The organism is Paenibacillus ottowii (assembly GCF_006874425.1).
In the GTDB taxonomy this organism is placed as follows: Bacteria; Bacillota; Bacilli; order Paenibacillales; family Paenibacillaceae; genus Paenibacillus; species Paenibacillus ottowii.
In genome coordinates, this window is the sequence record NZ_VIJZ01000004.1 from 1 (window position 1) to 57,671 (window position 57,671).

57 protein-coding genes and 1 pseudogene (1 of these 58 running past the window's edge) are annotated in these 57,671 nt (G+C 42.7%); 36 read left to right on the top strand and 22 right to left on the bottom strand.

Annotated elements, in window-relative coordinates:
* Window positions 1-247: 247 nt before the first annotated feature.
* On the bottom strand, window positions 248-1,192 hold the full coding sequence (locus tag FKV70_RS10025; RefSeq protein ID WP_063212957.1) for an MBL fold metallo-hydrolase: 945 nt from the start codon (window positions 1,190-1,192) through the stop codon (window positions 248-250).
* Between the two features lie 228 nt (window positions 1,193-1,420).
* Here FKV70_RS10025 and FKV70_RS10030 point away from each other — a divergent pair, with 228 nt between their 5' ends.
* The gene (locus tag FKV70_RS10030) at window positions 1,421-1,828 is read left to right on the top strand and encodes a MerR family transcriptional regulator (protein WP_023987566.1); all 408 of its coding nucleotides are present in this window, start codon (window positions 1,421-1,423) and stop codon (window positions 1,826-1,828) included.
* 355 nt (window positions 1,829-2,183) lie between these two features.
* Here FKV70_RS10030 and FKV70_RS10035 read toward each other — a convergent pair whose 3' ends face one another.
* A complete protein-coding gene (locus FKV70_RS10035; RefSeq protein ID WP_063208615.1) occupies window positions 2,184-2,507 on the bottom strand; it encodes a DUF3139 domain-containing protein in 324 nt (107 codons plus the stop codon).
* Window positions 2,508-2,635: 128 nt separating this feature from the next.
* On the opposite strand from FKV70_RS10035, the gene FKV70_RS10040 reads away from it, so the two are divergent.
* The 6 genes and pseudogenes from FKV70_RS10040 (at window position 2,636) to FKV70_RS10065 (ending at window position 6,841) form a co-directional block, all read left to right on the top strand.
* Entirely contained in the window at window positions 2,636-3,181 is a 546-nt protein-coding gene (locus FKV70_RS10040) for a hypothetical protein (protein WP_142612749.1), read from the top strand.
* A gap of 156 nt (window positions 3,182-3,337) precedes the next feature.
* Window positions 3,338-3,988 (top strand): restriction endonuclease, encoded by a 651-nt coding sequence (locus tag FKV70_RS10045; RefSeq protein ID WP_142612750.1) that lies wholly within the window; start codon window positions 3,338-3,340, stop codon window positions 3,986-3,988.
* A gap of 238 nt (window positions 3,989-4,226) precedes the next feature.
* Window positions 4,227-5,390, top strand: coding sequence for a WXG100 family type VII secretion target (locus FKV70_RS10050; RefSeq protein WP_142612751.1), 1,164 nt, complete (start codon window positions 4,227-4,229; stop codon window positions 5,388-5,390).
* Between the two features lie 13 nt (window positions 5,391-5,403).
* Window positions 5,404-5,655: a hypothetical protein gene (locus tag FKV70_RS10055; RefSeq protein WP_142612752.1), complete on the top strand. Its 252-nt coding sequence runs from the start codon at window positions 5,404-5,406 to the stop codon at window positions 5,653-5,655.
* A 140-nt stretch (window positions 5,656-5,795) separates the two neighbouring features.
* Window positions 5,796-6,343: pseudogene (locus FKV70_RS10060) on the top strand (RNA 2'-phosphotransferase).
* A 195-nt stretch (window positions 6,344-6,538) separates the two neighbouring features.
* Complete coding sequence (locus FKV70_RS10065; RefSeq protein WP_064798188.1) at window positions 6,539-6,841, top strand: YunC family protein; 303 nt, start codon at window positions 6,539-6,541, stop codon at window positions 6,839-6,841.
* A gap of 139 nt (window positions 6,842-6,980) precedes the next feature.
* On the opposite strand, the gene mtnA is transcribed toward FKV70_RS10065, so the two are convergent.
* Window positions 6,981-8,090 (bottom strand): S-methyl-5-thioribose-1-phosphate isomerase, encoded by a 1,110-nt coding sequence (gene mtnA / locus FKV70_RS10070; protein WP_142612753.1) that lies wholly within the window; start codon window positions 8,088-8,090, stop codon window positions 6,981-6,983.
* On the bottom strand, window positions 8,087-9,319 hold the full coding sequence (gene mtnK, locus FKV70_RS10075) for an S-methyl-5-thioribose kinase (RefSeq protein WP_142612754.1): 1,233 nt from the start codon (window positions 9,317-9,319) through the stop codon (window positions 8,087-8,089). The genes mtnA and mtnK overlap by 4 nt, the downstream gene beginning before the upstream one ends.
* 306 nt (window positions 9,320-9,625) lie before the next feature.
* On the opposite strand from mtnK, the gene FKV70_RS10080 reads away from it, so the two are divergent.
* From FKV70_RS10080 to sufB, 6 genes are all read left to right on the top strand, one after another.
* A complete protein-coding gene (locus FKV70_RS10080; protein ID WP_063213745.1) occupies window positions 9,626-10,096 on the top strand; it encodes a Dps family protein in 471 nt (156 codons plus the stop codon).
* A 416-nt stretch (window positions 10,097-10,512) separates the two neighbouring features.
* Complete coding sequence (gene sufC, locus FKV70_RS10085; protein WP_063213735.1) at window positions 10,513-11,295, top strand: Fe-S cluster assembly ATPase SufC; 783 nt, start codon at window positions 10,513-10,515, stop codon at window positions 11,293-11,295.
* Window positions 11,296-11,318: 23 nt separating this feature from the next.
* On the top strand, window positions 11,319-12,623 hold the full coding sequence (gene sufD / locus FKV70_RS10090) for a Fe-S cluster assembly protein SufD (protein WP_142612755.1): 1,305 nt from the start codon (window positions 11,319-11,321) through the stop codon (window positions 12,621-12,623).
* Entirely contained in the window at window positions 12,620-13,843 is a 1,224-nt protein-coding gene (locus FKV70_RS10095; protein WP_142612756.1) for a cysteine desulfurase, read from the top strand. Before sufD ends, FKV70_RS10095 begins: the two co-directional genes overlap by 4 nt.
* A complete protein-coding gene (sufU, locus tag FKV70_RS10100; RefSeq protein WP_063213732.1) occupies window positions 13,833-14,255 on the top strand; it encodes a Fe-S cluster assembly sulfur transfer protein SufU in 423 nt (140 codons plus the stop codon). Before FKV70_RS10095 ends, sufU begins: the two co-directional genes overlap by 11 nt.
* A 30-nt stretch (window positions 14,256-14,285) precedes the next feature.
* On the top strand, window positions 14,286-15,683 hold the full coding sequence (gene sufB / locus FKV70_RS10105) for a Fe-S cluster assembly protein SufB (protein ID WP_064798183.1): 1,398 nt from the start codon (window positions 14,286-14,288) through the stop codon (window positions 15,681-15,683).
* A gap of 39 nt (window positions 15,684-15,722) precedes the next feature.
* Here the strand turns inward: sufB and FKV70_RS10110 are convergent, their stop codons facing one another.
* The 6 genes from FKV70_RS10110 to FKV70_RS10135 all read right to left on the bottom strand — a co-directional run bounded on the left by FKV70_RS10110 (window position 15,723) and on the right by FKV70_RS10135 (window position 21,085).
* Window positions 15,723-15,962 carry a tyrosine-type recombinase/integrase gene (locus tag FKV70_RS10110; RefSeq protein WP_142613099.1) on the bottom strand — a complete coding sequence of 80 codons (240 nt, stop codon included), beginning with the start codon at window positions 15,960-15,962 and terminating at the stop codon, window positions 15,723-15,725.
* A gap of 187 nt (window positions 15,963-16,149) precedes the next feature.
* Entirely contained in the window at window positions 16,150-16,605 is a 456-nt protein-coding gene (locus FKV70_RS10115) for an AraC family transcriptional regulator (protein ID WP_142612757.1), read from the bottom strand.
* A 399-nt stretch (window positions 16,606-17,004) separates the two neighbouring features.
* The gene (locus tag FKV70_RS10120) at window positions 17,005-17,610 is read right to left on the bottom strand and encodes a CPBP family intramembrane glutamic endopeptidase (RefSeq protein ID WP_142612758.1); all 606 of its coding nucleotides are present in this window, start codon (window positions 17,608-17,610) and stop codon (window positions 17,005-17,007) included.
* A gap of 391 nt (window positions 17,611-18,001) precedes the next feature.
* Window positions 18,002-19,084 (bottom strand): hypothetical protein, encoded by a 1,083-nt coding sequence (locus FKV70_RS26520; protein WP_244310704.1) that lies wholly within the window; start codon window positions 19,082-19,084, stop codon window positions 18,002-18,004.
* Window positions 19,085-19,186: 102 nt separating this feature from the next.
* Window positions 19,187-19,618 carry a hypothetical protein gene (locus FKV70_RS10130; protein WP_142612759.1) on the bottom strand — a complete coding sequence of 144 codons (432 nt, stop codon included), beginning with the start codon at window positions 19,616-19,618 and terminating at the stop codon, window positions 19,187-19,189.
* Window positions 19,619-20,647: 1,029 nt separating this feature from the next.
* Window positions 20,648-21,085, bottom strand: coding sequence for a hypothetical protein (locus FKV70_RS10135; RefSeq protein WP_064796253.1), 438 nt, complete (start codon window positions 21,083-21,085; stop codon window positions 20,648-20,650).
* A 223-nt stretch (window positions 21,086-21,308) separates the two neighbouring features.
* Here FKV70_RS10135 and FKV70_RS10140 point away from each other — a divergent pair, with 223 nt between their 5' ends.
* The 4 genes from FKV70_RS10140 (at window position 21,309) to FKV70_RS10155 (ending at window position 24,532) form a co-directional block, all read left to right on the top strand.
* A complete protein-coding gene (locus FKV70_RS10140) occupies window positions 21,309-22,724 on the top strand; it encodes a helix-turn-helix domain-containing protein (protein ID WP_142612760.1) in 1,416 nt (471 codons plus the stop codon).
* Window positions 22,725-22,892: 168 nt separating this feature from the next.
* Window positions 22,893-23,093: a hypothetical protein gene (locus tag FKV70_RS27100; protein ID WP_425280348.1), complete on the top strand. Its 201-nt coding sequence runs from the start codon at window positions 22,893-22,895 to the stop codon at window positions 23,091-23,093.
* Window positions 23,094-23,176: 83 nt separating this feature from the next.
* Window positions 23,177-23,596, top strand: coding sequence for a hypothetical protein (locus FKV70_RS10150; protein ID WP_142612761.1), 420 nt, complete (start codon window positions 23,177-23,179; stop codon window positions 23,594-23,596).
* Window positions 23,597-23,599: 3 nt separating this feature from the next.
* Window positions 23,600-24,532: a fibronectin type III domain-containing protein gene (locus tag FKV70_RS10155; RefSeq protein ID WP_244310705.1), complete on the top strand. Its 933-nt coding sequence runs from the start codon at window positions 23,600-23,602 to the stop codon at window positions 24,530-24,532.
* A gap of 168 nt (window positions 24,533-24,700) precedes the next feature.
* Here the strand turns inward: FKV70_RS10155 and FKV70_RS10160 are convergent, their stop codons facing one another.
* Complete coding sequence (locus FKV70_RS10160; protein WP_244310706.1) at window positions 24,701-25,042, bottom strand: hypothetical protein; 342 nt, start codon at window positions 25,040-25,042, stop codon at window positions 24,701-24,703.
* 1,092 nt (window positions 25,043-26,134) lie between these two features.
* Window positions 26,135-26,425: a GNAT family N-acetyltransferase gene (locus tag FKV70_RS10170; RefSeq protein WP_142612763.1), complete on the bottom strand. Its 291-nt coding sequence runs from the start codon at window positions 26,423-26,425 to the stop codon at window positions 26,135-26,137.
* A gap of 356 nt (window positions 26,426-26,781) precedes the next feature.
* Here FKV70_RS10170 and FKV70_RS10175 point away from each other — a divergent pair, with 356 nt between their 5' ends.
* From FKV70_RS10175 to FKV70_RS10185, 3 genes are all read left to right on the top strand, one after another.
* Window positions 26,782-27,927 carry a hypothetical protein gene (locus tag FKV70_RS10175; protein ID WP_142612764.1) on the top strand — a complete coding sequence of 382 codons (1,146 nt, stop codon included), beginning with the start codon at window positions 26,782-26,784 and terminating at the stop codon, window positions 27,925-27,927.
* Between the two features lie 101 nt (window positions 27,928-28,028).
* On the top strand, window positions 28,029-28,328 hold the full coding sequence (locus FKV70_RS10180; protein WP_244310708.1) for a hypothetical protein: 300 nt from the start codon (window positions 28,029-28,031) through the stop codon (window positions 28,326-28,328).
* A gap of 627 nt (window positions 28,329-28,955) precedes the next feature.
* Window positions 28,956-29,318: a YmaF family protein gene (locus FKV70_RS10185; RefSeq protein WP_142612766.1), complete on the top strand. Its 363-nt coding sequence runs from the start codon at window positions 28,956-28,958 to the stop codon at window positions 29,316-29,318.
* Window positions 29,319-29,545: 227 nt separating this feature from the next.
* Here the strand turns inward: FKV70_RS10185 and FKV70_RS10190 are convergent, their stop codons facing one another.
* On the bottom strand, window positions 29,546-30,385 hold the full coding sequence (locus FKV70_RS10190; RefSeq protein WP_142612767.1) for a manganese catalase: 840 nt from the start codon (window positions 30,383-30,385) through the stop codon (window positions 29,546-29,548).
* Window positions 30,386-30,844: 459 nt separating this feature from the next.
* Window positions 30,845-31,909, bottom strand: a complete 1,065-nt coding sequence (locus tag FKV70_RS10195) for an HD-GYP domain-containing protein (RefSeq protein ID WP_142612768.1) — start codon at window positions 31,907-31,909, stop codon at window positions 30,845-30,847.
* Between the two features lie 273 nt (window positions 31,910-32,182).
* On the opposite strand from FKV70_RS10195, the gene FKV70_RS10200 reads away from it, so the two are divergent.
* From FKV70_RS10200 to FKV70_RS10230, 7 genes are all read left to right on the top strand, one after another.
* Complete coding sequence (locus FKV70_RS10200; RefSeq protein WP_142612769.1) at window positions 32,183-33,637, top strand: bifunctional metallophosphatase/5'-nucleotidase; 1,455 nt, start codon at window positions 32,183-32,185, stop codon at window positions 33,635-33,637.
* Window positions 33,591-34,751 (top strand): HD-GYP domain-containing protein, encoded by a 1,161-nt coding sequence (locus FKV70_RS10205; protein WP_063213146.1) that lies wholly within the window; start codon window positions 33,591-33,593, stop codon window positions 34,749-34,751. Before FKV70_RS10200 ends, FKV70_RS10205 begins: the two co-directional genes overlap by 47 nt.
* A 97-nt stretch (window positions 34,752-34,848) precedes the next feature.
* On the top strand, window positions 34,849-35,979 hold the full coding sequence (gene yfkAB / locus FKV70_RS10210) for a radical SAM/CxCxxxxC motif protein YfkAB (protein ID WP_142612770.1): 1,131 nt from the start codon (window positions 34,849-34,851) through the stop codon (window positions 35,977-35,979).
* 106 nt (window positions 35,980-36,085) lie between these two features.
* Window positions 36,086-37,444: a hemolysin family protein gene (locus FKV70_RS10215; RefSeq protein WP_142612771.1), complete on the top strand. Its 1,359-nt coding sequence runs from the start codon at window positions 36,086-36,088 to the stop codon at window positions 37,442-37,444.
* 201 nt (window positions 37,445-37,645) lie between these two features.
* A complete protein-coding gene (locus FKV70_RS10220) occupies window positions 37,646-37,870 on the top strand; it encodes a spore coat associated protein CotJA (RefSeq protein WP_142612772.1) in 225 nt (74 codons plus the stop codon).
* A gap of 1 nt (window position 37,871) precedes the next feature.
* Window positions 37,872-38,339, top strand: coding sequence for a spore coat protein CotJB (locus FKV70_RS26535; RefSeq protein ID WP_142612773.1), 468 nt, complete (start codon window positions 37,872-37,874; stop codon window positions 38,337-38,339).
* Window positions 38,340-38,372: 33 nt separating this feature from the next.
* On the top strand, window positions 38,373-38,942 hold the full coding sequence (locus FKV70_RS10230; protein WP_126666898.1) for a manganese catalase family protein: 570 nt from the start codon (window positions 38,373-38,375) through the stop codon (window positions 38,940-38,942).
* A 56-nt stretch (window positions 38,943-38,998) separates the two neighbouring features.
* On the opposite strand, the gene FKV70_RS10235 is transcribed toward FKV70_RS10230, so the two are convergent.
* Window positions 38,999-39,709, bottom strand: coding sequence for a GntR family transcriptional regulator (locus tag FKV70_RS10235; protein WP_063213141.1), 711 nt, complete (start codon window positions 39,707-39,709; stop codon window positions 38,999-39,001).
* 283 nt (window positions 39,710-39,992) lie between these two features.
* Here FKV70_RS10235 and FKV70_RS10240 point away from each other — a divergent pair, with 283 nt between their 5' ends.
* The 4 genes from FKV70_RS10240 to FKV70_RS10255 all read left to right on the top strand — a co-directional run bounded on the left by FKV70_RS10240 (window position 39,993) and on the right by FKV70_RS10255 (window position 44,168).
* Window positions 39,993-40,967 carry an SIS domain-containing protein gene (locus FKV70_RS10240; protein ID WP_142612774.1) on the top strand — a complete coding sequence of 325 codons (975 nt, stop codon included), beginning with the start codon at window positions 39,993-39,995 and terminating at the stop codon, window positions 40,965-40,967.
* Between the two features lie 31 nt (window positions 40,968-40,998).
* Complete coding sequence (locus FKV70_RS10245; RefSeq protein ID WP_142612775.1) at window positions 40,999-41,886, top strand: PfkB family carbohydrate kinase; 888 nt, start codon at window positions 40,999-41,001, stop codon at window positions 41,884-41,886.
* A 104-nt stretch (window positions 41,887-41,990) separates the two neighbouring features.
* Entirely contained in the window at window positions 41,991-43,307 is a 1,317-nt protein-coding gene (locus FKV70_RS10250) for an anaerobic C4-dicarboxylate transporter family protein (RefSeq protein ID WP_142612776.1), read from the top strand.
* Window positions 43,308-43,337: 30 nt separating this feature from the next.
* A complete protein-coding gene (locus FKV70_RS10255; protein WP_142612777.1) occupies window positions 43,338-44,168 on the top strand; it encodes a sugar phosphate isomerase/epimerase family protein in 831 nt (276 codons plus the stop codon).
* 176 nt (window positions 44,169-44,344) lie between these two features.
* Here FKV70_RS10255 and FKV70_RS10260 read toward each other — a convergent pair whose 3' ends face one another.
* Window positions 44,345-45,421 (bottom strand): glycosyltransferase, encoded by a 1,077-nt coding sequence (locus tag FKV70_RS10260; RefSeq protein ID WP_142612778.1) that lies wholly within the window; start codon window positions 45,419-45,421, stop codon window positions 44,345-44,347.
* 396 nt (window positions 45,422-45,817) lie between these two features.
* Here FKV70_RS10260 and FKV70_RS10265 point away from each other — a divergent pair, with 396 nt between their 5' ends.
* The 3 genes from FKV70_RS10265 to FKV70_RS10275 all read left to right on the top strand — a co-directional run bounded on the left by FKV70_RS10265 (window position 45,818) and on the right by FKV70_RS10275 (window position 50,136).
* On the top strand, window positions 45,818-48,664 hold the full coding sequence (locus FKV70_RS10265; protein ID WP_142612779.1) for a methyltransferase domain-containing protein: 2,847 nt from the start codon (window positions 45,818-45,820) through the stop codon (window positions 48,662-48,664).
* 24 nt (window positions 48,665-48,688) lie between these two features.
* The gene (locus tag FKV70_RS10270) at window positions 48,689-49,351 is read left to right on the top strand and encodes a class I SAM-dependent methyltransferase (protein ID WP_142612780.1); all 663 of its coding nucleotides are present in this window, start codon (window positions 48,689-48,691) and stop codon (window positions 49,349-49,351) included.
* An 83-nt stretch (window positions 49,352-49,434) separates the two neighbouring features.
* Window positions 49,435-50,136: an HAD family hydrolase gene (locus tag FKV70_RS10275; protein ID WP_016819605.1), complete on the top strand. Its 702-nt coding sequence runs from the start codon at window positions 49,435-49,437 to the stop codon at window positions 50,134-50,136.
* A 102-nt stretch (window positions 50,137-50,238) separates the two neighbouring features.
* Here the strand turns inward: FKV70_RS10275 and FKV70_RS10280 are convergent, their stop codons facing one another.
* Genes FKV70_RS10280 through FKV70_RS10305 form a run of 6 tightly spaced genes read right to left on the bottom strand, consistent with a single transcriptional unit; the run spans window position 50,239 to window position 56,996 of the window.
* On the bottom strand, window positions 50,239-51,417 hold the full coding sequence (locus tag FKV70_RS10280; protein WP_142612781.1) for a YheC/YheD family endospore coat-associated protein: 1,179 nt from the start codon (window positions 51,415-51,417) through the stop codon (window positions 50,239-50,241).
* Complete coding sequence (locus tag FKV70_RS10285) at window positions 51,399-51,914, bottom strand: GNAT family protein (protein WP_142612782.1); 516 nt, start codon at window positions 51,912-51,914, stop codon at window positions 51,399-51,401. Before FKV70_RS10285 ends, FKV70_RS10280 begins: the two co-directional genes overlap by 19 nt.
* 18 nt (window positions 51,915-51,932) lie before the next feature.
* Window positions 51,933-53,039, bottom strand: a complete 1,107-nt coding sequence (locus FKV70_RS10290) for a YheC/YheD family endospore coat-associated protein (protein WP_142612783.1) — start codon at window positions 53,037-53,039, stop codon at window positions 51,933-51,935.
* On the bottom strand, window positions 53,036-54,406 hold the full coding sequence (locus FKV70_RS10295; RefSeq protein ID WP_063213130.1) for a YheC/YheD family endospore coat-associated protein: 1,371 nt from the start codon (window positions 54,404-54,406) through the stop codon (window positions 53,036-53,038). Before FKV70_RS10295 ends, FKV70_RS10290 begins: the two co-directional genes overlap by 4 nt.
* Window positions 54,407-54,418: 12 nt before the next feature.
* Entirely contained in the window at window positions 54,419-55,573 is a 1,155-nt protein-coding gene (locus tag FKV70_RS10300; RefSeq protein ID WP_142612784.1) for a YheC/YheD family endospore coat-associated protein, read from the bottom strand.
* 43 nt (window positions 55,574-55,616) lie between these two features.
* Window positions 55,617-56,996, bottom strand: a complete 1,380-nt coding sequence (locus tag FKV70_RS10305) for a YheC/YheD family endospore coat-associated protein (protein ID WP_142612785.1) — start codon at window positions 56,994-56,996, stop codon at window positions 55,617-55,619.
* 162 nt (window positions 56,997-57,158) lie between these two features.
* Here FKV70_RS10305 and FKV70_RS10310 point away from each other — a divergent pair, with 162 nt between their 5' ends.
* Together FKV70_RS10310 and FKV70_RS10315 are read left to right on the top strand one after the other, a co-directional pair.
* Window positions 57,159-57,503 carry a YlbF/YmcA family competence regulator gene (locus FKV70_RS10310; RefSeq protein ID WP_064796232.1) on the top strand — a complete coding sequence of 115 codons (345 nt, stop codon included), beginning with the start codon at window positions 57,159-57,161 and terminating at the stop codon, window positions 57,501-57,503.
* Window positions 57,504-57,575: 72 nt separating this feature from the next.
* Window positions 57,576-57,671 carry the 5' end (the start) of a hypothetical protein gene (locus FKV70_RS10315; protein ID WP_064796231.1) on the top strand. The gene runs 189 nt beyond the window's last position, so the window shows 96 of its 285 coding nt (coding positions 1-96); the start codon lies at window positions 57,576-57,578; the stop codon falls past the right edge of the window.

A 57,671-nucleotide genomic window follows, 5' to 3' on the forward strand; every position in this document is an offset into this window, starting at 1 on the left:
TCATAGTAGAGCGACCTCCTAGATGATGGGCTTTTTAGGGCATTGACCCGTGACGTAACCCCATCGTACCGAGGCGCTCGTTTTTGTGCAAAGACCATATTATTCGTTTTACAGGAATTCTAACGGGCAGGTTAACCTAACAAGCAGACTGCCAATTACGTTTGAAAATACCCAAACGTGCTGCCGGGTTGACATTCAGAACTGGTCTTGTAAATCTGGTGGAGTTAAAGGGAGTGCTAGTTGTGTCTCATCTATTATTTTGAACAAGCATTGTATTGAAGAGCCAGCGAAAATTCCATCTGAAATACTGAGCTAGATGCCAATCTTCATAGCCATTTAATACACCTTCATTTAACCAGTAAGACTCTGGTTTTCCGCTCGTCGCAGCTTCAGACACATAAGCGATCGTTTTTTCTAAAAAGCGAATGACATCTAGGATTTTATCTGGAGTGGACACATCTCCATGCCCGGGAATTACAGTATCTACCTTCAGATCTCTTTGAATGCGTCTAAGGATGCGTATCCAAGCGTATGGATTACCGTGTGGCATGACCGGAATCGTCTTGTTGGTTATTAAATCACCAGCAATCAAGGTTCGTTCTTCAGGCACGTAAATAACGGCATCGCTTAAAGAATGGCCGCCTCCGTAGGATAAAACTTCGACTGTGCGTTTTGCCCCTTTTATAACTAGTTTATCGTCAAAAGTTATCGTGGGTATCACCCTACGAAGGGAAGGGATAGCATCATACAGGGCTCTCTGCACGGAAAGATCATAGCCGATTTCGGTTAACATGTGCGGATTTTTTTCTTGTGAACGTACTTGATGTAGGCTATTTATTAACTTCTGAATGTTTTGTTGCATTAGATCAATATTCACTTTACCCATTTCAGATAGCAAATCTCTTGTCCAAACGGTAGATATAAAATCACTTTCCATGAATTCCTGATTGCCGTTGACATGATCTCCATGAAAATGGGTATTGATCACATATTTAATTGGTTTATTCGTTAATTGTTCTGCGGTTTGACGTAACAAAGCACCAGAATGCGGTAGGTTGGTTGTGTCCACAACAACGGTCAAATCCCCAATGTCAATAATAGCCGCATTCCCCAGCGAACCACTACCAGGTACCGAAATAGCACCCCAGATACCTTCCGCTGCTTGTTGAATCGTGAAATATTTGTTGTTCATTGTTTATGCCTCCATCAAAATAAGTTTGACACCATTTCCTTTTATCTTTAGTTTTTTATGTTTCATGTATATCAATTAACAACTTTAGCTTACAATTTAGAGTCAACTAGAAATCAAGCACAAATTTTTGAAATGAAGTTAGAGGTGCAAATATCGACTTCGAGTTGACTTAAAGATGTATAATAGTTTTAAATTTTGGTTTAGAAAAAAGGAGTGACATAAAAAACAATGCTTACTATAAGTCAAGTATCAGAAAGAACGGGGCTAACTCCTTATACCATTCGCTATTATGAAAAAATTGGAGTGCTACAGGAACCGAATCGAAGAAATGGAAGGACACGCATTTATACCGAAAGTGAGGTTTCATATATACAATGTTTAATTAGATTAAAAAAATTGGGATTGTCGCTTGAGGAGATTACGGAATTTACTCGTGACGGATGTGTACTGGATAAAATTCAAAAAGGAGAAGAAGTCGCTAATTTTACTCCTGCCTTACATATACGGATAGAAATTCTTGAAAAGCATCTGGTGGAACTGGAATCCAAGCGGCAGGAACTTGAGTGCATGATTTCCCTTGCTAACGAGAAGATAGCCCTGTACCAAAAACTTACGAAAGACGATATAGTAATGTAGAAGAGCTGATTCGCCACCAGCATATACGATGGCAACAGAATTGATTGAACTAACTGGAAACATTAGTTCAATGACAACAGGGACGGCCACAAGATTATATTTATCAAGTTTTGTGTCCGCCGCTGCTCCTTTATTATACTGGTCCATATTTAGCTGGTGTTAGATTTGGAAGAGAAGAATTATGGTTTTTTCGTGATGGTTGCAAAAAGGAAAAAGCTCCTTTATTGAAATTTCTCTCCATGACGACCCCCCTAGCATGATTACATCTTCAGATGGGTCTATTATCTGGAAAAATGTAGCCTAGACCATCCTCAATTGAGTAGTTTTCATTGAATTGAGGATGATCCTTTCGTTTTTATTTGTTTTCATGATGTTTATAATTATAAGTACCATCATCTACTCCTTTAATAGGGGCTTGGTTATACTGAATAATTTTACCTTGCTCCTTTTTATAAAAATACCTTGCATTAATTTCGTCCTTAAATATAACTTGTGTACTAACTAAGGGAGCTTTAGCTATTTGAGTTTCAACTGAATAAATTTCAGATGGTTTGTATCCTTGAGCTTTTACAAGATAGCTGAATACTTCGTTTTGGGTATAACTTTTAGTGTAACTACTAAGTATCCAAATGCTCGCAATTAGAGTTACTATAAAGATTGCTATTCCATATTTCTTCATACGATCTCCTTTTTTTAATTGAAAAAATAGAAATAATTCAGTTTTTCTTCTAATGCTTTTTAATTGTATTTACTCATACCTTTATTTCCCTTATGATAATTGTAATACTAGCAGATAAGGGGATACATATGAAGAAAGCTATTTTATTAATGCTCATGTTTGTTGTTTTAATTCCATCACAAGTATTGGCAGCAACATCTACAAAAGCTATGTCAACTAGTGAAATCGAAAGAATATATTTTGAGAATTACAAAGATCGTGTAAAAGAAATTAAAGCTGCACAAAAAAAGCTTAATGCTGTTCTAGGGGCAGAAGTTCGTGAGCTAACTCAAAGATTAAACCAAGCCTCTGCAAGTTATAAAAATGAAGTGAAAAATAAGTCTAGTAAAGCAGTAATAGCTCAAGCCAAGGCTGATTGCGATAAATTAAAGAAACAGCTCAGCGTGGCGAAGGTGGAACTAAGTAAAAGTATTAAAAATTACAAACGAGAAAGTGACCAAATTTTAAAGGATATTGCAAAACAGAAAGCAGGTCTTATAAAATTTATTAAGAATCACACGGCAGGAAAAGATAAACTTACGGAATCTCAATTTAGCCAACAAGTTAATGGAGAAATTATGTCAATCGACAATTCATTTACTGAAGCTTTAAAAACAATTGCGGAAGCTGAATAATAGGGTGTAAGGCAGCAGGATTACCTGTTGCCTTTTTTATTTAGGCTCTTTTTTGTTTCTAATTCACTATATTTATAAATTTCATGGGAAGTTGTACCTATTTGTTGTATTATAAGCAAGTGTGGAAAAGAGTTGAATAGCTAAGGAGGAGCAGGGTTGTACATATTTATAGTTGTTGGTGTCATTGCTGTATTACTTGCTTTGGCGCTGTTACGTTTTCTTAAAAAGCCTAAAGTCCAAGAGCGATATAAAGTAACGCAGGATATTGATCCTTACAAAATCGGCATAAGTGAGATAGATCGTATGGAAGATGGCAAGGATTTTGAAATTTATTTGTGCAAGCTGTTCAATTGCTTGGGTTATAGTGATGTGTATAAGACACAAGATAGTAGAGATTTTGGAGCAGATTTGGTATTTACAGATCGTGAGGGATACCGTAATGTCCTTCAGGCCAAACGGTATGCAGTCACCAATCCTGTTGGGTTGGGTGCGGTTCAAGAAGTGTATAGCTGTATGCGATTTTACAGAGCTAAGAAATCTATTGTGATTACTTCAAGTAAATACACAAGCTCGTGTGAACAGTTAGCCAGTTATAATGGAGTGAAGCTGCTGGATCGCAATGATTTAATTCGAATGATCGAGCTATTCCAAGAACAACAGCACAGCAAAGTAAAAGATATCATCGAAGCAGAGCCTTACTTGAGTCTGGATTCATGGGATGATTATAGGAATAACAGTAAAGTGATTAAAAGGATCGTAAGACTGAAAAATACGAGAAACAAACTGTGTTGTAACGAAGGAAAATAGGACCGGAACGGATAGGGATACCCCCTTACCAGTCCGGTTTTCACTTTTTTCATGCAAAAACTGTCTATGATCGAAGAAAAACTACTTTTGGAAGAGATCCATTTGTAGACAAACAAATTGCAGAAGGCAGAAGTTACAAAAACGCTTTCCTTCATATAACAATTAGGAATTAAGTTTATTTTCCATAAATCGGAATAGTGTTACTATGTCATAACGAACTCATGACTAGAGGTAAACTATGACAACTATTAAAGTGACACCTGAGCAACTTATGACTGTCTCCAAGCAGTTTGAGTTAGCACAGCAAACGACAACTCAAATGAACAGCAATTTAGTACAACAAATTTCATCTATGGGACAATTGTGGGAAGGACTGACTAAAGAGCACTTTTACTATTCCTTCCAGGCCTCTCAGAAGAATATGAATGACTTTGTTACCCTGATGGATTCTATTGCTAGGGAGTTACTTCACCATGCAGATAAATTCAGATTAGCGGACCTGATGGAAGCAGGTAATATTGATGCAAGTTGTTTACCGCCTCCGCCGAATTCATGTGCTGTTCCTTCTCCAGATACACGAAATGCATTCCAGAAATCGGTAGATAGCTTAACTGAACTAGGTCAGGATTTTGTAGATGCTAATTCAGTACGGTATGAGAAAAAATTTGATTCGGTTTGGAGCTTTTTAGATTATATGTCGTATGGTATTCCAAAAGGAATGTATCAAGGGTACATGGAACGAGCAGCTAAACAAAACGATTCGTGGAATGACATGCTCAATTTCGGTACATTTGGAATAACGGGCATGATTCAGGGAGCATTTAATCCTACCAATGCGTGGTCAAAGGAACACTGGGCTAATATGATCGGTACAGCAGGACTGTTTGGAGGAGTCAGCTCAGTTATTAAGCCTAAAATTGGTTTGACACCATCTATTCAGTATGAGATTCCGAAGAATAATACGAGTTCCAATTTACGGAATTCAATAGAATCTGAACCTAAAACAGAAGTACAAACAGGTGGGAGAAACGATCTTTCAATTGATGAATATTTTCGTAGAGAAGCTGAAGCAGATGAGATGTATGATCAAATCAGAGCTTCAGATAGTGATGTAAGAGCAATAGCTGAAAATTCTGGAATGAAGGAAAGTAGGATTCAAAGAATCAAAGAACACGTTTTCATAAAAGAACACATAAAATCAAGTGGTTATGGCAGATTTCATTCTGATTACGAAATAGCTCAAGCATGGGATAGATTACAAAAAGGGATACAAACAGAAAAAGATATGGATTTGCTTAACCATGAATTGTTTGAATCTAGATTTGAGGGTATATTTAAAACAGACTATGAGACTGCTCATAACGCTGCGGTAAGGTCGGGTCGTCCATGGGAAATAGAATAGAGGAGATTTTATAATGGGAGCATTTGTTTTACTTTTTAAAGAACATGAAGATGATACAGTAGTTATTTATAAATATGGTCCAAACGAACACACTATGGGGAAAATTCAATTAAACAAGGATACTAAGCTGTTCTCTGAAATTGAACCTTTACCAGATTCGAATCATTCAAACAAATTTTATTTTGATAGGGCTGCACAGCGGATGGTACGTTGCTTCGTTAAAGAAGGTGGTATATTTCCTGACAAGATGACATTTGAATCATAAAGTAGCTTCAGGAATACGAACCGAGCATGCTCCATTGATAATAAAATGAGAGTAAGCTTTTTTCATTGCAATCTATCTGATTAAAGAGGAAAATTTTTATCCACCCTAGAATTAAGAGACGATTTTAGAAGGAGCATACCATGTTAACGCCAAAACAAGAAGAGAGCCTAAGCAAATTTATGAGTAAGATTCTTAGGCATACACCAGAACAGTTTGGTCTTGAGCTGGATCATGAGGGTTATTGTGACATTCAAGACCTGCTTCGGGGAATAAGATCAGAGGATAGATGGTCAAATGTCAGGGAGTCGGATATCAAGCAAGTAGTAGGCCATTGTCCCAAACAAAGATATGAGATTGTTAATGGGTACATAAGAGCTAATTATGGGCACAGTGCGGGCAGATTAAATTATGAGGAAGCCACTCCACCAACGATTCTCTATCACGGTACAAACACAAAGGTAATTCATAACATTTTCACTGAAGGAATTAAGCCAATGGGCAGAAAGTATTACATCTGTCTGAATCCGTTGAGTTTGCCATTTTAGCAGGCAAAAGACTTGGAGAACTAGTGATCCTCGAAGTAGACACAGCAAAGGCATTAGCTAATCAAGTGAGGTTTTATAAAGCTAACGATGGTGTTTGGCTTGCTGATCTTGTACCCCCACAGTACTTAAAGAAATTTGAATAGAGCGTAACCCTAGACCATTAACGATGATGACAGAGACTAGATGGAAAAAATCCGTCTGGTCTTTTTAATATCGCTTATTTTGCTGTACATATATCTCCCTCTAATATTTTGAATGTATCCACGGGTGTCCACACTTACCCGCAAATGCCGCATAAAATATCCCGGATGAACAAAGAGGAGGTGCATGAAATCACCATGATACACATGGAACCTATTCAAGTGGGTGAGCATACATTTATCGGAGTTGAGGTCAAACTGCCAAAAACAACGCTGTTGACGATCTCTAACTCCCGTGGTTACATCATGTGTGGTGCGCTGGATGTCGGATTGCTTAATGAACGGCTGGCCGATCGGAAAATTCTGGCTGCACGAGCTGTGGGGGTAAAGACGCTGAAGGAACTGTTAGAGGCACCGATGGAGTCGGTGACGACGGAAGCCGAGGAACTTGGAATTAAGCCGGGGATGCCAGGTTATGAGGCACTATTGAAACTGGTGTAAGAAGCTTAGAAATAGTTATTGAATAAAGCAAAAAATTAAAAAACCGGGCGCTACGGCTCCGGTTTTTTCTATGAGAAGTTTCATTTTATCGGGTAGAACCATTTGAATTTTATACGAAGTGTATGACCTGTAAGAACGATTAATCTGCAAACAAAGCGGTGAGATTCTCGTTAAAAGGGGCTTGCACAATTCCTTTTTCGGTAATGATGGCGGTAACGTACTCATGAGGTGTAACGTCGAAAGCTGGGTTGTAGACTTTAATGCCTTGCGGGGCAGTTCTTTTGCCAAAGCTCTCGGTCACTTCCTCCGCAGGGCGCTCCTCAATCGGAATATCTGCACCTGTGGCAGTCTTCAAATCAATGGTAGATAACGGCGAAGCAACATAAAAAGGGATACCATGCGCCTTCGCCAGTACAGCCAGGCTGTAGGTGCCGATTTTGTTGGCTACATCCCCATTAGCAGCGACTCGATCCGTGCCGACGATGACAGCTTGCACCCATCCTTTGGCCATGACCATGCCTGCCATATTGTCACAGAGCAGGGTGATATCTATACCTGCCTGCTGAAGCTCAAAGGCGGTCAGACGTGCACCCTGCAATACAGGGCGAGTTTCGTCAGCAAATACTTTCAGATGGATGCCGTTCTCCTGTGCAAGGTACATTGGTGCGAGTGCTGTCCCGTATTTAGCTGTTGCCAAGCCGCCTGCATTGCAATGAGTAAGCACGCCCATCCCGTCCTCGAACAGAGGTAAAGCATGGATGCCGATTTGGCGACAGACTTCTTCATCCTCTGCCTGAATGGCCATAGCTTCACACTCCAGCCCTGCATTCCAGTCTTCGATCTGGCCTCCCTCAGCCTCTGTGATGAGTTCGCCGGCTCGCTTCTTCATGCGGTCCAGAGCCCAGAACAGATTCACAGCCGTCGGCCGTGAGGTGGCTAAATGCCCGCATACCGCGTGTACATGCTCCAGCCATCCAGCAGCGTCGGTGCCGCGATAGGAGGTAGTCCCCAGCACAACACCATAGGCTGCGGCCATCCCAATAGCGGGGGCACCTCGTACCTTCATGGCATGGATGCCATCCCACACTTCCTCAGTTGTGAACAAATCCAGCATGACTATCGTTTCAGGCAGTAGACGCTGATCCAGCATGGACAAGTGGTTACCCTTCCACACCAGCGATGACAGAGCCTGTCTGGATACAGCTGATTTTCGGGAGGATGCAGGGAGAGATTCCTTATTTTCACTCATACTCTTGATGCTCCTTTAGTTTGGGTCACTGTCGCTGTCCGAACAATGTCTCCTAGTTCCCGGATCGAATGAAGCTCACGATTGTGTAGAACCAGGGTTTTTCCGATCGATAAAGCCAGACGTTCCGCGGCTTCCTTGATGTCAGGATCGGCAATAGTTTCGATATCCGCCACATGCGACAGACTGATGATCCGGCGGATCACTTTGCAACCTGCAAAACCAATCGTATCTTGCAGCACTTTCTGGAGATACAAATCCTGATACCCGGCTGTACGTGCCAAATGATCGGTGACATGCTCGTCCCACAGTGTACGGAACCTGCTCTCAAACTGCTCCCATACTTGCATGGCAGTCTCCAGGAGCCAGTCACGTCGTTCCTTTAGCTCCTTTTCGCCAGAAGTCCATCCAGGCTGTGCTGCATAGTTCAACAGCAAATTGGCGATAACCGCTCCGATATCAAACCCCATGGGACCGTAGTAGGCAAATTCAGGATCAATGACTTTAGTCGATTCAGTCGTGACAAAAATGCTGCCAGTATGAAGGTCACCATGCAGAAGCGCTTCTGTTCGTGTCATGAACTTTTCTCGCAGTAAAGCCACTTCCAGGTGAAGCGCCTGATTTGAACGGAGTGCCTCTGCTTCGTCTTCGATGTACTCACCGTAGTTGTTATTATCGGAAAAACGATACGGTTCATCCAAAATCAGATCCTCAGTTATTTTACAAAGTTCAGGATTGATAAAGCGTTTGACCAGTTCTTTTTTATCCTGCTGATTCATGCCCAAATCTGAGGTGAAAAAGAGTGTGCGTGCCAGAAATTCCCCGATATGATTAGCAAAAAGAGGATATGTGTTGCCTTCTATTAGCCCCTTGCGCATGATAGTGTGGGAGCTAAGATCCTCCATTACGGTTAACGCAAGCTCATCGTTATAGCCCAGAACTGCAGGAACTAATTCGGGACAAAGCTGGTGTTCCTGCTGAAGTGCCTCGCGTTCAATACGGGCGCGATCCAGCGACAACGGCCAGGATTCACCCACAATTTTTACATAGGGAAGTGCCTGCTTGGCAATGATACTTTTGTTAGAGTTGGAATCCTTAATATGAAAAACCAGATTTAAGTTGCCATCACCGATTTCTCGGCATTCCAGATGAGCTTCCTGACTAAAAAATCCGGGGATGTTCTTCACAAATTCGATTGCTTCTTCAGTCGTTAAAGGATGATATTTGGACAATGAGGTCACCTCCGTAAATTGTGCACATGTAAATGGTTGATCAATATCACAATATTAAACCAAGTATTTTGATAGGATAGAACAAGTATAACGAAAATCACTGAATATTTGTACATTTTTTTTATGATGAATTAGAAGCGAAGGCAACTCTTCTTTTTGTTTCGTCTCTGTATTGAAAGGGTAAATATGAAACAGACGTCCGGCAGGTGATATTCAACTACCCGCTGGCGTCTTACCGTCAACAGTACGGTGATGGATACTTAAAGGCTTCTGAAAGTCAATTTGATAAAAAGGAAGGGATTTATGATGGCTAAAACAACAAGTAACTCGAAAAATACGCAAACCAAATCGGTGGAGGAACTGTTAAACCGTCAAGTCGCTAACCTCAATGTGTTATATGTAAAAATTCATAACTATCACTGGTACGTGAAGGGCTCCAGTTTTTATACACTCCATGTCAAATTCGAAGAATTATACAATGAAATAACATTAAAAATGGACGAGATTGCCGAGCGTCTGCTCGCCTTGAAAGGTTCTCCTTCCGCAACGTTGAAGGAATACCTGGAACTGTCCTCAATTGACGAGGCCACTGGCAATGAAGATGCACCAAAAATGGTACAAACCCTGATTGAGGACTTTGCGACTGTATGTGAGGAGTTTCAAGAAGGGATCGAAATGGCGGAAAGCAATTCCGATCAGCCTACTGCAGATTTGCTGATCGGCTTTAAAGCCGATCTGGAGAAACATATGTGGATGCTCCGCTCTTATTTGGGCTAACTCGTCAAGTTTTGGCTCAATCGCACAAGGTTTAGTTTGACGAATATGAAACCCCTACATGTAAAACGCTACTGACGTCATGCTGTCAGTAGCGTTTTTATGGCTAAAAGAGATGATGATATCTCATGGTTTTTTGTACTACACTATAACGATATAATCATTCGCAGGATGTATTTTGTCATTTGTGCGCTTGATAGGATGAACATTTTATGAAGAAAGGTGGATAACGTGCGTCTGTTGGTTGCACCCTTAAAGATATTTATTATAAAATAACTTGAGAATCATTGAGAATCAGTTTAGAATGATTATAAATAAATTTTTAAATATTACATTTGCTTGAAATCAGGGGGCTCCCCTGTTTAAATATACTTTCTGATTTCGACACCACACTACATTTTTTGGAGGGTATTGCGAATATGGCTACAAACTTTAAGATTGAAGGTCTCAAAGCGACCATCGAAGGCAAGGAAATTTTGAAAGGTATTAACCTCGAAATGAAGGGCGGAGAAATCCATGCCATCATGGGTCCTAACGGAACGGGTAAAAGTACACTTGCGTCTGCTTTGATGGGTCATCCTAAGTATGAAGTCACAGATGGCAAAGTAACTTTGGATGGAGAAGACGTACTGGATATGGAAGTGGATGAGCGTGCACGTGCAGGATTGTTCCTGGCGATGCAGTATCCAAGTGAGATTGCAGGGGTAACAAACTCCGACTTTTTGCGTAGTGCAATCAACGCGCGCCGTGAAGAAGGACAAGAGATTTCCCTGATTAAGTTTATCCGTCAAATGGAAGGCAAAATGAAAGAGCTTGAAATGAATCCTGAGTTTGCTCACCGTTACCTGAACGAAGGTTTCTCCGGTGGTGAGAAAAAGCGGAATGAAATTCTGCAAATGATGATGCTTGATCCGAAAATTGTCGTTCTGGACGAAATTGACTCCGGTCTGGACATCGATGCTTTGAGAATCGTAGCTAACGGTGTAAATGCTATGCGTTCTGAAGATCGTGGCTTCCTTGTGATTACTCACTACCAACGTCTGTTGAACTACATCAAACCAGATTTTGTACACGTAATGATGCAAGGGCGTATCGTTAAATCCGGTGGTCCTGAGCTTGCAGAGCGTCTGGAAGCGGACGGTTACGACTGGATCAAGGAAGAACTGGGTATCGTTGATGAAACTGTAGGACAAGAGGCGTAAGCCGGAAGCGAGGAGGAAAACTGATGACAACACAAACAATCCTTCCGGTAGATTCCGAGCAACTGCGTGTTCTGTCCGAACGTAATGGTGAGCCAGCATGGCTGGCTGAAGACAGACAAAAAGCACTTGAGCTTGCAGGCCAACTGGAGCTTCCGGTATTTGAAAAAACAAAAATCGAGCGTTGGAGTTTAAACGATTACGGTCAACATAAACTGAGCGAGGTCATTGCATCGGTAGGGCAGGTTCCTGCAGCTATTGCTGATCTCGTCAAAGAACAGCAGGAGGGCGGTCTGATTATACAGCGCAACTCCGGAGCGGTATACGTGAAGCTGAGCGAGGAGCTGGCGGCGCAAGGCGTCATTTTCACAGATTTGCAAACGGCGGTTAAAGAGCATGGCGATTTGGTCAAAGCTCATCTGAATACTGTTATTAAAGCAGAAGAAAATTCATTGTCTGCACTGCATGCAGCACTCTGGAACGGTGGAGTATTTGCTTATGTGCCTAAAAATGTAGAATTGAACGTTCCACTTCAAGCTGTGTTCCTCACGGATGATGCGACTGCAACATTTGCGCCGCATGTGCTGCTCATCGCTGAAAACCATAGTTCAGTAACGTACGTAGACAACTATGTATCTGCAGATTTGACGGCACCTGTTCTTCATAACGGTGCGGTAGAAGTGGTTGCAAATGCAGGCGCTAAAGTACGCTATGCCACAGTGCATCAGTTTGGAGAGCAAGTAACGGATATTTCCATTCGTCGTGCCACGCTGGGAAATGACGCTGCTATCGAATGGATTGTAGGCGAAATGAACAACGGCAATACAGCGAGCAATACCATGTCCGTGCTCAAAGGCAATGGTTCCAACTCGGATGCTAAGGTTATTGCTGTAGGTTCCGGTTCACAAAAGCTGAACTATACGACACAAGCACAACATTTTGGTAAAAATTCCGCAAGTCAGATGATTACGCGCGCAGTTATGCGTGAAGAAGCATCTTCCATCATTAACGGAATTACGAAAATTGAAAAAGGCGCTACCAAAGCAGATGGTCAGCAAACGGAACGTGTTCTGATGCTCAGCCCGCAAGCACGTGGTGACGCTAATCCAATCCTGCTAATTGATGAAGACGATGTAACAGCAGGACACGCAGCTTCGGTTGGTCAGGTGAACCGTGAGCAAGTGTATTACTTGATGTCCCGCGGAATTAGCCGGGCAGAAGCTGAACGGTTGATTATTTATGGCTTCCTGGCACCTGTCGTATCTGAAATTCCGCTTGAAGGACTTCAACATCAGCTGCAAAGCCTTGTTGAAAGGAAGTTAGGCCAATGAACACTGCATTGATCCGTGAACAATTCCCGATTTTACATCAGGAGATTAACGGTCATCCGCTGGTTTATTTGGATAATGCGGCCACTTCGCAAAAGCCACTGGCGGTCATCGAGGCAATCAAGCACTACTATGAATTAGATAATTCGAATGTGCACCGTGGTGTGCATACCTTGGGTAGCCGAGCTACGGATGCTTATGAAGGTGCGAGGGAGAAGGTAGCCCGCTTTTTGAATGCCAAGCGCAGTCAGGAAATCATATTTACTCGTGGTACAACAACAGCGCTGAATCTGGTGGCTTCTTCGTACGGGAGAGCTAACTGTAAGGAGGGTGATGAAATTGTCATCACTCAGATGGAACATCACAGTAACCTGATTCCGTGGCAACAGGTAGCCAAAGCCACTGGTGCGACTTTGAAATATATTCCGCTTCAAGAGGACGGTAGCGTTGATCTTGCGGACGTGGAGACAACCGTCACAGAAAACACAAAAATTGTAGCAATTGCACATGTCTCCAATGTACTTGGTGTTGTAAATCCGGTCAAAGAAATTGCTGCTATTGCACATCGCAAAGGGGCAGTCATCGTTGTCGACGGTGCGCAAAGCACGCCACATATGAAAGTAGACGTGCAAGATATAGATGCTGATTTTTATGCTTTCTCTGGTCACAAAATGTGTGCTCCTACAGGAATTGGTGCACTCTACGGCAAAAAGGCGCTTCTGGAAAATATGGAGCCCATTGAGTTTGGCGGTGAAATGATCGACGATGTGGGATTGTATGAATCCACATGGAAGGAACTACCTTGGAAATTCGAAGGTGGTACCCCGATTATTGCTGGAGCTGTCGGCCTGGGTGCGGCTATTGATTTTCTGGAAAGTATCGGACTGGACGCCATTGCACAGCATGAGAGCAGTCTATCCAACTATGCCCTCAAACGCCTTCGGGAAGTAGAGGGTTTGACGATTTACGGACCTGCTGAACGTCATGTTGGGCTCGTAACATTCAACCTGGATGATGTGCATCCGCATGATGTAGCTACCGTATTGGATAGCCAAGGGGTAGCCATACGTGCGGGCCATCATTGCTGCCAGCCACTGATGCGCTGGTTGAAAGCCAGTGCAACTGCCCGTGCCAGCTTTTACCTCTATAACACAGAAGAAGATATCGACGCTCTGGTCAGCGCCTTAATCCAAACAAAGGAGTATTTTGGCGATGCAACTTGATGACTTGTACCGACGCGTGATTATGGATCATTATAAAAATCCGCGCAATCGCGGACGTTTTGAGGACGATGCTGTTACGGTGGATTTGAACAATCCTACGTGTGGTGACCGGATATCCCTTCAACTCAAAACGAAAGACGGCATAGTCGAGGATGCCCGTTTTACTGGCGAAGGCTGCTCGATTAGTATGTCCTCGGCTTCGATGATGACAGAAGCGGTCAAAGGTAAAACGATTGATCAGGCCTTGGATATGGCGAGTCGTTTCTCTTCTTTAATGAAGGGCGAAGCTGTCGAATTTGAAGATTATGAAGAATTGGAAGCTTTGTCAGGCGTTAACAAGTTTCCGGCCCGCATTAAATGTGCGACTTTGGCTTGGAATGCGCTGCGCAAAGGGATTGACGAAGATAAATAATTTAAATAGGACAGAGGAGGTTTGAGAAACATGGCCAAGAAAGCACCGGAAATGGAAGAGTATAAGTATGGCTTTCGTGACGAGCACAAGTCCATTTTCCAAACAGGTAAGGGTCTCACTCCGGAAATTGTAAAAGAAATCTCCAAAATTAAGGGTGAACCGGATTGGATGTTGGAGTTCCGTCTGAAAGCATTGAAGCAATTTGAAAAAATGCCAATGCCAAAATGGGGCGGAGACATGGATGAACTGGATTTCGATGATATCCAGTACTATGTAAGACCTTCCGAAAAACAAGGGAAAACGTGGGAAGAGGTTCCTACAGAAATTAAGGAAACCTTTGATAAGCTGGGAATTCCTGAAGCGGAGCAAAAGTTTTTGGCTGGTGTATCCGCACAGTATGAATCCGAGGTTGTCTACCACAGCATGCAAAAGGATCTAGAAGAGCAGGGTGTCATTTTCATGGATACCGATACGGCGTTGCGTGAGCATCCTGAGATTCTGAAAGAGTACTTTGCAACAGTTGTACCTCCTGCGGACAATAAGTTTGCAGCACTGAACAGTGCGGTATGGTCAGGCGGTAGTTTTATCTATGTGCCTAAAGGTGTAAAATGTGAAATTCCATTGCAGGCTTACTTCCGTATCAACTCGGAAAATATGGGTCAATTTGAGCGTACGCTCATTATTGCTGACGAAGATAGCTTTGTGCATTATGTAGAAGGCTGTACAGCTCCAATTTACAGCACGAACTCGTTGCATAGTGCCGTGGTGGAAATCATTTGTAAGAAGAACGCACGCGTTCGTTATACAACGATCCAGAACTGGGCGCCTAACATCTACAACCTGGTAACCAAACGTGCGGTTGCTGAAGAAAATGCAACGATGGAGTGGGTCGATGGAAACATCGGTTCCAAGCTGACAATGAAATATCCTGCCGTTGTATTGAAAGGCCGTGGCGCGAAAGGGATGGTCTTGTCCATCGCGGTTGCAGGCAAAGGCCAGCACCAGGATGCTGGTGCGAAAATGATCCACTTGGCACCAGATACTACATCCACCATTGTATCCAAATCGATCAGTAAGCACGGTGGTAAAGTAACATACCGCGGATTAGCTTCCTTTGGCCGTCAGGCTCAAGGTGCAAAATCGAATATTAAGTGTGATACGTTGATTTTGGATAATCAATCAACTTCGGATACAATCCCTTATAATGAGATCATGAATGACGATATCACGCTTGAGCACGAAGCAACGGTGTCCAAAGTATCGGAAGATCAGCTGTTCTATCTGATGAGCCGTGGTCTGACCGAAGCAGAGGCTACACAGATGATCGTTATGGGCTTTATCGAGCCGTTCACCAAAGAACTGCCGATGGAATATGCGGTAGAAATGAACCGTTTGATCAAGTTCGAAATGGAAGGTTCTATCGGTTAAAATGCGGTAAGCCTTGGTGAGACAAGGTACTAGCGGTAATTAAGCTGTTAAACCGGAGTCGTGCCGATTTTGTGCCGACTCGGATTTCCTTTTAGTATAGGAGGCGAACTTTTTAAGTTCGTCTTCTTTTATTTTTTCAGTGATGTCTAAGTATGTGACTGCTGTGGTTTTAATGGTCTTATGACCTAATCGTTTCGATACAAATTTAATAGTAGCTCCAGATTCTAGTAAGAGTACAGCATGAGTATGTCTAAATGCATGAGTTCCATATCTAAATATAAGACTGAACTAGAACAAATAAATAAAGCTATAGCTTCCCTTAAATAAAATCCGTAGTTATCCAGCAACAAACAAATTATATACTGTATACACAAAAGCCCTCTAAACAGAGGGCTTTTACTTTTATAAAAGGGAATTAGTATTAGACTGCCTTCAATAACAGAAACAACCCTATGCCTTAATACGTCTATTGAACCGGAACGCAAATTTCGCAATAATGATTATTAATAAGTTCAACTGTATATCGCTCCAAGATAGGTCTGGTATCATCTAAGCTGAACCCTTGATTTTCCAACTCCAGGAATATCTCAGTCCAAGCCTTTTGAACAGCTTCAGCTGTATGATTTATTTTAAAAACAGCGTATCTTCCTCCACTAATGTTGCTCAAGTTTACTTCATCAGTATTAGCACAGTAATCATCAGGAAGAACCAAACATGCATCGTAGCGACAATTTTCCGGTTTCACAAATGCAGGATTATCTTGGGCAATACCAAGAATAATAGACGTCTTATTAAATAATTTATTCGATTTAACCCAACATTTAAATTTCTCCATTAGTTGCGAATTTGCAATCCCATAAGGACCAATCTGTCTCATGTATGCAATTCTACAAGACGGTATTTTTTCAATTTTAGTCTTCATATTTTCTTCGCTTTCTTTTTAAAGTACATCGATGTCTGAAACCATCATATAATGCTTTAAAATTAGAAACAAATCAATTTTTAAAAATAGTCAATGAATAAATTTAGATTTCAGCCTGTTAGTTGAGAAAACGGCAGTCACTTTAATCGGCTACCGTCTGTTCATGTTTATTGAGTTATTGTTCACGTTAGCTCTATATAAATTCATAATAATAGTCCGTTGGATATTGTATAGGGAGTTTTAAACGGTATAATCCAAACATTAAGCTTCACAGTCGTAACGAACGTGCTAACTTCTTCTACTAATAAGGCTAATTCTTTTATAACTTCATTTTCTCCAGGTTCAATAACTCATCGGTAAAAACATAAAGGATTGACGCACTAAAAGGAATAGGTATATTTATTGCCTTAAATAAATAAGAATATTATAGACACTATGTGCAATCGTTGGAGCCCATATCGAAGAAGTCTTTTTATATATAAATCCAAGAATGTATCCTACGAGAAATATGGTCACATAGTTAAGAAGTGAATATCCTGAAATAATACCTATTGGAAAGTGTATGCCCATAAAAAGTATGGCTTGTATAAAGTTATATCCTTTTACCCGATGGTCTCTTAGTTTATTCATAACGAATCCCCGGAACACTACTTCTTCAGAAAATGCAGTTAACGGTGTAATGATCCATCTGATTCCTATGTCCAATCTAAAACCATTAAAGATAGTAACCTCGATTGCTACCAATAATAATCCAATAATTCCGCCAGTAAATACTCCCTTGATGATATTTTGTTTTAATTTTATGTAGTCAATGATTTGTTGCAACTTTACTCGATCGATATATACGAAATAAATGACCACCAGCCCAATCCAAAAAATCATTTTTATCAAGAAGGATATCAAATAAAGCTCCAAATCAGTTATTTTTGGATGGAATGTTAGCTCCTTAATTGTCCAGCCTATATAAAAAAACAATATAAAGAGAATAAGTTTACTTTTAGCCATCTTTTTGTTTCCCTCAATAAATTTCAGCTGATAGTTTGATATTACCATAAAATGTTCAGAAACTCTAATATCTGTAGTGGTCTTGGATTGGAGTATCGTATTATCCTAAGTAGAGTTAAGGCCCTGCAATTGAGAAGGCATATCTAGAGTATAAGGCCAAAACAAAAGCGCTACTGGCTACTGACCAGCCAAACAAGAATGCAGCACAGGCAGCAGCTAAGGAAGCTGTATCTGGTCTGGCTGCAAAGCTTAATGATTTCTTGGCGCAGGCTACTGCAGAGGTATCATCCGGCTAAAGTTACAAAGTAAACACTAAACAGATAAGGAAAGCCGGAAAGATAGCGTAAACTTGCTCCTTTCCGGCTTTTTGGCATGTTGCTAATCAGAACAATTACTTGTTCAGCAGCATGAAGTTATTGATGAAACCCTCTTCTTGTATAAAGATGGGGGTTTGAATTTTCGATGTGAAATCATAATAATATACGCCGCGCCCTTCCTCCTCATTTTTCTCAGAGGCGCTACCCAAATAGTAGACACCCTTGCCGTCGGGGGACATATAGACAAATTGGCGGGTTAAAATAGGCAACTTTATTTTGGTACGTTTACCTGTTGCAATATCAACCAGACTATACTCGGGTTTGCTGTGATTAGTTAGATTGGTAGTTACGAGAAGTAGTTTATCATTACTGCTGGACATTGATGATATTTTCTCTTTTTTCAGTGTGATGATAGAGCGTTCTTGCTTGGTGACGCTATTGATTTCTGTAACCTTGTTGTCCGGAGGGGCCATGATGGTTTGTGTTCGGTTTGAGAGGATTCTTTGTTTCTCGTGCTCCTTATCTGAATACTGTGAACTGTAAATTGTTTTTTTGGCTGGATTATAGGTGATAGACCAAGTGGTAGTATCATCCTGATTTTCATCATGCATAATTTGCATGGTACGGGTTGCTTTATTATAGAACATAGTCTTAAGTATCCGCTCTCCTTTTTTGACTGCAACCAGAACAAGGGGACCATCCGGAGTGGTTGGTACGATATCATTGATGGCAAACAAATTATCGGTAAGCTGTTCGTTTTTTTTGGTATTCAAGTCATACGAAAATAATTGGTCTCCCTTATCACCGACATCAGCAGAATAATAAATTTTGTGATCAGGCAAGGATACCACAGAAAGCGGGTATTGAGAGGTATACGGAACATCAGCCAGCTTGGTTATTTTTTTACTGCTTAAGTCGTACGTCATAACTCGCATAACCATGCCTTGATCTGTGTTCTTCCCATTCACATATTCTGTATAGGTCATGGATAGATATTGGCCCTGACCGGCTAGAGCTGTCTTTTCCCCTGATTGGGTCTTTTGGGGTACAGCAGATTCTGCTGGTGGGGTAGAAGAAGGGGAGCAGGATGACAATAAAGCTGGCACGAGCAGGGAAAGTATAAAGATTCTAAAAAATTTGTAGCTGCTTGTTCTCAAAACGAAGCATCCTTTCTGAGATAAGTGATGAATCAAACTGAAGATGATAACGAAAAGGAAAAGAATAGGACACGATACCCTATCCTTTTTGCTATAAAGATATTAGAAATTATAGGAGTATCTACCTAAAAATGAAGTATACGAATGCCATGTTAAACCTAGATCCTCTACACCCGTTTTCCAAATATCAATGATTGCATCTGGAAGAGACCCATTATCGGCCTTCGTAAATTCGTGGACTATATCCCTATCAGTATTCCTTACCCGAATTATTGTCCCAAACTCCGGATTATCAATGGCTCCTTTTGTTGTACAGTCACCTCTTCGGAGAGTATTTTCATTCTCACCTTGCTCGTCCGTGAAGTTGGTTCCTCTCCCTGTGCCTATAACAGAGCCATGCTTGTCTCCACTAATAGAAATTACATTATTAGATGCTCCGTATCTGTAATCCCCAGCTGGGTTTCGTGTTCCGTGTGGCAATGCATTAAGTCCATAAACATCCGAAGACAGTCTATTTTCTTTTGGCAGGATCATGTCCTTGATAAGACCTTCACCATCATAAGTTACTTTTAGTCCAGGTTGTGGGGCAGGGTTTTCAAAATGGTATACGGGCCGGGGTGTCTTGTCTTTTTCTCACAAATGGGGGTCAGTCCCGAAAGCTCTTGTTAAACGATGAGTAGGAAATCATAAATCAATGTGATTTACTTCGTCTTTTCAAAAAATTTACAAAAAGCATAACAAGCAGTATACAGAAAAATACTGCAAAAGCAATCACGATCCACCACTGAGGGTCAATTATATACAACACGATTCCAATAAGAAGAACTATTGTTGTTATTGCAATTCTCACTTTCAACATTGTGCTTTTACTTATCCGAGGCTCCAATTTTCGTATTGTAATTTGAATTATTATAGCAAGTACAATGAAAAATATTGAAGTGAATGAATTATAGATAATACCAGCTCCATTTAGTCATTATGCCTATCACATGCTCCAGCGGGGACTGTTAAAGCTGGGAATTAAGAGTTGCTTGTGATGGAGTATCCTGTCTACATCAAGTTTATCGTAATTCCCTTTCCCCTATCTTGGATTTTAAGGGATTGTGCAAGAAGTCCTGCTTCTGACCCTGCACCTATTAATGCGCCAACAACACCCGATCAAACAACTGTTATTACGGAATAGACTAATACGGATACAGTTTCTAAGTAAACACTAAATGCTCTACTGGCTAAGCTAGTAATAGAGGAGCGTACAAAGGTACAACTGTGAGAGAGGTTCCGCAATAGATTTAGTGATGGGTATTAGATAAAGAAAGCCGGAGAGAGAATCTTCTTTTCCGGCTCTTTGGCATGGCGACAATCAGTACAATTACTTGTTCAGCAGCATGAATTTATTGATGAAACCTTCCTTTTGTATAAAGATGGGGGTTTGATTTTCGATGTGAAATCATAATAATATACGCCGCATCCTACTTCCTGATTTTTCTGAGAAGTGCTACCTAAATAATAAACTCCCTGTGTCTCGAACATAGTCACTAGATGTTCCACGATTTTTAATTTTTATTATCGTATTCTCCGTATGTATAAGTCCCAGTTGATTTCTTTTTGATCAGGCAAGATAATATCTTTGATAAAACCTTCGCCGTCATAAATAACTTTTAAACCAGGCTGAGGATCAGGGTTATCAATATGATATACCGGCAGTGATTTGGTTGCTTCTTCGATCTCTTTATCCTGTTGTTTTTCTTTTTCTAGCTCAACCTGTTGTTCAGCAGTAAGTGGGGCAATAGCAGCTTTAGATTTTTGCTGTTCAGGTACTGGAGTTCCTTTTTCCAATACAACCATGTTATTGTTCTCATCATATTGGATGATTGTACCCGCTAACATTTGGTCAGGGATTTTCCCCCCTTTCTCAGCATGAGAGATTGCCGGGCTGACGACTCCCAAAGAAATGAGTAACGTTGCAGCTAGAAAAGCTTGTGGTAGAAATTTTACTTTCAAACAAACGCCTCCTTGAAATATTTGTAAATCCATGAATAGCATAAACAGGTCTATCAATATCGTCAACCTTTTTATGGAATATATGAATATATTCAATAGATTCGTAGGTGGGTATAGGCTTAAAATGCAAAAAAGAAGGTTATTGACAACTGTTAAATTATGAACAACAATAGAGTGCAATAATAAAAAGTTTTGGAATTTCTGTGTGGAAGGTGGATATGACATGAAGCATACACCTACGATTCGAGCAGAATTAGATAGTTACCTACAACAAAAGGGTTTAAGCCTAGCGCAATTCGGACAACTTGCAGGCATGAATAGGGGAATAATAAGTGCTATTGTGTCAGGGAATAAGTCTATGTCAGTTAACCAACTTGACCGAATCACTGAGGCTATGGGTTTACCAGAAGGGGAGTTTTACGATCTGTTTATAGATAACTTCATCATCGACCATCCCCCGAATATGAGGCGAATCGAGCCGTTTTTGTTTCGCTGTGCGGAGTTAGACAGGTTGGATGAGATCCGTCGAGTGGTGGGAGCCATCATGGACAATCTCCTGTATTCACCCAAGCTATTTGAAATTGCAGAAGGATTGTTGGAGCAGGGACGATTAGAAGCGGCATTGATACTCTATGAGGGAGTAGCTGAAACAGAGAGATATCAACACTCTGAACGTTTGGCAGTCTGCCAATATCGTATATTCACGATTCAGATTGGAGACGATCAAAGCCAGAATCTTAAGGCTGCCACACTATTTGAACCCTTCGTGGAACGTCTGGATGAGATAGACCAGCTTGATGCGTTAAAGGATTTAGCTAACGTGTACAGGTCTCTGCGTAAATGGGACAAGGTAGAGGAAATAGCAAAATTAATGAGGGCTAAAGCGGAAATTCAATATAATTTGAAACACGAACATAAGAGTCGAAAACATACTGAATGTACTGATAAGCTAAACCGTCCATTGTTTGTATACATTTCCTATGCTGACTTGCTGTGTGCAGGTGTCTACGAAGCCCAAGGCGATTATCACCAAGCTCTACAATATACATACGCCTATGCTAATTTAGATTGGGTTAAAGAGACAGACGAAGATACCCAACACTGGATTGGCTTGTTTAAGCACTGGTCAAAAGCCAATATTATTGTGAATAAGCTTTTATCCGGAGATATAGAGGTGCTACAAGATTATATTGAATACATCGATGCAGTAGAGGATACAAATCAAGAAGATAAGGTCATCCAACTGCTGAATATTATGATAGCGGCTAACCGATATAATATTGATGTTAGTAACATAATTAAACGCTTTGAAGCGGATATTGTATCATTATCGCAACATTCACCAAGTAATATGTATACTCAACAAGTGGTACCAGATTATTTTGCATGGTGTGGTTACGAGTTGGCTCATTATTATTTACATCGAAATTCTTACGATGATGGTTTTAAACATTTGATGTATTCTATGGTAAGTTATCATACACTAAATAATGAGACTTATTTCATAAATTGTATGGGGCTATTTTTACATTTTCGAGAACATGCTACTCCTGAAATCAAAGCAAATTTTTTAAATCTTATTGAAAAGGTGTGGATGAACAATGTTGAAAAAAATGGCACTGTTGATCGTCGCGGCTAGTTTTTTGTTAATTGTTACTGTACCTATTCACTCGCATGGTATAGAGCCTCAAGTACAGCATGGAGGGGCTTAAACGTAAGTAAAGCAAATCCCCGCTAACCTTAATTGGTCTGCGGGGATTTATACATTGAAGGGATCTCTACACAATCCATCGAATAGCTACTTGAGGTGATCAGCAAGAACTATACATATAAAGTGTTAAAGTCAGATATCAAACAATTTGCAGCTGCTTTAAGCCAGGTAAAGGTATACGTTGTTCAGTCGATGGGAGAAGATTTGATATCGATTATAGACTATGGTGGCACTATAGAAAAGTTTTCGCCTTATTCGGTCAAGATTGCTGGAGCGTATTATATGCGGTTGAATTGAGGGTAGATATGAAAGAACCTACCGGGTTGTAGTCGGTAGGCTCTTTAAGATAGACTATTTCAAAAAAATAGAAGGGGAAAAATATGAAGAAAAGAATTTTTCTATTCTCGGTTTTGTCTTTAAGCATGGCGATTACGGTAGGGGCTACTTCAGCTTCAACAAGTAAAACTAGCGAAAACATCATAATTAATCAAAGATCGAGCGGAGGCGCAACTGTAGGGGAATCCTTTGTTGTCCCTAAGGGATGGGGACATGTTAAACTTCGTATGAAGAATCACTCTGATCATCCAGTAAAGGTCAGTTTAACGCACGACAGATCAAACAAGCTATATATTGATGCATTAGTAATCGCTCCTCACGACACAGTTATCTGGAAAAGCACTGATAAAGGCTTCTCAGACGGTATGCGTTCTGGAGACTACACACTTCAGTGGAGAGGCAGTGATTATAAAGTTAACGGGGAAACGTGGGGAGTAGCTGACTCACAGCCTGGAGACATCTAACTTGTGTATGACGATCGATCACCAGAATTAATTTATGGGAATGACATGGTTAAAATAGCGGATGCAGAAGACTGCCACAAGACAGTGTTAGGAGCTGCTCATAATAAGCCAAGTACTATTAATTTTAAATTCGATGGAACAAAAATTAGACTGATTATCAATATGTCAGATTCATATACTAAAAAAGTAGGGATTAGCATAGATGGTAATGTAGAATACTTTACTGCGTATAGAGAGTCTTGGTCGCATCAACGCTTAGCTTATGAGAAAACAGATCTAAAAAAAGGTGTACACATCGTTAAAATTTGGACTGAGACTCCGTCAGAAAACTATGTAGTTTACGATTACCGATTTGATGCTATAGATATAGATTCTGATGGAACGCTCATTGATTACAATGCTTCACAAATTAATCTAAATGCTGAGGCAGGGAATAGTCAGGTTACACTGAAGTGGAATCAGGTTAAAGACTCAGAAAGCTATACTATAAAATACGGAACAGAATCAGGTAAATACACTGAAACGGTAACTGCTACTAAAGATGCATATGGAAACTTTGTTATTCCCGGTCTGACCAACGGAACAAAATACTACTTTGTTGTAAGTGCTAAAGTGAACGGTGCCGATTCTGAATATTCCAATGAAACATCTGCAATTCCACAAGGGGGAGACAGTCAAACTGACCCTGAGCAGCCAACGGGTAATCGTGCTATTCTGGTAGTCACTATGACAACTGGCTTAGAGAAGGAATTCGACCTAAGCATGAAAGAGGTCAATGACTTTATTGCATGGTACAACAGCAAACAGGCTGGTTCTGGATCGGCTTCATACGCCGTTAATAAACATGATAACAATAAAGGGCCGTTCAGCAGCCGAAAGGATTATATGCTGTATGATCGTATTCTAACGTTTGAAGTAAGTGAATACTCTAAATAAATTTAAAGGCTCTGCCAGCCTTAATTGGTCTGCAGAGCCTCTTTTCGCTAATCATTTGAATTTAGAAGAGAGGCGAAAGAGGACTCCAATGGTTTAGCCGATAGAGTCCTTTTCTTTGTTATGTAAGTCGGATGTATATGAATCCACTTAGTAATTGCTGCAAATTAATTAGAATTGTCTCGCGCTTACCTGGAGGTCCATACTAGAACCGTCCTTGTTATAAATGTATAACTTATATGAATTTGTTTTTTTGGTGTAAACCTGAATGTTCTTTTGTTTCCCAGGTTCGAGTGATAATTCTAAAGGATCTTTTCCGTCGATACCAAACTCGATATAGACTGTTGAACTTCCATTATTTTTAATGAAAACATTGGCGTCTTGTCCATTCCTAGGGTCCATGGTGAAGGTTTTTTCCAATGCTCCTTTTCCAGTGTGATGTATCGGATTAATCAATTGAACATCAAAAGGAATAATAACATGCCCGTCCTGATTCTCAGTATTTTCAATCACTTTAACGTAACCAATATCAGTTCGATTTGATGAAATTGAATCCTGTGCAAAAGCGGCGGAGCTTAGTGATAGAAGCAATGATGTGGCGATACCAAAACACATAATCTTTTCAAATTAAATCCCTTCTTTCTATAATTTAACTGAAAAAATAATTATATATAATCTGTATATCTGTGTACATAGTCACTAAGTACCATATAATTTAGTTGTTAAGAGAATTGAGAAAAGGCAGTCTTATTTGCGTTATATAATAGAAAGCTCTGCCGACAATTAAGGTTAGCAGAGCTTTTTGTTTATTAGACTCTAAACTCTGTAAAAACTGGACTTCGTAATAACCCCGCCTTAGTCCAGTTACGCATCTTTACGCGAGCCCTTATACGTGGTTCCACATAAACATACTCGCGATCCTCCCCAGTTATCAATGATTTAGACACTCCATAAAACGCCTTCTTATGTGTCGGCGTTGCACCCAGCTCAATGATACCAGGCGGACGAATTTTACTACTCTCATTCGGTACGCCTGCAAGCCACACGAATTCCTTTTTACGATAACTTGTTATAAATACGTCAGCATAGGACCAGTTAATGACCTTTAATTCAGCTACAGGCTTAAAATTTTGTCCGCCTTCTTCGCCTGAAAGCGTGACATAACGGATTCAAAATCCGATCCACCCGTTGTCGGATCAACGCACGCAATCTCACCGTTCAACACGATGTCATACGGGAATGTAGCGCTACTATCTCCGGGTATTAGCCTGTGCAGTCGTTATTATGGCGCGTGAATAAGCGTACAATTCCGTTCTGTTGCGAATATATTAAGCGGTGACCGTCTATTTTCGGTTCGAAGATATAGCGCGAATCCGAAAAGGGGCAGTCGCTGTTTCAAGTAACATTGGAGAAATAAACAAATAGACCACCTCAAATTAATTATAACGCTCATTTGTACTGCAGTGAGGCGGTAAGTATTGGTGTCAGCAGAAAATAAAGTATTAGACTGAGCCTAGAAATTGAAACAGCGACAGCCAAGGACGAGAAAATAAAGTTAAACTGCCGCTGTTTTATTGAACTAAAGTATCCCGTTAGCTCAATGTATTAAGCCATTTTTAGTTTGTATGTAGGATGCTCAAGGCCTGTTGCATCATAATATTCATTATGGGTGTATTCAAAACCAAGCTTTCCAAGCAATTTTGCGGATGCTGCATTTTCCGGATGATGTCCCGCCACAATGTACTCTGTTTTAAGGTTATTACGGGCGTATTCTAACACTGCAGATGCTGCTTCAAATGCATACCCTTTACCCCAGTACTCGTTTTTAAGATGAAAACCTAATTCAAACATTTGTGTTCCTTTATTGTATGGCCTTAACCCACAACAACCTATCATTCCACCCCTTTCTAATTCATATAAAGGCCAATATTAGATCTACACTATTCTGTGCTCGTTAGCTTAATGAAGCAACGTCAGTCTACAACTTTATTTTCTTTGGATAAATTGAAAAGCTCTGCTAACCTTAATTGGTTGGCAGAGCTTTTATCGTTTCTAACAGGTCCGTGTTAACTGGTTTATATTTCGTTTTAGCTTCTTCATATAATTTGCCGAGGTACTCAATTGTCGTCCTTTACCAATGTTGAAAATATGTTTACTATTTAATATTTTTCGTATATATTAATATTTGGAAATTAACTTTTCACAAATATTTCCTACAGAACTAGATTGAATTAACAGAGGAGATTATTTCAATGAGTATTTCATTAAGAATAGAACGCAAATCCGGTGGTGAACCAATCGAGTTTGTAAAAGGTGAGGTCATTGGCTTTACTTATAAGAATAATAGTTCCATAAACCTTTCAGCTAAGTCTCCAAACTTGACTCATTCGCTACATATTCGAAGCAAAATTCCGCTTCATTCGCTTCCTTCAGTTGTAGACAATGCGGATAATTCCAATATGCTGTATACATGGGCAAACACAGAATATAAACCTGATATTGAGGATTACTATCGCAAATGTAATATCCAAATCGTTAGAAATGAAAATACAATTCGAGATATTACGTTTACACACGCTTATGTAGATGAGTATCAAGAACAGATTGATACCAGCAAAGAGATCCTTGAGTTTGAACTTGTTTTAAAACAAAAAGAAGATCAATTGGGAAAAATTCAATACAGTCCTCAGTTAGAACCTAAGGAAACAAGAGAAAAGGATCAGTCTGATGTCTCGCAAAAAGTACTGGAAGGCGCATATAGTAAGAATATGTTAGTGTATGCAGGAAATAATACTTTTCCGTTTGAAAATCCGATGGTAGAACTAGAAAAGACTTGGGTGCGAGGCGTAGAGAAGGTAAAGAATTCAACAGATACTGTAATACATTATCCTGATCGTAAAGCATTTACATTAGTAGCTGTTCCTATAGCTCGAAAGAAGTACGGGGACATTACAGCCAATTTACTTCAACATTCACTTGACTACAAACCAGGAAATTTACACTTTAACGAGTGGACGTATGAGGCTCAACAAATTAAAAAATCTAAAGAACATAATATGTATGTAATTGAAAAAGAAGTACAAAAAGCAAACGACAAAAAAGTTAAAGTTTTTTCAAGTTATGGGTCTATTGCAATTGAAAGTGACAAAGATTTATATAACGCTTTTCACAAAATGAAGTACAAAATAGATGGAACATATGTAAAAGGACAATGGGAAATTACTACAATATATTATGATAAATATAATTTTGAATATAATTTTAAACAAATGTTTACTGGGGACAACAAACTCGGTTGGGCTGCGGCCAATCTAACAAATTTAATGGAATCATGGGGAACACTCAATGAGTATACATCTTATGTTACAGTAACTGATACAAAAAAGGCTTGGAAGTGAGGTGTGAAGTGCAGATGAAACGCAGCCACATCTATATCTTGATCTCTCTACTAGTTATAACTACTACTATAATTTTTCTAGCAAATTCTGGAGATGACACGATGAGGAAGTACCCTTATGGAAAAGATACGCTAGAGTTTTTTGGAGATGGGACTTTTCAGATTTACAGGGGGGAAGGAGCGGGTGAGCCTCCAATACTATACACTCATCAAATTGAAGCCCCAAATACAGTGATTGATAACGTTCTGTCTTATAAAATAGAAGAAAATATCGTATACGTGGTTGGTGAAAATAGCTTTATTAAATTAGATTCAAGTACCAACACATACGTGAAAAAGAAACGGATTTCCGATTTTACTCCCAAAGATAGAGAGATATTTAATGAATTAATGGAAAAATAAAAGTAAAGCCTCCAGACTTACCTAGAGCCTTTTTGTGGTGTAATCTGGATTGTGCGACAAAACGGCTATAAAGGGCGAGGTGATGCATAGATGCATATTGAATTTATTACGTCTGATTCTAATGATAGATTACGAGCCGCTTGTTATGAGTATAATTATAAAAAATATGAAAGTGTGCAGTGTGACAGGCGTATATGTAAGAATTTCAACGGAAGATCAGACGTGCAAGATCATCTGGAAAGATCATCGTTTGAAATTGCTGACCAATGATGATGTTACAAAATACTTGATAATGATTTTTAGGCAATTTCTTAGAGACATTCTTAGTAAAACAATAATGGCTACTAATCGTCAAAAAAACATTATATATAATAGTAGAAAAAAATTAAGCTTTCAGTAAAATGTGATACCATTCTTGATAACGAAGCTTTTAAGCCTAAAAAACTGTTAATTTAGCTGTGCGTATAAATGCATTAATCCCCTCCAATTGAGCGGTAGTGTAGAAGGCGAACTTTTTAAGTTCGTCTTCTTTTATTTTTTCTGTGACCGCAGATAGTTGCCTAGCACTTATGTATGTTTGCTTAATAGGATGTTGTGAGACACAAACATAAGGAGGCATACCAACAGATGCAGAAGAATAAAACTGGAGTGAAAAAGAAAACCCTCTCTTCTAAACAGACACAGAGGCATGTGCACGAATTTGAAGGGAGTACAAAACTGGCTGAAGAAGGCGCAGACCGACATAACCACCGCTTTGCAGGTGTTACTGGGCAAGCGATTCGAGTTGGGAGAAGTCATGTTCATGAAATTGATCTTACAAAAACTGATTTTCTGAACCACTTTCATAATCTGAAAAAAATTAGAACAGGACCAGCTATTCCAGTCGGAAATGGAAAACACGTACATTTTGTTACAGGTCAAACTACATTAAATGATGGTCATGTACACCAGTTTAATTTCGCAACACTGATTCAGGCACCTCTTGTTTAATGAGCGGTGGTTTGACAAAATCAAAAAGCTCTGCTAACCATAATGGGCCGCAGGGCTTTTTGCTCTTACATTGATATTGTACTTCTTGATTTAAGACTAGCTATGATTTAATGCCTTATGATAAGCCGCCTGGTTCCGATTGTAGGTATATATTTGTGTTTCATCTTTTTGGGTTAGTGTCACCAATAAGCAAGCTCTAATATTAGGAAGACTCGTCTGCTACTTGTTTATTTATCGAAAGTTTTATGGTCTAAGTCATGGTGCAACTCGGTTGCCGGTATTTTGGCACTATAAATTTGACCTTTGGCAACGGGATTAGAGATGTATACATAGTTTCCAGTTCCATCCGGCGCACTTCCTGTTGCCCACAGGCCTTCACTGGATTCTTCGCCTTCAGACAAGTTCCAAAACTCGTATGCTTCAGGTTGAGATTCCTGCTCTGCTTCAGGCGGAAAAGAAGCTGGTACTACAACACCATTTTTTTCTTCTAATTCTTGGATGGCTGCCATCCATTGATACTGATGATAACGGTCACGTGCTAGCATTTTCCGTAGTGTAGCCCTAACGCTTTCATCTTGCGTCATATGATATAGTCTTGCTACCTGCAATCGGCCTTGACTCTCTGCATGCAAATTGGACCGCATATCTGCCAAAAGATTGCCGCTTGCAACAATGTAGGAACCGTTCCATGGAACTCCAGTTGAACTAGTAGGCAATCCGCCAAGACCGCTCACCAGTAAATGCTGCGGGTTAATTCCTCCCATAATGGCCGCAGTAACAGGGTCTTTGGCAGCTTGTTCCTGATCTTCTGGTTTAGCCCCATCAAGTAATTGACTAATTAAAGCACACAGCATCTCCACATGCCCTATTTCCTCTGTTCCAATATCCATTAACATATCTTTATATTTTTCATCACCACGACAGTTAAACCCTTGAAACAAATATTGCATCATCACGGTCATTTCTCCAAATTGGCCCCCCAAAACTTCTTGTACCTGTCGGGCAAATAGAGGGTCAGGTCGCTCTACTTTCACTTCGAACTGCAACTCTTTTTGATGTCTAAACATAATCAGTCCTCCTATAGGTTAAAAGCAGTTTGGTGAATCCTAACTATATTAACCTGTTCAAGATGCTATAAAACGAGGATCTGCCGCATAACAAATACACTAATACTAGACTGACGAGAGCCTTCATATTTAATCTTTCGTTTCTTCGGTTCGTATAAAAATAATAAAAGAGGGGAGCATATGGTTCACTTTAAAATAAAAACTCAAAGGAGGCTTAAGCATTGTATTGTTTGGAGGAATATTCAATGGGCAAACTCCAAGCAGAAACGGTGGGGATTTGAGTGTTACTGACCCTCCGGAATATTGATCGTAATTAGGCTAATGTCCATAACAAAAAAAGGCTGTCCTTTGTAGGAAAAACCTACGGATTAAGGACAGCCTCTTTACATTTGTGTAGCCTGAGCTTCGATAAAACATTTCGTTCAAACAAAGTAACCGGGTGGCGGTGTTAGTGGCAGATTAGGATTCCAGATAAATTTCATCAATGGATACATGGCGTTCCTTGGCCAAATCGATATATTCATGATCGTTAATTCTTACTAAGGGTCTGAAGTAATCCACAGGATTGTTCAGAATAATTGTTCCTGTCTGGCCTGTATTCAATAGAACCTGCTTATTAATGAAATTCGGAAGCATATGTCTGATGAATACTTGGGTAGTTTCTGGATTCAGATGTCCAAAGCTCATGCTGTGCAGCTCACGTAATACGGTGAGTAACTCCTGTTTTGTCTGATACACACGATTGGAAATCATCGCACTGTATACGTCGGCAACAGCCGTTATGCTGGCAAAAGGATGAATCTCTTCCTTGAACAGTCCATGGGGGTACCCGCTTCCGTCTTCGCGCTCGTGATGCTGCAAGGCGACAATTGCTGAAATCTCATCGCTTGTTGAATTGCGAATAATATCATAGCCATACTGAGAATGTTTCTTCATCTCATGAAATTCTTCGGGTGTCAGTTTATCCGGTTTATTCAAAATTTCATCCGGGATCATGGACTTGCCTATATCGTGTAAATATCCAGCTTTACCAGCCGCATATGCCTCTTCCTCTGTATATCCAAGCCATGTGGCAATGTAATATGACAGTATACCTACTTGGAGAGAATGATTATAGGTATAGTGATCTCCCCGTTCCATAATTAACAGCAGAGATACGACATCTTTTTGACGAGCCAGTTCTGAAACGAGAGGGCCGAACAGCTCATCAACCCGATGTTCATCAAATTTTCCAGTTGAGGAAGCTTTGAGGAACATGCTTTCAAAGCCACTGATCGTTTGCTCCATGAGGGGAACGGCGCGTTTGAGGGACTCGGGGGAAGCTGGAACATCGGGGGCAAAGCCAACCGGAATGCTCGCAGAACCAGCATCAATGTCAATATAATCGACACCGTGCAAAATGAGCTTGGAAATATCATCATGCTGAAGCTCGGTGCCCTGAATCATGACAGGTACACCGTGCCCATTGTATGTATCGGATTTGAGGCGATCTCCCGGCTTGGCATCGGTAACGTGAACTCTCATGTGCTAACCTCCTTATTGTCGTAAATTTGTCGAAAATACGAAACAAACCTAATATATCAAGAATTATATGGGATGACAACGACTAATTTACTATTATTCCAAGCTGTAAAATAGGTCCCAAGGACCCGTCTCTTCTGAGTTATATATAGAAGGCAAATGTCTATGATTTCATTATCTATGTCCACCTCATATGTACCATATTGCTAAATATCATGGTATGCTTAAACATTAGAAGCTCCAAAGTCGATATATAAAATATAGAGGAGGGCGGTTATGGAGATGACGACACGGCAAACGTTGACCATTTTGCATACCAATGATATCCATAGTCATTTTGGCAGTATGCCTTCGATAGCCGCGATGATCAATGAACGAAGAGCTGCATTAGGGGATGCGCTACTTGTGCTGGACATAGGAGACCACATGGATCGGATGGCCCCCGAGACGGAAGGAACGCTCGGTGGGGCAAATGTGGATGTGATAAATCTGACAGGATACGATGCAATTACGATCGGTAACAACGAGGGACTGACTTTTACCCCGGATATGATTGAGCAGGCTTATGCGGGGATCCATTGTCCAGTCGTATGTGGCAATATTACAGAGCGTGCTACGAGGATGATTCCTTCGTGGATGAAGGAATCCCTTATTTTGAACAAAGCAGGGATCAAGATCGGTTTACTTGGTGTGACGGCACCTTTTGCAGAGTTTTACCAATTGTTGGGCTGGGATGTGCTCGATCCGTTTGAGGTGCTGGGGAAGCAGATCGCAGCAATCAGAAAGCAGGTGGATGTAGTAGTCGTGATGTCTCACCTGGGGTTACCCTCTGATGAGCAACTAGCGTCTCAGTTTCCTGAAATTGACGTGATCCTTGGCGGTCACACTCACCATGTGCTGGAGGAACCGCTGCGGATCGGGAACAGCGTTTTGTGTGGGGCGGGTAAGTTCGGAACGTTGCTTGGTGAAGTGACACTAACCCGTAACCATAGTCTTGAACCGTTTCGAGTTACCTCAGGCGGCGTAGTTCCTGTGGATCAGACGCTGCTGGACGAAAAAGTGGCATCGGCCATTTTGTTGCATCGAAAACAAGCAGAACGGGCCATGGAGAGCACAGTGGCAGTAACGGATCGGGAACTGGCGATCGCCTATAATCAGGAGTCCCCTTTCGGGAATTTACTGGCACAATCGGTGTCCCATTTTACAGGAACCCAAATTGCCCTCGTTAATGCAGGCCAACTGCTCGGACCATTGCCTCAAGGAGATATCAGCAAAGGAATACTGCATTCCTTATGCCCATCGCCGATTAATCCCTGTGTGATGAAACTGCGGGGAAGAGACATTCGGTTGGCACTGGAGCAGTCCCTGCTGCCTGAATTTACAGACAAGCCCATGACAGGCTTTGGCTTCAGAGGCAAAGTGCTTGGCACGATGTGTGTGGAAGGATTGACCATTCAGTATGATCCAGACCATGCTCCTTATGATAAAGTGACGGACATTCGTGTAGCGGGTCAATCCTTGGAAGATGATGAGGAATACATAGTGGGCACGTTGGATATGTTCACTTTCAAAGCAGGCTATAAGGTGCTTGCGAACGGAACAGTTCTCCGATTTATGCTTCCAGAGTTTTTACGGGATTTGATTGAAATGGAGTTGAAGCGTCCGGGCGCGATGAAAGAATGCTTTGCAGCTAGGTGGCTTCAGGTATCAAAACAATCGGGAGAGGATTAAGCTGCGACTGGTACCTGTTACATTATTGAGAGCCGGCATGAAGCTGGGCAAAAAAATATACAACGAAAATGGAATGGTGCTGCTCTCGGAAGGTGTTGAGCTTACTTCACGATTGATTGAACGTCTAGGCCAAGTCGGAATTGGATATGTATACATTGAGGATGCTGTGACAGAAGATATCGTCATTCCTGAGATGATCCATGAACAGACAAGAGCCGCGGCGCTACAGGAAATCAAAAAGCAGTTCCAGGGTTTGTCATCCTACTCCGTAGAGCATAAGCACAAATATTTTGGCAAGTCATTTTATAAGGTAATGGAATCCATTCTGGACGATATTGGAGGCCGCCAGGATGCCGTCATTATGTTAATGGATATTGGGGCCGCGGATCAGGATTTGTATCATCATTCTTTGAACGTATGCTTGTATTCACTAGTCCTGGGGATATCCAATGGTTACGATAATAACCAGCTCATGGAGTTAGGAATAGGTTCATTACTGCACGATATCGGTAAAATGAAGATTTCACCTCAAGTGCTCTATAAGCCGGGCAAATTGACGGACGAGGAATATGAGCATATGAAAACACACACAGTCATTGGTTATAAGCTCCTTAAAGACGAACCCGGGATTCCCTTGCTGTCGGCTCATTGTGCATTACAGCATCATGAACGTATTGACGGCAGTGGATATCCAAACGGCTGGAAAAAGGATCAAATTCACGAATATGCAAAATGGATCGGTCTGGCGGACTCATATGATGCCATGACAGCGAGTCGAATTTACAAGCAGGCTTTGCTGCCTTATGAAGCGATGGAGGTGCTATACGCAGGGGCAGGAACGTTGTATGAGCAACGGATGCTGGAAGCCTTTCGTGACTGTGTAGCTATTTATCCTCTGGGGCTGTCTGTGGTGCTCAATACGGGAGAAGAGGGAGTCGTAGTGCGTATACATCCCAAAATCCCGCAAAGGCCTGTCGTTCGTATTGTAAGAGACCGGGATGGGCAGGAACTGAAGGCTCCTTATGATGTGGATTTGTCTGTATCTCTTTCTGTAATGATTACAAACACATTGGGCGCTGCTACCGGTCCTTTCGGTGGAGTACACGTAGATTAGCAGATGATTTGGAAGAAAGCATGCAGACACTTTACTCATCATGATATGATAATTATATGTCTTTTAAGGTTAATAACAGAAATAAGGTGAAAACATAATGACAGTTCTACAAAATAACACGCTGCCCCAAATATCGCCAACCTATGATCCGTGGGACCCGATTGTCTCACTGCGTACACATGGCCGTCATTTGCTTACCAGTGTGGAAATGACCGTAACACATTTATGTAATATGCGCTGTGAGCATTGCGCTGTCGGCGACATGCTGGTTATGAAGGAGGCTCCTTTCCTTCCTTTAGACCTAATGCTGAAGCGGCTGGATGAAGTTGAGCATCTGGAGACTATTAGTATTACAGGCGGAGAGCCAGCTTTGCTGGATAAAACAGTGGACGAAGTGATTGTGCCGCTGTTGAAATATGCCAAGGAGCGCGGTATTCGTTCGCAAATCAACTCCAACCTGACATTGGATATCCGTCGATATGAGAAGATGCTTCCGTATCTGGATGTCATGCATATTTCGTTTAATTATCTGAATGCGGACGATTTTTATGAAGTTGGATTTGCCAATACTGGACGTCCGACCCCACGCGCGGGTGCTGTTCGCCTGTATGAAACAATGATCGAGAATGCACGCAGATTGAGCGAAATGGGCATGTTCATTTCAGCCGAGTCCATGATTAATTATCGGACACACACGAAGCTGGAGGGCATTCATCAGTTGATTAACGAAATGGGGTGCCGACGGCATGAGGTTCATCCGATGTACGCGTCGAATTTTGCCTCTGCGTTGCCTGTACTTTCTCTCGATGATATGCGGAAATCGATTGATAAGCTGCTGGATGTACGAAATCAGGACATGTGGATGTTGTTTGGTACATTACCATTCTTTGCTTGTTCGGACCGGGAGGAAGACCGCAAATTGCTTCGCCGTTTGAGACAGGAGCCGAATATTACGGTGCGTAACGATCCGGACGGAAGAAACCGTGTAAATGTGAATATGTTCACGGGGAGCGTATATGTAACGGATTTTGCAGACATTCCAGCTTTCGGAAACATTCAGGAAAGCAGTCTGGATAATATCTTTGGTGAATGGCTGAATGAGCATCCGTTGAATCAGACCGTGAACTGTCATTGTGATGCGGCTGCGTGTTGCGGACCGAATCTACTCGTAGCAGATATGTATTACAAGGGTGTAGACTTTAAATCAAGAAAAGCATTGCAATTATAAGCATTTTTACATGATTCCAATTACAGTTTCCAATCATAAATACGGAATTGAAAAGCTTGCGAGTCGAATGATGCAGAATGCTAACTAAAGAAATGGGGAGTTCGTATTGGATGGTCATACCGAGTTTCATTGGGGATTGCTAGGGGTGAATCTCTTCTTGGTACTGCTGCTTGTCTTTCTAAACGGTGTTTTTGTGGCCGCAGAATTTTCGCTGGTCAAAATGCGCCAATCCCGATTGACGCAGCTCCAAAGTGAGGGTCATCGCCTGGCAGGCTATGCGTTGAAGGTGAACAAAAAGTTGGATGCTTATCTGTCTGCCACCCAATTGGGCATTACGCTGGCTTCATTGGGGTTAGGTTGGATTGGTGAGCCAGCAGTATCCGGCTACCTGATAGAGCCACTCATGCACAAACTCGGTGTAACTGACGGTACACTGATTACAACGGTATCCGTTGTCGTCGGATTTTGCGTCATTACTTTTTTGCATATTGTATTGGGCGAGCTGGCTCCCAAGTCTTTGGCGATTCAAAAAACCGAAGGTGTGGCGTTGGTTTTATCGGCGCCCTTGCTGCTGTTTTATAAGGTCTTTCTGCCTGTAATCTGGGTGTTGAATGCTGCCGCAAACATGCTGTTACGGGCATTCGGCATTCAGCCGGCGAGTGAAGCTGAAGCGGCACATTCGGAGGAAGAGATCCGGATATTGATGAATCAGAGCGCCAAAAGCGGTGTAATTGATAAGGATGAAATCAAGCTGATGGATAATATCTTTGATTTTTCCGACTTGCTTGCTCGTGAGATCATGTTGCCGCGTACGGATATGGATTGCTTGTACACGAATTTATCGTTTAAGGAAAATCTGAAAATTATCAGTGACACCAAGCATTCCCGTTATCCGGTAGCGGTGGAGGATAAGGATCAGATCATCGGTTTTGTCCATATTACAGATCTTCTGTTAGCCGAGCAGGGCGAGCAACTGGATCTGGCCTCGGTGGTGCGTCCTATTCTGAATGTGCCTGAGTCCATGGAAGTAAGCCATGTGCTGCGTCTTATGCAGAAAAAACATTCCCAAATGACTCTCGTGGTGGATGAATACGGGGGGACCGCCGGTCTGCTAACAGCGGAGGAAATTCTGGAGGAAATCGTCGGGGATCTCTATGATGAGTTTGAGGATGAACGTCCAAGCGTGGAAATGAAGGAAGACTTCATCTCGGTGGACGGCCGTATGCTCATAGAGGATGTGAATGATTTGACTGGAGTGAACATTGAGGACGACGAGGTGGATTCCATCGGAGGTTGGCTGTTCAAGGAATTGGAAGGCAGTCCGGTGAAAGGGAAGAAAATAGAGTTCTATAATCTGACCTTTGAAGTGGAGGAAGCAACAAGGCTTCGTATCATGAGAGTGAAAATTCACCGCAAACCTGATCTGGTCAATGAAGATGAGCTTTCTAGCGATAAGGAATCCTGATCCACAGAGAATAACATGATCAGTTCAGATAAAAAAGTTATATAGAGTGCTAAGAAAGAGCCTATAAATCCACATTACCGTGGTTTTATAGGCTCTTTTTGAGTTTTATTTCTTTGAACAAATTTTTCTGTTCGAGACTTGGGCGATGCGGCATATGTTGAATAGTAAAGCAGATGGATCAATTAAAGGAGGTCCCGGCCCGTGAAATTTCCACAGCAAGGTGAGTATGCCCCGTTTGTCGGCCCGTTCGATCCTTGTCCGCCCATTCTATGCAAGACTTATGTGCTTCCGCCGAACTTGTTTGTACAATTTCAGCCCCCTGGTCTGCCGCAATTCAGCCCAGAAGAGGCGCTGACGAAAGGAACGCTATGGCCATTGCTTTACAGTCCTTATGAGCCTAGGAGAAACCAGGGGGGAGGCGAATAACATGGAGAATCCAAATCAAGGTCAGTCCCCAAATCAATTTCAACAGCAAATTCAGTATGAGAGTGGACATCAACAGCCTAGTCAACCTCAAAGCCCCTATTCAAATTCGTATCAATACCAGAACGAGTATCAATATCAAAACCAGTATCAAAGTCAAGCTCAAGACTATAGTCAGCCCAGAATCCCGGTTCAAGGCTATGCGCCTCAAACCAAACCGGGTGATGCTCAATTTTACGCGCTATTGGAGAAGCTCCAAGCGGTGGACTTTGTGTTGGTCGAGTTGAATTTGTATCTGAATACACATCCGGATGATTTGCAGGCTATCGAGCAGTTCAACAAGCTGACACAGGAAAGAACGGCCATTGCTAATGAATACCAACTCCTATATGGACCTTTGCAAAATTTTGGTCGCGCTTATTCCAAGTATCCTTGGGAGTGGAATCAAGCGCCTTGGCCGTGGCAGGTATAAGCAGGTACAACCATTAATAAAGGAGGAACATGAATGTGGGTATATGAGAAAAAGCTGCAATATCCTGTACGTGTCAGCAAATGCGACCCTCACATGGCCAAGTTGCTTATGGAGCAGTACGGGGGAGCGGATGGAGAGCTCGCAGCAGCTTTGCGTTACCTGAATCAGCGGTATACCATCCCGGATAAAGTGATCGGTGTACTGAATGACATCGGGACGGAAGAATTTGCCCACCTCGAGATGATTGCAACGATGATTTATAAGCTGACGAAGGATGCGAGTGTGGAGCAATTAAAGGCGGCTGGTCTGGGCGAACATTATGCGGCACATGATCGTGCGTTATTTTATGAAAACGCGGCGGGGGTTCCTTTTACCGCGACCTATATTCAAGCCAAAGGCGATCCCATCGCGGATTTATATGAGGATATTGCGGCAGAGGAAAAGGCGCGAGCTACATACCAGTGGCTGATTGATTTGACAGATGATGTGGATTTGCAGGATAGTTTAAAGTTTCTGCGTGAACGTGAGATCATTCATTCGCTGCGTTTTCGTGAGTCAGTAGAAATTTTGAAGGGGGAAAGAGACCGGAAGAAAGTATTTTAAGGGAATTTAGCAGGGAGGGCCATCTGCAAATGCAGGTGGCCTTTCTGTTTATAATCTTAAACAATCAACTCGAACCTATCCCCTAATATCAACTGCTTGGAACGATGGATTTTTTGGCCGTCTGGATTACAAACGGTGCTTTTAATACACAGCAGAGGATAGCCTTCCTCAATATTTAAATAGGTGGCTACATCAAAAGAGGCAAATTCCATAACTATATATTTTCTTGATATTCCAAATGTAATCTTATGTTTATTTTTTAAAATATCATAAAGAGATATATTATTTAAATCCTCTTGTAACAAAAAAGAAAAAGAAGAAGGGAAACGTGAATACTCTACAGATACCGGCACATTGTCAGCATACCTGATTCTTTCTATATTGATAACTTTATCCCCTGGCATTAAACCTAAATGTTCCTGATCCGATGCTGTAGCATCTTCAATCACGCATTTTATTACTTTGGCACCAGGCACTTTATTTTGTAATTTACAAGTATCGCTAAATCCAATGGTCTCTACGACATTTTTTTTAATTTTATCTTTTGTAATAAATGTTCCTTTTCCCGGAATACGTACCAAATAACCTTCAGAGGTAAGGGAATCCAGTGCCGCACGGACAGTTACACGACTCACATTATTGGCTTCACTTAATTCTAATTCTGTAGGGAGTTTGTCTCCTGGTTTTAGGGTACCGTTGTGGATGGAATCTAAAATTTTTTCTTGCAGCTGTCTATATAACGGTGAAGATTCTGAATGATCAATCATGCAGTTCAACCTCCAAATCAAGTTTTTATAAATGTATTATATTGTTTTATATCAGCATGCTTATATTATAACAGCATATACAATTTATGAATAGCTTGTAAGCCCTTACAATAGGGGTTTATCCTTTAAAAATCGGGGGGATTGAAGCAGTACTCTAGAAAAAGTAGTAAAGTGTTATTGCCTCATGTATTGTTTTGTGTTATTGTTTTTTTAGAACATTCCAATACATATACCGGTGTGGAATGGAAAACAAGAAAATGTATCATACAAGGAGGAAATGATAATGGAAATCAAAAAAATTATTGAAGAAATTGTAGCAAATAAACAAGAGGCTGGCGGTATTAAGCAGGTATATTATGTAGCTTGCGGCGGTTCTTATGGTGCTTTTTATCCTGCAAAAACATTTCTTGAAAAAGAAGCAAGGGAAGTTAAGGTAGGTCTTTATACCAGTAATGAGTTTGTGCATAACACACCTAGAGCATTTGGAGAAAATTCAGTACTGGTAGTGGCATCACATAAAGGGAATACACCAGAGACTGTGAAGGCCGCAGAATTAGGTAAAACAGCAGGAGTTCCAGTTATTGCATTAACATGGGTTGAAGATTCTCCTATTACAGAACAAGCAGACTATGTGGTGAAGTACACATTTGGGGATGGCAAAGATATTGCCCGCGAAAAAACCATGAAAGCACTAATGACGGCGGTAGAGGTATTAAATCAGACCGAGGGATATGAGCATTATGAAAAATTCCTGGACGGAGTAGGAAAAATAGATCGAATTGTTAAAAATGCGTGCAAACACGTGGAAAAACGTGCGCTGGCTTTTGCGAAAAACCATAAAGATGATTCCGTAATCTACACCATGGCAAGCGGAGCTGGCTACGGGGCTGCCTATATGCAAAGCATCTGCATTTTTATGGAGATGCAATGGATTAACTCTTCCAGCATACATTCAGGTGAATATTTCCATGGGCCATTTGAGATTACTGATGCTGAAATACCATTTGTCATTCAGGTCTCTGAAGGAAGTACCCGAGCTTTAGATGAAAGAGCGTTAAAGTTCCTTAACCGTTATACCCAGAGGGTAGAGGTGTTAGACGCAAAGGATTTGGGACTGTCTACCATTGACAGCTCTGTGGTTGATTACTTCAATCATTCCCTATTTAATAATGTTTACCCCGTTTATAATCAAGCTTTGGCCGTTGAAAGAGCGCATCCGCTTACAACTCGTAGATATATGTGGAAGGTTGAATATTAATCTTTTAGCAACCTTTAGAGGGGATATTCTTATGGAACAATATAAGGTTATTGGCATTGGTGACAATGTAGTAGATAAATATGTCCACCAGGGTATGATGTACCCTGGTGGAAATGCCTTGAACTTTTGTGCGTATGCCAGAATGTGTGGGATGGAGGCATCTTATTTAGGAAAGTTTGGTAATGATCCTATAGCTCAGTATATTCAAAAGGTTATAGACGATTTAGAGATTGAACATAATCATTGCCGGATTTTTGAAGGGGAAAATGGGTATGCACGGGTTACATTGGAAGACGGTGATCGTGTATTTCTGGGCTCCAATAAAGGCGGTATTGCAAAGGAAAAGGCATGGGATTTTACGGAAAGTGACTTGAACTACATTAAAAATTTCTCCGTAATTCATACCAGTCTAAATAGCTATATAGAGCAGGATCTCGCAACATTAAAAAAAACGAATGTACCTATCTCTTATGATTTTTCGGTACGCTGGAATGATGAATATTTGGAACAAATATGCCGGTATGCGGACATTTCATTCCTTTCATGCAGTCATTTAACGGAAGCTGAAAGAAAAAGAGAAATGCTAAAAGCGCAGAAATTCGGTTCAAAAATAGTGATGGGTACTGTGGGGGAAAATGGATCATTTGCTCTCTATAAAGATCACTGGATGCACCAGCCGGCCGTATTGACGGATGCCGTGGATACGATGGGAGCGGGGGACTCTTATATAACCGCTTTTATTGTAGAGATGATTAGAAGCTCTAAAGCCGGCAAGATTTTCTACAGTGAAGATGAGGATATGCTTCGGAGTATCAAAGCAAGTATGGAAAAAGGAGCGGTTTTTGCGGCTAAAATATGCCAGATAAACGGAGCTTTTGGCCACGGCACACCCACTCGTTGTTCAGACTCGGAAGAATAGGCAGGATAAGAATTTTGTAAGCGTATTCAATGAAGGGCGGCTACGCCCTTGTAGATAATGAAAGATCGGTAAAGTTCGTAAAATCAAAAAAAGGGAGAATTCTTATGTTTTGGTTTGAGCTATTGATCATCTTTTTACTCATTTTCTTCGGCGCTAGAGTTGGCGATGTTTTTATGGGCTTGCTCGGTGGAGTGGGCGTAGCGATTTTTGTATTTATCTTTCATATCCAACCAGCGGCTCCTCCCATTGATGTAATGTTGATTATTTTAGCGGTTGTATTGGCTGCCTCTGCGCTGCAGTCTTCAGGCGGACTTAACTTACTCGTCCAGATTGCAGAGAAAATGCTTAGTAAGTCACCTAAGAATATTACAATCATAGCTCCAATCATATCCTGGTTATTTACCTTCTTATCAGGAACCGGGCATGTCGTATATAGTTTATTGCCTATTATCAACAAGCTTGCCATTGATAATGATATCAGGCCGGAAAGACCCATTTCAAATAGTATCATTGCTTCCCAACAGGCAGTAACTTGCTCGCCGGTTTCAGCAGCTACTGCTGCTATGATTGGATTTATGTCACCCCTTGGAGTAAGTTTGGGAACTATCTTGGTCATTTCCATACCTGCTACACTCTTAGGTGTCATTACAAGTGCGGTGTGTACATTGCGTAAAGGGAAAGAATTATCTGAAGATTCGGAATATTTGCATAGATTGGCAGAAGGTTTAATTGAAAAATCAGAAAAGAAGGCTGAGAAAAAAGAAACTTCAAAAGGAGCGAAAGCCGCTGTTGTTCTCTTTTTGGTGGGGGTTTTAGCCATTGTTATTATGGGGATGTTTACTCAGCTGCGTCCATCCTGGGTGCTGAATGGCGAGGTTACTAGTCTATCAATGCCGCATACTATTGAAATGATTATGCTAGTCTGCGCTACTATGATTATTATCGCATGCCGTCCTGCGATTGAAACGATTCTTAACGGGCCCATATTCAGGGCAGGGGCGCTGGCTATGGTTTGTGCCTTTGGGTTAGCCTGGATGAGCAGTACCTTTATTAACGGACAAACCGCTTTTATTCAAGATCATGTTGCTACGATTGTAAATAGCCATCCGTGGATGCTTGCTGTTATCATGTTTATCGTTGCTGCTTTAACTACGAGTCAAGGTGTCACAACATTAATTATGATACCTATTGCCATTGCACTTGATTTGCCTACCTACATCATCATTGGAGCGTGGATGGCTGTAAATGCAAACTTCTTTTTACCAGTATCTGCTCAGTGCCTTGCTGCCATATCTTTTGATACAGCGGGTACGACTAAAATTGGTAAATATGTATTGAACCACAGTTTTATGATACCTGGAATGATTAATATTATTTTATCTGTAATATTAGCTACTTTACTTGGAAGCGTTTTAATATAGCGTCGTGCAAAAAGGGGGTATCTAATTATTATGGTACAGATATCACAAGTTGCGGCTGCAAACTATCATTATAAAAGATATTCTTTGGAGTATTTTTTAGATTCTGTTGCAAAGCTTGGATTCCATAATATTGAATTGTGGGCTTCAGGTCCACATCTCCATTTAGACTATTTTAGGTATCAGGATATAAAAAAATTAAATACAAAAATAAAAGAAAGAGGGTTAAAGACGATCTGCTTTACCCCTGAACAGTATGTCTACCCGGTAAGCATCAGTCATCCTGATCCGGAGTATAGAAAGAGAAGTGTTGAGTTTTTTTGCCGGCATATTGAAGCTGCATCTTTGCCGGAGTGTGACAAAGTGTTGGTGACCACAGGCATCGCCTACTTGGATGTTGATGAGACAGAAATGTGGAAATGGTGCAGAGAATCTTTAGGCGAAATATGTAAAACAGCAGAAAAAGAGGGGATTTACCTTCCCGTGGAGGCTTTTACCTCTTTTACTACACAGGTGTTTAATAGAGCCGAGCACATTTCCAAGATGATAAAAGAAGTTGGGAGCCCCTATTTAAAAGGTTTAGCGGATACGGATGTGATGGAAACTACAGGAAAGGATACCATTCATGATTTTATAAGGGAACTGGGAAATAATTTAATGCATATACATTTTGTGGATGGTAATCCTGGAGGACATCTGGTGCCCGGAGAAGGCAGATTAGCAATGACGGAAGTGTTAAGGGAACTTAACAGTATAGATTATAAGGGATATCTAGGTCTGGAATTATTGGATAGAAGGTATGTTATGAATCCAGAAAAAGCCCTGAAAGATTCGCTCACGTGGTTCGAAAAACACCTGGAATGATAAAGAGGAGCGACTTTTTACTATTTTATATCACGAATTTCAAACCAAGAAAGTCGGTTCCCTATAGGAGGAATCGACTTTTTTAAGTACGCCCAGCACAGCATGAATGTTAACTTCAGAGCAGGAAATCCCGAACGGGATGGCAAGTCCCTGCCTTTAGCCAGTATTTGTCTTCCTTATTTCTGTTGCTCTAGTTGTGCAAAATACTGCTCGTTGTATAAGACGCTTGGATGAGTGGGATGGTGCAACTGAGCTATGCGATGATGCGATTTTGCCTGTTCGATGTCGCCGATTCGGTCGTAACACAGGCATAATTGCAAGTGTGGAAACCAGGTATAGTACGACGAATTGGTTAAGGCCATCACATCTTCCGAGGGCTCGATCAGCGTCGCTTGACGAAACCAATATATAGCTTGAGCATACTGCTCATCTTCAATGAACAAATTGCCGAAAACACAGCAGAACTGCGCGCGTGGTACATCAAGGGTAAGTGTGCGGAGCAGAGCCATACGTTGCTTCTGTTTTTGTTCTTGGCGACCGTAGCATTCCGCTAGCTTAAAGCAGGCAGCAATCCGATCTTCTGTCCACCCTCGATTCACCTCCAGATAGTGTTCGTACTGCTGAATGGCTTCTAGTATACGCCCGTTATCATATAACTCATTGGCGAAGTAGTAGTGATCTCGTTCCGAAAAAACGGTGCCTTTTTCCCGCTGCTTGAGATATATGTTCAAATTACGGTCGGAGTGAGGGCGCGTTTTTTTATGAGTCACAGCCATATCACTGTGAAAGGTGCTGCCTGTGACATTCAGAAATTCGTGAACAAATCCGATCCATCTGAATCTGCGATCACGCCGTACAATTCGGTTTCTTTTGAGCTTATACAACGGCTGTCCCTGTTCATCTACCGAAAGCACATAATCCATGGTAATACTGTCATAGGAGAGGGAGGCTTGTTTTTTCCAGTTGAGAAAGGATAATCGATCTTTTTCTTCCAGTATGTCATCGGCATCCAGCCAAAATTGATATTCTTGCGTTGCCTGATCAAACGCATAATTGCGGGCAGCGGAGAAATCATCGCACCATTCAAAATGGTATATACGAGCGTTAAATGATGCAGCGACCTCTTGGGTTCTGTCGGTAGAGCCAGTATCCACGATGATCATTTCATCCACCAGATCATGGACTGATTTCAGGCAGGTATGAAGGGCTTCTTCTTCATTTTTGACAATCATGCATAAGCTGACAGTTACCATGCTCTTTGTCCCTCCCAAAAAACTAGGTATAATCCCCATTTTATTAGGATAGCTTGCTCATTATGTAGTAATTTCGACGGCGCGAGTAGAGATGATGTGATGATCATAAATCCAGTTCTGCTCTAATAAAATTAGAAAATCAAAGTTGGATGTTTGGGGGGAGAGTATGGATTGAGCGATGTGCGTGACATTCCAGGATAGGACGTGCGACAGGATGGGTTTTATGGTTGAATGGGAAGATTGTATTTGGGATTCATGTCGTTTTCATTGATATTTTCGGGCGTAAGTCCATTTATACCACGCTCACTCCCATATCGCTTGGTCGAACTTAGGGTATGCGTTAGGACATGGAGGGGGAACGGTTATGAGGCTTCCGCCTGATGGAGGCGTTGACACATGCGTATACTAATCGGCAGCCCGGTGCACCAGAAGCCGGAAATTTTATCTTTGTTTCTTCAAGCCTTGGAGCGTCTGGAGGCACCTGAGGTGCTGCCGGATTATTTGTTTGTCGATGATAATGACAATCCGATTTCAAGTCAGTGGCTAGTTGACTTTTCCAATCGGCTTCCAGGTCGGGTTCTCCCCTTGTTAACAGGCTCACAGCAAGTAGAGCACCGTAGTGATGAGCACACTCATTATTGGCCGCCTGCTCTCGTCTGGAAAGTGGCTGGCTTTAAAAATCGTCTTATTGAATATGCGCTTCAGCACAATTATGACGCGTTGTTTCTGGTTGATTCGGACCTGGTTCTTCATTCACGTACCTTGCGCAGGCTGGTGGAGACGGAAAAAGATATCGTATCAGAAATTTTCTGGACGCGTTGGCAACCGGAAGGACCGCTATTGCCTCAAGTGTGGGTCAGTGATGAATATAATTTGTTCCACCGCGAAGATGGCGAGGTATTGTCGGCAGAGGAGCGAGCGCAACGTGAGTTACATTTTATACACCAGTTGCATGTTCCAGGTTTGTATGAGGTGGGTGGGCTAGGCGCTTGTACCCTAATCCGCAGACGGGCGTTGGAAGCAGGAATTCATTTTGGTAAAATCAAAAACGTTTCTTATTGGGGAGAAGATCGACATTTTTGTATTCGGGCGGCTGCAATTGGGTTTCCACTTTTTGTGGACACACACTATCCGGCAATGCATCTATATCGGGAAGCCGATCGAATGAAGGCAGAACAGCTATTATCCACCCTAAAGTATTTTATTTCCAAACATCCAGAGCATTTAACACATATGGAACATTCCAATACTTCTCCCAGCGGTTCAGCCTTCAATCATCCAGCAGATTCAAGCCCCTCTGAGTTCCTTGACCCTCCAGTTATACCCGATCATCTTCGTGAAACTGCTATCTTTGCTAAGTACACGGCGGATTCGTTTGTAGTACCACCAACGTTCACGGGTCCACGACAAAGCGAGCTTTATACACCGCCTGTCTCTAATCCTAAATTGACGCTGACCATGACGGTATACAATGAGGCAAATCGCAAGCTTACAGACGTGCTGCTGAGTCACCGGGAATACATTGACGAAGCAGTCATTATTGATGATGGTAGTCATGACAATAGCGCAGAGTTGTGCCGGGAGATCTTGCAAGGAATCCCACTGCGTCTGATCCGCAATGAAACCCCCTCTTTTACCAATGAAGTCGAACTGCGAAAGCAGCAGTGGAGAGAGACATTGGCTTCCTCTCCCGAATGGATATTAAGCATGGATGCTGACGAAATGTTTGAATCCCGTTTTGCCCAAGGGGTACATTCTTTGTTAGCGGGAACGAAAGCAGATACGATTTGTTTCAGGTTATTTGATATGTGGTCTTCCACGCATTATCGTGATGATGATTATTGGCAGGCCCATCGTTATTACCGTCCTTTTTTAATTCGATATAAAGAAGGGTTCCCTTATAAATGGAAGGAGCAGTCCTTGCATTGTGGGAGATTACCCGAAAATGTACTTGATCTTCCCACTGAGATCAGCAACTACCGTATTCAACATTGGGGATGGTATACCCCTGCTATTCGTATGGCCAAATTTGAGCGGTACCAGCTGCTTGACCCAAGTGCTCGTTATGGATGGAAAGAGCAGTATGATTCCATTTTGGACTCGAACCCACGGCTTACACTCTGGGTGGACCAGGACAACAACAAAAATACAGAAAAAGAACCTGCATCAGAACATGAACCTGTCCAGCAGGTACACGCACCGGATGTCGCCAAGGTGGCCAGTGTGCAGGTCATTGACAAACCCGATCTACAAATTAAAAGTGAAATCAAGGACCCATCTTATGGCAAGGAGAAGGTGAAGGGGGCGGAGCAGAGTGTAAAATGCAAACTGTGTGGCTCATCTGACACGATAGTATTTCATGATTATCAACGCTTTACCTTGATGGGCTGCGGCTCCTGTGGATTGGTTTTTCGTAAGGATGTGGATCATATTCAGACTGAGGAAATGATAGCAGAGATTTATAATGCCAATTGGGTTGCTATGCGAGATAGTGCAGCGGCGTCCACCTATGGGGATCATGCCCTTTTTGGACTCATGTTGCTCGATATGTTCAGTCCCGCAAAAGGGAAGCTGCTTGAGATTGGCTCAGGTACCGGAGAATTTATCCATGCTGCCCTCCAAGCTGGCTGGAATGCAGTGGGTATTGAGCCTTCCAGTGAATCGCGTGCTTATGCCAAATGCAATTATGAGGTAGAGCTATTACCCGGCTATTGGAACGGTGAAACAGAATTAGATGCTCAAACAGAACAATCCGTGGAAATTCACCGAGATCACGAAGATCAGGAAGGGATTGGGGCCGAAAGTTTAGAGGAAGAACTGGACTTATCGCTGGAGCACCCATACGAAGCCATAGCGTGCTGGCATGTGCTGGAGCATATCGCGGACCCGGTCGCATTTTTGACAGATCTGCGCGCACACCTTCAACCTGATGGGACGTTATATATTACGGTGCCTAATAAAAACTCGTTTACCAATGAGGCTTATGGCGTTAACTCGCCTTTATATACGGAGGAAGATCATTTGTACCATTATTCGGATCATACGCTGACGCTCTTACTGGAAAAGTCCGGCCTGCGTCCAGTGTCTTTGTTCACCCGTCAGCTTCCCTCTGATCTGGATGCTTTGCTGCAAGCACACCCTTTGTACGGTGAGCTTACTTTTACAGAGCAAATGGGATTGTTGGCTAAGCTTCAAGGCGAGAAACGGGGTCATGAATTATGCTGTGTAGCAAGGGTAATCTAAATATCCCCGAAGGAGGCTACATTTATGGATATGGCTGACCCGTACCTATCTCGCTTTTTTGTATATTCTGATCCCAACTCGTCCAACATGATTTACAGACTCCCTCAAAGCTGGTGGAGTCGTCCCTATGAGTATGAATGGTGTCTCCAATTAATGTCCGGGCAAGATACAGTATTGGACGCGGCATGTGGAATCCCTCATCCATTTAAATTTGAGTTGGCCCGTCGTTGCGCTCAGGTCTATGCCTGTGATCTAGATATACGAATTGTATCTGTGGATGCCATCTTGGCCGAGGTACGGCGGGATATTGGAGAGGAGGCCGCCGAACGCATTCAGGAGATTTTACCGGTTCGGCTCCACACCGCACATGCCAATCTGACCGCCCTGCCCTATGAGAATGCCAGTTTTGACAAAATTGTATGTATTTCCGTGTTGGAGCACTTAACGCCTGATGAATCTTTGGCAGCCTTGTGTGAATTTCACCGAACTTTAAGGGATGACGGAATGCTGCTGTTGACGTTTGATTACCCTACAGTGGATCTTTCGGCGATGGAACAATGGATAGAAAAGGCGGGATTTTCGTATTGGAGTGGTGTAGATCTCCAGCTTCCACGGGGAGCTCTGCACACAGATATGTGGGGTGGCTTACATTGTTTTAGGACTGTTCTAAAAAAATATAAGAGTTAATGGTATGCGCAATGAGGTTTACACGGGCCTCTCTTATTGCTTATCATGAGAGGGGTCGGAGTGTAAACTTACATAGGAAAGGAATGACTGATAACTACATGAACAATGCACCTGTGTTGAAGAAACCTGAGGCTATGGTATTTGATATGGACGGAACACTTTTTCAGACGGAGACGCTGCTGCTTCCTGCGTACCACAAGCTGTTTGATACGCTGCGCGCCGAAGGACTTTATGAAGGCGAGACTCCTCCCGAGGAGCTCATTTTGAATAGTTTGGGTATGCTGCTGGATGAAATCTGGAGAAGAGTAATGCCAGAAGCCAGTGAAGCAGCTCATAGAAGAGCGGACGAGTTGTTGCTTCAGCTGGAGCTGGAGGGGTTGAAGAATGGAAGTCATGCCCTGTATCCACATGTAAAAGAAACACTCCAGGCACTTCATGAGCAAGGTGTCCGTTTATTCGTAGCTAGTAACGGGCTGGAGGATTATGTAAAGGGGATCGCTGCTGCGTATGAAATGGTTCCTATTTTTGAAGGCTTGTACAGCGCTGGGGAATACAGTACGCTTTCCAAGGTGAATTTGCTAGAAATTCTGTTAAGCAAGCACGATATTTCGAATGTATGGATGGTGGGAGATCGTTCCTCAGACGTGGAAGCTGGCAAAAAGAACGGGCAAACGGTGATTGGCTGCGCTTATGCTGGATTTGGTGTGAATGATGAGTTGGAAGGGTCCGATGCGATTATTACGGACTTTACGCAGCTGCTTACGCTTTATAAAAACGCCGAGTAACTGTGAAAACACAGATAAGGGTTATAAATAGCTTTGATGTACCCTATAAATAATACATGCAAACGATGTAAGACAGACGACAAAACAAAGGAAGGCAGCCACTTACGCGGAGCCTTCCTTTGCTTTACTCTCAGTCTTATCCTCTGTTTGATCTTCTGTTTTTTGTTCTGCCTGCGGCTTGGGATTAATCTGAGTATGGTAGACCCACAAGGCATACTCCATGGGCCGGGTGATGGCACGACGATAGGTTTCTTTTTCGCCAATGCGTGAAAATACTTCGCGGGCCGGCTTCGGATTGACCTCAAGCACGTAGATATGACCGTCCTTATTGATTGCCAAATCGAGCGCAAGCTCACATAATGCCCCATAGCTTTCTTCCAGATATGCAGCGATGTCCAGTCCGAGCTTTTCCCCTTGCTTAATGATGTTCTCTCTCTGGTCTTCATCCCGAATCCATTGCGTTAGCAATTCCTTCATCGGTACGGCCTTGCCTCCACCATGCAGGTTGGAAGTGACACTCCGATGTGCTCCGATCCGCCCGGCACATCCCGTTAGCTCCCATACGCCTTGGCTATTTTTCTGTACCAGCATACGGTAATCATGGACCCTGCCATTCGGCAACTGCACAGGAATGCCTTCCTGAACAATGTAGTTATCCATGTTCCAGCTGCTCAGACGCGGCTCCAGACGATCCAGACGTACCCGCTGCTGGGGAATAATATGGCGCTTGTGATTACGCCCTTCAATCAGATACAGGCCGCTTTGCTTGTTAACAGGTTCAATACGTAAAATGCCGCGACCACCCGTACCATTAATTGGCTTGAGGTATACTAGTGAATTCTGTTTGAGCATTCGCTTTACACTATGAAATCCGTCGAACAGATCTGTTGCAGGCAGATGGGGGCGAAAGGCAGCCTTTCTCGCAAGCTGCTGATGAATGGCCCATTTGTTGCTCAGCGGTCGGTTTAGATACACAAGGTCTGTATACTGCAAGCGAAATTTCTTTAATTGGCGATACCGCTCGCTACGCTGCACCCGGCAGCGGTCAAAAATCATATCGGGAAATTGTCGCCATTTACGAGTCCATTTACCACTGTGCGGATCATAAATTTGGGCAAGGAGCAGTCTGCGATCCTTATGGACATCCGCAGGAGTGAATACATACATATCCAGTCCCAGCCTTTTCCCTTCTGCAATCATGCGTTCATATATATCGCGTTCCTCCAGTTGCTTCTTACTGTTCAAATACAAAGTCATGATGCCTAGGACAGGTTTTGGCACAGCATTCCACCTTCCTCTGCCGTCTGCTCATCTTCGGATAATTCCCCACAAAATATCAGCGTGGGCTTCCCTGTCGGTCCAGTCGTCATTTCATGTGCAATAAGTCCAGCACGGAAACAGGTTTTGAGACTGGCCATATTGTCGGTGGCTACGCTGCACGTCAGACGGCGCAGCTGTTGGAGCTGGGCGGACAGCAGTCTAGCGCCCAGTCTGCGGCCCCGGTAAAGCGGACGAACAATCACGATGCAAGCATCCTTCCCAAAATTCAGAGCGAGGGAAAATCCGGCAATCCGCAGCCCCTTCTCCGTGCGCACATATGCGCACAGGAGAGAGGAGCCAGGAGCGTTCAATTGCTCTGGCGTTAAAACAGCCAACTGCCGCAGAGCATTACGAGTAATGCGCATGCCGCCTGAACTGCGAGCCAGAAACAGCAACTGTCGTCGTCTCAGTACCCAACTGCGGGTAGGCAAATGTTGAACATTGCTAATTTGCGGCATGATTCCACTTCCTTGGTATTAATTCATTCGCTCGGCCAAAAAGGAGCTGTACTGAAAAATACGTCTAAGTGATTTTTGGCGGATATCCGGCTCGTCGAATTTCATCGGTTTGGCATTGGCTTCAAAAAACCAGAGGGTTCCGAGTGTATCCACACCCAGATCCATGGACATTTCACCATGAGAAAGACCGGATGCGCGTTCAATTTGACGTGCAATCAGAATGGCTGTACTTTTAACCTTATTCAGCAAATCTGTGCTTTCCTCAGGTCCAAAGAGTGAGGATAGAAGCTTGAACGGGTCCTCTACACTTCCCCCACGCGGAACATGTGTTGTAATACTTCCCTTACCCGCTAATCTTGCACCGACTCCGGTAATGCTCCATGCGCCACGGGCATTTTTTTGCACCAGAATGCGCAAATCGAACGGCTTTTTCTGATAGGTAGCCAGATCAATCCCCTGTTGAATGATATAGGGCGATTTGCCTGCCTCCCGGCGAATACGTCCCCATAGCCGAGACAACGATACAGATCGGTAGGTGATGCTTTTTTTGTCATGTTGAATCGTCAAACTGTATGCCATCAGATGCTCTGGGCTGAATCTGAGAATCATAATCCCTTTCCCTGCTTTGCCGTTTTCTGGCTTGAGATACAGGTATGGATACGCGGACAGCATTTTTCCTAAGGAAGACAGATCGCTTAATCGCTTGGTGATCGGAACAAGTTGACGCGTGGATTCCGAGGTACGGAGCCATTTGAACAGCTCCCACTTGTTAAAAAAGCCTGGATTGTACAGTTCAACGCCTGGGGCGTGCGAAATTTCATCCAACTTTGCGCGCACAGAGGTTTTAAGCTCATAGCTACGATTGGGGATACGATTGTAAATGACCTGTGGGGTTGGAAAACTTTGTTCCTCCCACGTCTGTGAGTTTTTGTTATAGATGTAGCCCTTCACCGTTTCATCGGTCAGCTTCAAGTCCCTGACAGTAACAATGTACACCTGATACCCCATGCGTGTTCCGGTTTCCAGAATATCCCTGAAGTTTCGCTGATTCCCCTTGAAAAGTTGTACCTCGTCGTGCACTGTCAATACGGCAACGACTGGTTTTTGCTCCACCTGGGTATTCATATTTCCTCTTTTCTGCGGAATTTACTGAGGTAAAGACAGTGGTCCAAAATATGCTCCACGGATGCTTTACCTTCCGCACGCAACGAAGGATGCTGAAAAATGGATCGACCTGGTTTAGAATTGGCTTCAAACATCCATACCTTTTCATCCTGATCGATGCCCAGGTCAAATCCGATTTCACCCAGTAGATGCTGGTGATGGTATTCTATTGCTTCTGCTAGCGTAACTGCTACATTCTTGGCACGTTGAAGCACTTCACCCGCCCGGTCACCGAATACACGACCGAGCGCTTGCTCGGGTGTCATAAGGGAACCGCCGTTTTTGATATGGGTTGTGACACTTCCACGTCCGGCTTTTTTGGCTCCAATGCCAACGACGACCCATTGGTTATTGCCGTCTTTATGCATATGGAACCGGAAGTCAATTGGGCAATTATCAATTTCGATCAGCTGAATGCCCTGTTGAATGACGTAACCCTTTAGTGTCTGCCCCTTATTAGAGTGGAGCATCCGCAGCATGGAATTAAAAGAGGTGAATCGCAGCAATACATTGCTATTTTTCTTCCGGTACCTTACAAAATATCCTTGCTTGGGGACATACGACAGGCGATAGATTCCTTTACCGAGACTGCCGCTGCTTGGCTTGTAATAAGCAAATTGATGCCGCTCCAGCATACCTCGGATACGTTCAGAGCTAGGATTCATATAGGATTCAGGGACATAGCGGTTAACCTCTGGATTATTTTCCAGTAGATGATAGATATCGGATTTATTGAAAAAACTCCAGTTAAAGAAAGGAATTCGCTTGCGTGAAAAGCGTTCGCGTAGTTGATTGATCGCTGGGGAAAAATCAGAGCGACGGCTTGGCAAACGATTGTAGATCACGTCCGGCAGAGGTACGATTTTACGTGTAAACTCCCCGCTGGATGACAAAAAATAACCGTTAATCGTATCCGTTTGCCAGTTGATATCCCTTGGAGTAAAGGCAAAAATATAAGATTTTTTGCTTCCCTCCTTCAGCAGTTGCTTAATAAAACCTGTGCGTGATCCGAAAGGACGGGTGGTAGAGTTAGTAGCATCAGATAGTACTCCAATCAATGGTCCAAGCTGCACATCTCCATCCTGATTCCGCAAATAGATAGCCCCGCTTTTGGGAACACGGATTGCATTGCGTAAGCCGGAGGTCAAGTATAGATGGCGTCCCGCTTTCTGAATGGGTTTTACGGTTGCGGGAATCTGATCCTTGCCAAGGCGCAGACGAATGGACTTGGCTCCAGATAACTTAAGGCTTTTCAACAAGGCAGTGGATATATACGCCACCTTGTCGGGCTGCTGTGAGAAATGCACATTGCAATGCGTTAAACTCATCTGTTTATCCTCCTATACCGTATGTTCAAGGGAGGCGCCCGCGCCCTTTGGCCCTGTCGCTTTGGAATGGGTCATTAAATATCGAGCATATTCGAGCGGGCGGTTGACCGACCGAAAAGCGGACTTTGGCTGACGAGTCTGAAAAAAGGAGGCTCGACCAGGACGGGAATTAACCTCCAACAGCCAGATATTCCCACTCTGATCAATACCATAATCGATTCCCAACTCGCCAAGGCGGCCATAGCGTCTCTCCAACGCTCCGGTAATGGTCAAGGACAGCTCCATCATTTGCTCAATGATGCGACGGGTGCTGTCCACGCCAAATTGTTCACGAAGGTATGGCTCTGCCGGATGGGCTTCCCCCCCACCGTGCAGATTGGAAGTCAGAGTTCCTTTTCTGCCTTCTCTCACGGCAAAGCCCGTCAGGCGCCAACAACCGTTGCCGTCCTTTTGCATGAGTGCACGAACATCAAAGGGATGATTGCTTTGACTTGTTAATTTCAAATAAGGCTGCACGATATAGGCGCGTTTGTGTGCAATACCGTCGATCCATGACAATCCTGCATCTAATTCAGAAAACAAGCGACGGAACGGGCGGTTTTGAGAGTTCCTGCCTTGTACGTACAGTCCTTGGCCACCTTCCGTCAGTCGGAGATACAGCGTGCCCTTGCCATGGGTTCCAGACTGTGGTTTCATAAATAGCTCCGAATGGCGTTGCAGCCACTCCACAAGCTGGGTCGTATCCCGGTATGGGGCCGTAGGCGGTACAAAGGGCCGCACTTTATCTACCGTATGCAGAGCACGATATACCTGCCATTTGCCAGGCAAGTTACGCGACCAGTAGATGAGCTTGCGCGATTTTCGCTCCGCCATGTCTTCCAGTGTGCGCTTGACATTCAGGCTCTCATGGACATGGAGACAGCGGTTATAAACAATATCCGGCAAGGGAAAGCGGCCGAATGTCCATACTCCAGCACGATAAACATAACCCTGTATCGATTGATCTTCAGGTGAAACTCCTTCGGCGGTAAACGCCATTACGCTAATACCAGAGCGCCTGCCCAACAAACTTAGCCTGCGGCAGTAATCAGCTTCTGTAATAGGGGGAATAGCGTCCTGCTTTCGGCTAACAAGCACGCCGAGCATGCCTGGCATAACAAGGGACACCGACAACAGCTCCTTTGGCAGCTGGACTCTGGAAAAGATAAATTCATTTGAATCCGGCTGAATAACGGCAATATTCGATCATTTTTTTTACGGACGGACGGGTTTTCTGATCGTTCAATGGCGTATTGTCATTTTTGGATGGTTTGGAATTGACCTCTAGCAACCAGATACGCCCCGTGCTATCAATCGCCAAATCAATACCAAATTCCGCGAAATGGGCGGGAATCGCTTTTTCTACTCCGCTTGCGATCTCCAGTGCTGCTGTTTTGAGAGAGGTAAGACCACTCGATTTAACAGCTGCGGGCAGCGTGGTTTTGGCCAGTGCTTCTTTGACTGTACTGAGCGTACCACCTCTTGCCAGATTGGATACAAAGTGGCTGCCTCCGGCGATCCGAGCGACAATGGAGGTTACGGTCCAGTTTCCAGACGCGTTTTTTTGTACAAGCGCGCGAAAATCGACCGGACGCTTACCGTGATCAATCAAGGTAAGACCTTGCTGCAGCTGAAAACGTGTTGATTTCATTTTCCCCGCCAAGCTTTTGTACAGTTTGTCGACGTTGGCGTATGTTTGCTTACGGGGAGTGCCCGCTGTTGTGGATAGCACCGTAAAGGTACCGTCGGTTTGCTTGTTAATGCGCATAATGCCTTTACCAAGGCTTCCGCGCACGGGTTTGACAAAAACAGAGGGATACTGGTTGCACATTTTTTTTAAAACAGCAAGGGTTTGCAGCAAGTGAGACTCGGGTAAATACTTTCGCAGGGAAGAATTAGATTTGAGCGCATCAAACACTTCGTTTTTATCCAAAAACTTTTCATTAAAAATGGCCGTGCCGTACTGCGATTTTACTTCTTTCATGAAATGCTGTACGCTAGTTCTGTTCTCGAGTTTACGGGAGGTGAGCCGGTTATTGACGACATCGCCAGCAGGCATGACCGTCTTTTTCCAGTCACCGTCATATACCCATCCCTGAACTCGCCCGGGCTGACTTCCGATATGCTCCGGGGTGAAGAAATACACATATGCTCCTTGTCTGCGGCATTCCCCGACTAGTTCACGGCAGAACAGGGTGATCGACCCGAAAGGCTTGTCGGGCTGTTCGGGATAGTCCCGACTAACCAGCACGCTAATAAGTGGGCCCACTCGAAGTGTCCGGCGGCCTCGGTTGTAGGTTACTCGCAGATCACAACTGGCATGATTGGCATGAAGCCCCATTTTTCGGGCCAGCACGCTTCCCACGCGTAGACCGCTGTATCGGGGTACCGATATGACGGTAACCTCTTGGCGGAACGAACCGAAGGCGAGCTGAACGGGGTGGCCTGCGGATATCTTCCATTTGCGAAGCAGGGACTCGCCGACCATGAGTACGTCATCCTGCAAGATGCCCGATCCGATGATTTGAATCGTTGTTTTTTTGATGGACATCGTGGATCTCCTTCCGGGCAGCAACTTGATGTCTTGAAAGTAACGGGAAACGTGAATGGGCTGTAATAGCACTGATTCATCATATGAGGACATATATACCTTGGTGATTGACGGACAATGTGAAATGTTGACACAAAACTTGTAATGGAGGAATGAACAATCATGAATATCTATGACAAAGCCCATGATTTAGCGAAAGCATTGAAGGAAAGCAAAGAGGTAGAGGAAATTACGTCAGCAATGAAGCTGATTGAAACGGATCCGGAAGCCAAGAAAATGCTCGACGATTTCCGTGAACGCCAAATGGAAGTACAACAGCGGATGATGAGCGGCGATATGCCGGCACAGGAAGAGATGGAAAAGATGGAAAAAATGTTCGAGGTACTCAGCTTGAACCTTAACATCCGTCGTCTGTTCGACGCTGAACGCCGCCTGAGTGTGATTATTGAGGACGTGAATAAGATTATTGCAGACAGTCTTCAACATTTGTACGGTTCGTCTATGTAAGTTTGTCTCATATTCCTTCCTGTCCTCTCATAGACTAGATACATAGAGTCACAGGGAGAGGAAGGGATACGATTGGGTTCTTTTAAGAAATGGAAACACGGTTTGTACACACTGATTGCATTGGCTATGGTTTTGGTCGCATTACCGCGCATCTCGCTGGCAGGTGGA

What these genes read in the sequence shown, in the direction of transcription:
- FKV70_RS10025 (WP_063212957.1), bottom strand. Translation starts at nt 1,192, where the DNA reads ATGAACAACAAATATTTCACGATTCAACAAGCAGCGGAAGGTATCTGG.
- FKV70_RS10030 (WP_023987566.1), top strand. Translation starts at nt 1,421, where the DNA reads ATGCTTACTATAAGTCAAGTATCAGAAAGAACGGGGCTAACTCCTTAT.
- FKV70_RS10035 (WP_063208615.1), bottom strand. Translation starts at nt 2,507, where the DNA reads ATGAAGAAATATGGAATAGCAATCTTTATAGTAACTCTAATTGCGAGC.
- FKV70_RS10040 (WP_142612749.1), top strand. Translation starts at nt 2,636, where the DNA reads ATGAAGAAAGCTATTTTATTAATGCTCATGTTTGTTGTTTTAATTCCA.
- FKV70_RS10050 (WP_142612751.1), top strand. Translation starts at nt 4,227, where the DNA reads ATGACAACTATTAAAGTGACACCTGAGCAACTTATGACTGTCTCCAAG.
- FKV70_RS10055 (WP_142612752.1), top strand. Translation starts at nt 5,404, where the DNA reads ATGGGAGCATTTGTTTTACTTTTTAAAGAACATGAAGATGATACAGTA.
- FKV70_RS10065 (WP_064798188.1), top strand. Translation starts at nt 6,539, where the DNA reads ATGATACACATGGAACCTATTCAAGTGGGTGAGCATACATTTATCGGA.
- mtnA (WP_142612753.1), bottom strand. Translation starts at nt 8,090, where the DNA reads ATGAGTGAAAATAAGGAATCTCTCCCTGCATCCTCCCGAAAATCAGCT.
- FKV70_RS10080 (WP_063213745.1), top strand. Translation starts at nt 9,626, where the DNA reads ATGGCTAAAACAACAAGTAACTCGAAAAATACGCAAACCAAATCGGTG.
- sufC (WP_063213735.1), top strand. Translation starts at nt 10,513, where the DNA reads ATGGCTACAAACTTTAAGATTGAAGGTCTCAAAGCGACCATCGAAGGC.
- sufD (WP_142612755.1), top strand. Translation starts at nt 11,319, where the DNA reads ATGACAACACAAACAATCCTTCCGGTAGATTCCGAGCAACTGCGTGTT.
- FKV70_RS10095 (WP_142612756.1), top strand. Translation starts at nt 12,620, where the DNA reads ATGAACACTGCATTGATCCGTGAACAATTCCCGATTTTACATCAGGAG.
- sufU (WP_063213732.1), top strand. Translation starts at nt 13,833, where the DNA reads ATGCAACTTGATGACTTGTACCGACGCGTGATTATGGATCATTATAAA.
- sufB (WP_064798183.1), top strand. Translation starts at nt 14,286, where the DNA reads ATGGCCAAGAAAGCACCGGAAATGGAAGAGTATAAGTATGGCTTTCGT.
- FKV70_RS10115 (WP_142612757.1), bottom strand. Translation starts at nt 16,605, where the DNA reads ATGAAGACTAAAATTGAAAAAATACCGTCTTGTAGAATTGCATACATG.
- FKV70_RS10120 (WP_142612758.1), bottom strand. Translation starts at nt 17,610, where the DNA reads ATGGCTAAAAGTAAACTTATTCTCTTTATATTGTTTTTTTATATAGGC.
- FKV70_RS10130 (WP_142612759.1), bottom strand. Translation starts at nt 19,618, where the DNA reads ATGATCCTGCCAAAAGAAAATAGACTGTCTTCGGATGTTTATGGACTT.
- FKV70_RS10140 (WP_142612760.1), top strand. Translation starts at nt 21,309, where the DNA reads ATGAAGCATACACCTACGATTCGAGCAGAATTAGATAGTTACCTACAA.
- FKV70_RS10150 (WP_142612761.1), top strand. Translation starts at nt 23,177, where the DNA reads ATGAAGAAAAGAATTTTTCTATTCTCGGTTTTGTCTTTAAGCATGGCG.
- FKV70_RS10170 (WP_142612763.1), bottom strand. Translation starts at nt 26,425, where the DNA reads ATGATAGGTTGTTGTGGGTTAAGGCCATACAATAAAGGAACACAAATG.
- FKV70_RS10175 (WP_142612764.1), top strand. Translation starts at nt 26,782, where the DNA reads ATGAGTATTTCATTAAGAATAGAACGCAAATCCGGTGGTGAACCAATC.
- FKV70_RS10180 (WP_244310708.1), top strand. Translation starts at nt 28,029, where the DNA reads ATGAGGAAGTACCCTTATGGAAAAGATACGCTAGAGTTTTTTGGAGAT.
- FKV70_RS10185 (WP_142612766.1), top strand. Translation starts at nt 28,956, where the DNA reads ATGCAGAAGAATAAAACTGGAGTGAAAAAGAAAACCCTCTCTTCTAAA.
- FKV70_RS10190 (WP_142612767.1), bottom strand. Translation starts at nt 30,385, where the DNA reads ATGTTTAGACATCAAAAAGAGTTGCAGTTCGAAGTGAAAGTAGAGCGA.
- FKV70_RS10195 (WP_142612768.1), bottom strand. Translation starts at nt 31,909, where the DNA reads ATGAGAGTTCACGTTACCGATGCCAAGCCGGGAGATCGCCTCAAATCC.
- FKV70_RS10200 (WP_142612769.1), top strand. Translation starts at nt 32,183, where the DNA reads ATGGAGATGACGACACGGCAAACGTTGACCATTTTGCATACCAATGAT.
- yfkAB (WP_142612770.1), top strand. Translation starts at nt 34,849, where the DNA reads ATGACAGTTCTACAAAATAACACGCTGCCCCAAATATCGCCAACCTAT.
- FKV70_RS26535 (WP_142612773.1), top strand. Translation starts at nt 37,872, where the DNA reads ATGGAGAATCCAAATCAAGGTCAGTCCCCAAATCAATTTCAACAGCAA.
- FKV70_RS10230 (WP_126666898.1), top strand. Translation starts at nt 38,373, where the DNA reads ATGTGGGTATATGAGAAAAAGCTGCAATATCCTGTACGTGTCAGCAAA.
- FKV70_RS10235 (WP_063213141.1), bottom strand. Translation starts at nt 39,709, where the DNA reads ATGATTGATCATTCAGAATCTTCACCGTTATATAGACAGCTGCAAGAA.
- FKV70_RS10240 (WP_142612774.1), top strand. Translation starts at nt 39,993, where the DNA reads ATGGAAATCAAAAAAATTATTGAAGAAATTGTAGCAAATAAACAAGAG.
- FKV70_RS10245 (WP_142612775.1), top strand. Translation starts at nt 40,999, where the DNA reads ATGGAACAATATAAGGTTATTGGCATTGGTGACAATGTAGTAGATAAA.
- FKV70_RS10250 (WP_142612776.1), top strand. Translation starts at nt 41,991, where the DNA reads ATGTTTTGGTTTGAGCTATTGATCATCTTTTTACTCATTTTCTTCGGC.
- FKV70_RS10255 (WP_142612777.1), top strand. Translation starts at nt 43,338, where the DNA reads ATGGTACAGATATCACAAGTTGCGGCTGCAAACTATCATTATAAAAGA.
- FKV70_RS10260 (WP_142612778.1), bottom strand. Translation starts at nt 45,421, where the DNA reads ATGGTAACTGTCAGCTTATGCATGATTGTCAAAAATGAAGAAGAAGCC.
- FKV70_RS10265 (WP_142612779.1), top strand. Translation starts at nt 45,818, where the DNA reads ATGCGTATACTAATCGGCAGCCCGGTGCACCAGAAGCCGGAAATTTTA.
- FKV70_RS10270 (WP_142612780.1), top strand. Translation starts at nt 48,689, where the DNA reads ATGGATATGGCTGACCCGTACCTATCTCGCTTTTTTGTATATTCTGAT.
- FKV70_RS10275 (WP_016819605.1), top strand. Translation starts at nt 49,435, where the DNA reads ATGACTGATAACTACATGAACAATGCACCTGTGTTGAAGAAACCTGAG.
- FKV70_RS10285 (WP_142612782.1), bottom strand. Translation starts at nt 51,914, where the DNA reads ATGCCGCAAATTAGCAATGTTCAACATTTGCCTACCCGCAGTTGGGTA.
- FKV70_RS10290 (WP_142612783.1), bottom strand. Translation starts at nt 53,039, where the DNA reads ATGAATACCCAGGTGGAGCAAAAACCAGTCGTTGCCGTATTGACAGTG.
- FKV70_RS10295 (WP_063213130.1), bottom strand. Translation starts at nt 54,406, where the DNA reads ATGAGTTTAACGCATTGCAATGTGCATTTCTCACAGCAGCCCGACAAG.
- FKV70_RS10305 (WP_142612785.1), bottom strand. Translation starts at nt 56,996, where the DNA reads ATGTCCATCAAAAAAACAACGATTCAAATCATCGGATCGGGCATCTTG.
- FKV70_RS10310 (WP_064796232.1), top strand. Translation starts at nt 57,159, where the DNA reads ATGAATATCTATGACAAAGCCCATGATTTAGCGAAAGCATTGAAGGAA.